This is a genomic window from Shewanella marina JCM 15074 (genome assembly GCF_000614975.1).
Classification (GTDB): Bacteria; Pseudomonadota; Gammaproteobacteria; order Enterobacterales; family Shewanellaceae; genus Shewanella; species Shewanella marina.
Genome location: NZ_BALM01000023.1, coordinates 1 through 57,671, shown reverse-complemented (window position 1 = coordinate 57,671; position 57,671 = coordinate 1). Strand labels below are relative to the sequence as shown.

The window sequence follows — 57,671 nt, the reverse complement described above, 5'->3', positions numbered from 1 at the left end:
ATCACCGCACATTTAGGTGTCGCAAATAAAGATAATCGATACCATCTTTTATTCACCTTATCTTCCGCAGCCGTATTAACAGAAAACGAAAGATTACAATAAGATAAAAGTAGTGGTAATAAGATTAAATTAGTAAAAATAATGACTGCAACACCCAAAGATGCTGAAATAGCCAGCTCTCTAATAATACCGATATCAATCGTCAACAAGGTCATAAATCCGACAGTATCGGAGAGCAAAGCGACACCACCAGGCACGAGTAAACTAAGGCAAGCAGCACTGGCAGCTTGATAAGTTGTTAAACCAGATATTACTTTCTTACGCACAGCATTGATCATTTGCACACCATGGCTTACCCCGATGGCAAACACTAAGAATGGTACGAGTATCGACATGGGATCTAAACCAAAGCCGACAACAGTTAAAAGGCCTAGCTGCCAAATAACTGCAATCAAACTACAAGCAAGAGGTAAAGCTGTCAGTAAAATCGATTTTGAAAACAGATAAACCATTATCGCCGTAATAGCGATAGCAATGACAAAGAAAAGCAGTACCCCCTTAGCACCATCAGCAATATCACCCGCCATCTTAGCAAAACCGATAATATGAACCTTAATATGTTCATTCTCAAATTGCTGTCTTAATTGTTGTTCTAATTGCTTAGCAAATTTAAGAGTATCAAGCGGTTCACCCGTTTGTGGATCAAAGTCTAATAATTGTGCTTTTACCATTGCTGCACTGTAATCTTCAGCAATCAAACGACCCACAATACCAGCCTTATCGATATTATTTCTAACAACAGTCAATCCTGCCTCTGTTGTAGTAAAATCGGCAGGAATGACGGGACCACCAGCAAAACCATCTTCAACGACTTCAGTAAAACGAGTTGATGGCGAAAATATCGACTGTACTTGGGCCCGATTAACGCCTGGAATAAAAAATAGTTGGTCATGAATTTGTTTTAAGGTATCAAAAAAGGTTTCGTTAAAAATATCACCACGACTATCTTCAATAGCAACCATAATGTTATTTGCCCCACCAAATTGTTTTTGATGTTTTAAATAGGTCTGCATATAACTATGATTTAACGGAATATTTTTAATAAATGCCGCATCCATTTTAAGTTGACTGGCAAAAAAACCAAGCACAAGTGTTAGCAATATAAACACCGCAATGACAAATGCTCTTTGCTTAAAAAGAAAATTTTCGAATGCGAGCAAACCTCGATTAAACATATTGGTACCTTATTATTTTAATTGTTGTACGCCTTTACTGCCCACCACCCAAATATCACCCAACTTGTCGATAGCTAGTGCCACAATATCTTGTCCTAGTTGCTGTGACTCAATCGTGGCGACATCAGCTTTAGTCACATTCATAATCACACCACCGTTACCGACTGTTGTAATGGAATCTGGCTGAGCTAACGCAGCATTAATTGATGTTTGAGATGGTGTCGAAATTTGTAACCATTGCATATCAGGCCAAACAGTTTTAAATAGATGTCCTCTTAACCCCATCACATATAGAGCGTTGCCAGTGTTAAGAATATTAAAGAATGAGCCCTCATAAGGACTGTCTACCGCTGAAAATAGATGCCCTTGATCTGCTGATATAGCAATCAACCCTAATTCTCCAACAACCATTAAATGTTGCTCATCTATGCGTTCAATACGATTAAAATGTGGTAGCAAGGCTTCACGTTCACTTAAATAAAGTTGCTCATTCTCAGTTTTAAGCTCAGCCAAATATGCAATATCTTCTTCAAACAATAATTCTTGATGAAACTCTTCACTCCAATGCTGGCCGCCATCAATTGTTCGATAAAAAAGACCATAAGCCCCCACGGCTACCCCGTGTTGAGCATCGAAAAAAAGTACATCTAAAAAAGGTTTCTCCAGCTCAGGTGCAAACATCTGCATTTTCCAAGTCAAGCCACCATCAGCAGTATGTAAAATAGTCGCGTCATGGCCGACAGCCCAACCTTTCATTTCATCAATAAAAAAGACTTTGGTTAACAGACTCTTAGTGGGTGTTTCAACTTGTCGCCACTGTGAACTAGGATAATCATAACGCAAGACATGACCATGCTGACCAACAGTTATCATTGAGGATGGTGTTGCCACAATATCTGTAAGAAGAGATGTTTCAGCTAATGGTTGAATTTGGAGTCGTTGATCGTTAGCACTATAACTTGGGGAAATAAAACTGACATAAAGCAGGCCAAACAAGCTAAAAAAACATTTTTTCAGCATAATATAATCCTATTAAAAGGCCCATCAAATCGAATTTGATGGGCCTAATCTACTATCGTATACCTTTACGGCGAAGTGCAGCTGGTGTGAAGCTTGAAGAACTTAACTTCGCATCAAAGTTATACATACGCCCTTCATTATCTAATCCCATGGCGATATAACGACGAGACTGCAGATCATGGAATACTTCTAAAGTACTCCAATGAGTCGGCACTTCGTAATAATTCAAGCCATGTGCGAAAGCAACGCGATATAGCTCATCTCGATTATCGTATAAGTCCGCAACAGAAACCTGCCATGAATCTTCATCAAGATAGAAGTCTCGTGTTTTATAGATATGACGCATACCAGGCTTTAGCGTCGCTTTAACATGCCAAACTCGGTGCTTCTCCCAACGAACAAGATCTGGATTAATATGCCCAGGCGTCAAAATATCCTCATAATCAAGCTTATCTGAATGCAAGCGATAATCATTATATGGAATAAGTACTTCTTGTTTGCCAACCAACTCCCAGTTATAGCGCGAAGGTGAACCATTAAACATATCAAAATCATCAGTGGTTCTTAAACCATCAGACACTGTACCCGGCGTGTCAAAAGCGACATTAGGGGCCTTACGAACTCGGCGTTGGCCAGTGTTATAAGTCCAAGCTTGGCGTGGCTGAGCTTCTTGATCCATGGTCTCTTTCACGAGCAGCGCAGTACCCGCCAATCTTGCAGGCTGAGTTACGACCTGTTTAAAAAAGAACAGAGTATTTTCGTCTTTAAGTTTATCTAACGTCATTTCAGGACGTGAATACTGGAATCGAATCTCTTCGGCTGTTTCAACTAGGGTATAAGAACCTCCCGCAGTTGGAGCCGCTTGACTTCGAGCCGTTTCAATATCAACGCCTCTAAAACGAAGAATATGGTTCCAAATAGCTTCTAAGCCATTAGCGGGAATAGGAAACGGCACACCAATAGATGCGCCAGAGATACCATTACCATTCGCAACTAACTCGGCACGGCTGGCATTCGCTTTAGTTGCATCATAAACAAATTGCGGATTTGATGCGCTGCGGTGAGTCTGATAAACATTCATTTTGAAACTATCAGGATAGGTTTCAAATAACTTATTCTGACCCAGTGTTAAAAACTTTTGATATTGTGATTTATTAGCATTAGTTATGGTATATAACACCTTGTCTTGACTATAAGGATCTGGATGATGCATCCCTTTTTCATAACCAGCAACGGGTTGAGTTAAACCACCGTTCCATTCAGGAATTGAACCATCAGCATTTGCCGCTTGCTCAGCTCCAAGTGGCGTTAAGTTTTTACCTAATTGATCTGCCTCTTGTTGAGACACTTTCGCATTGGCAGTAAAAGCCAGCATGACCGCTAAAGAAAGTAAACTATGTTGCTTCATTATCATCTTCCTTATTAAATCGAAAACTTGACGTTAAATGACAGATAATCACGGTCAGCTAATAAATTGGTTGTACCTACACCACCAAAGAAACTGTTGTATGACATATCAAATCCCCAGCTACTTTGGTAATCAACAGCGACACCGACAGATAAAGATTTACGTCCTTCGGTAAATAAGAACATTGGATCTGGCGTAATACCATCAACATCATGTGAGAAGATCATTCGCGGTGATACATTAAAGGCACCAAGCACATTGTTATAAGTCGCTTTGCCGACTAAACGATAACCCCAAGCAAAATCAGTTGGAAATGGATTAGTTTCAGGTCCATTATGAAGGGCCTGTACAATACCAGGCATATCAGGGTTACCACCTGAGCGCCCTGTACCTGGACCATTTAAACGCAGTTCATCAAACCCCGGCATATCATGGATCCACACGCCGCCCACTTCGGCTAATGCAACAAAGCTATCAGCACCTAATGTCGGGCCAAGTAGATGAGTGAATGTCATCTGAGCCTGAGTGGTATCAAGCCTAATAAAGCCATCAACCGTATCACCAGCCTGAACCCCTTTTAACTGTGAAATACCATCTAAATCAGGGCGGAGTCCTGCATTAGCTAACTGCTGTGGCATACCAGCAAAAAGCAGCTCTACATCATCAATCTGCAGCGGTTCATCCTGTCTATGGGCAATTTCACCTGCCACCGAGGTATCGCCTAACGATGTGTTAAAACTAAAACCATATAATTTAATATCTTCAGGATAAACAATTTGTGCTTTTGAAAAACTATTCAGCCCTAACAGTAAATCACGGTCAACCTGACCAGCATTCTGGCCTAATGTAGATAAATCAAGAAGCATTGAAGAAGTAGAGAAATCAGCAGCAGTACCGCTAATCAATGGACGACGACTATGGTAATTAATAAAGTAGAAACCAAATTCGGTATCATTTAACTCAGGTGCATAATAGCCAACCTTCACACCATATTGACCATCATCATCTGGTTCAGCCTCATCCTCAACTAGCGTCACTTTAGTCGGATATGCTAATGCCATATTAATTAAGGTCGTGGTATCAATATTCTGACCAGAAGCGATCATTTGTGATAAACGATTATATTCTTCAACCACAAAGTCGAGTGGAATATCAGGGTTAGCATTAAAGCCTAACTGAGCGTTATTGGCGTAACCGCCATAACCAGCAAAATCGTTAGTTGAGAAGTATGAACCAGGCGCAGGGATCCAAACGGGTTCCCATTCATATTGATAAAAAGCCTCTACAGAAAGTGAGTCCGTAATACCAAATGAAGCCCACACCATGCCCTGCGGTCTAAATGCTTCTTTAAGCTCTGAGCCAGGTGCACGAAGAATATTTAAATCGACGGGGTTAATAATACCAATACCGTGCGAGATTAAGGTACTCTCACCCCAAGAGACCACCTGGTTACCCACTCGAACTGACAGAGGGTTGGCACCATCATTAAAATCAAAATCCGCATAGATGAAGGCATCGAGTAAACGAATATCTTTACACTGAACTTCTTCTGCACGCTTATCTGCACACGGGTCAAAAGCTTGTCCAGTAATAGGATTATGGTAACCAAAGTCCCCATCATTAAGTCTTTTATCATAGAAATACATGCCACGAGCAAACAAACCAAAATTCTCATATGCTAAAGATAATTCATGAAGACCTTTAAAAATTTCAGAAGTTGATTTACCTCGGGTATACATTAAATCACTAAGATCGTTGTTACTTGAATATGAACCTGGCTGCGCCCAAATTTCAGCAGCAGTATATTTAGTATTACCAAAAGCGGAATAGCCACTCCAATCAAAACGTGGATGATTCACTTTACCGATAAGGTTATCCCAATCACGTTCTTCGGTACGATAACTAGCACCTAAAGTCCATGTTGAATCAAATGTTCCTTCAATATCACCAAGATTGAAAGAAACAGCTTCTGCAGGTTGCATCAAACCAAGAGTTAAAACTGACGAAATCCCTAATGCCAGTGTTGAACGATTAAAACGTTTAACAATCTTCATGTTAGCTTCTCCGAATATCGGATTTATATTTTAATAGTCATGCCAACAACTAAATAGCATATGAGTAACAATATTGTTACAGGTTTTTTGTAAAATGGGCAAGTAATGGGATAAAGAAATTTAGATAAAGATCAGTGACTTTAGAGCTTTTTAAGAGGGATAAGAATAGATAAGCATTTGAAAAACTAACTGTCGTAACTTGATGAGTTTAATAGTAAAAAAAGTTTCTTTTAAAAAACATGACCTTAAAAATTATATTAGCAAAAGATGGATAAAAAATAATACATTCACTCGTTTGAAGTAAATACTCTAAAACTTTATTAAAGAAACAAAACTCCCCTGCTCATTTGTGATTAATTGAAAGCGCCCATAGATACCTTCGATTGATACAAATTGGCGAAAGTGACGCGCATTAATCCATAGTCGCTGGCCGTTAAAACAAGTGACTTCTATTTGATTAATATTGCCTTGGTAATAATAAATCAATTCGTGGCTTGGCAAAGCCATATGAAACTCAAATTTCATCCCTAAAATTAACGCTCCAGACAGAATGTAATAGCCTATATTTACGTGTAAAAATGAAAGGCCATAAAATATTATGGCCTTTCACGAATTAATTAAGCGAGTGCTTTAAATACTTTCTCATATAAGTCTTTTGATAAATCAGGCAGATCCATCAAACGCTGTAATTGAACCTTAATCAATTGTTGACGAGATTGGTCAAATTTACCAAATTGAATTAAAGGTGTAATCATTCTAGCGGCAACTTGTGGGTTAACTTTATTCAGCACGATTAACCAATCAGTCAGTAATTGATAGCCACGACCGTCTACACGATGGAATTGCGCTAAGTTAGCCATCGCAAAACTACCAATAATAGAGCGAACACGGTTAGGATTTTCAAAACTAAACGCACTGTGTTGTTTTAAGTTTTCGATTGCATCAAATACTTGCTCATTATTAAAACATGCCTGCAGTGCAAACCATTTATCCATCACCAATGGCGTATCTTTCCATTGCGCTTCAAAGTCAGTCAATAATGCTTGTCTACATGCTAATGCACCGACATTGGCTGCTTGTAATGCTGCTAATGAGTCTGTCATATTATCTGCTTGTTGATATTGTTGCTGTACTAGCGTATCAATATCCACAGCAGTACTGGTTAACAGTATCAAACAGCTATTTTTAAGTGCGCGTGCACCAATAGTTTGCTCTTGTGCTAATTGACGATATTTAGCGAGCAACTCATCTTCACATTCATTCGCGATTGTGTCGACAACATAGCGTCTAGCTGCCGTTAACGCATCTAAATCCACACTATCAACTTGTTCTACTAATGCAGACAGACTTGGTAACGTCAGAATTTCAGCCACTAACTCAGCATCAAGATCTGTCGCTAACATAACCGCTCTAAACGCATCAACAACACGAGGATCAACCACCATCGCTTGCTCAGCAGCTAGCTTAGCGACATTTTGCCAAACCGTCTGACTAAACAAGTTTACAGATGCTTCCCAACGTGCAACTTCACTTGTTGCAAATTGCATTAAATGCACAAGGTGTTCAATACTAAAATTGTAAACTAACTTCACCGGCGCAGAAAAATCTTGTAGCAGTGAAACCAACGGCTTCTGATCAATATTATCAAATACAAACTCTTGTTCATTTTCTACAAAATCGAGCACTTTATTTAATAAACTATGTCCGTCCGCAGCTAATAACTCAATTGAGAATGGGATATGTAATGCTTGTTTTACTGCCTGTTCGGCTGTTGCCGGAGTATGTTGCTTTAATGTCAGCGTATAACGTTTCTTATTAGCATCATAACTGTCCATCACATTTACAATTGGCGTACCTGATTGGCTATACCAGCGACGGAAAAGCGCTAAATCTACACCACTTGCATCTTCCATCGCAGCCACAAAATCATCACAAGTTACCGCATGACCATCGTGACGCTCAACATATAAACGCATGCCAGCTTGGAAACCTTCTTCGCCAAGCAAAGTGTGCAGCATACGAATAACTTCTGCGCCTTTGTTGTATACCGTGACTGTGTAGAAATTATTCATTTCCATCACAGATTCAGGGCGAATTGGATGCGCCATTGGACCGGTATCTTCAGCGAATTGTTGGTTTTTAATCACCTTAATCGCATTAATACGGTTCACTGCACGAGAACCCATATCTGAACTAAATTCTTGGTCACGGAATACGGTTAAGCCCTCTTTTAAGCTTAATTGGAACCAATCACGGCAAGTGATACGGTTACCCGTCCAGTTATGGAAATATTCATGACCAATTACCGCTTCAATACCGTGATAATCCACATCAGTCGCAGTCGCTTTATCGGCTAACACATATTTTGTGTTGAAAACGTTTAAACCTTTGTTTTCCATTGCGCCCATGTTAAAGAAATCCACAGCCACAATCATATAAATATCTAAATCATACTCTAGGCCAAAGCGTGACTCATCCCATTCCATTGCTTTTTTCAATGATGCCATCGCATGCTGTGATTTTGATAAATTACCTTTATCAACAAAAACTTGTAACTTAACATCACGACCACTTCGAGTGGTAAATTTATCTTCTAATAAGTCGAAGTCACCAGCAACTAACGCAAATAAGTAACATGGCTTAGGAAATGGATCTTGCCAACAAACAAAATGACGACCACCATCAAGCTCACCAGCATCAATTGGATTGCCATTACTTAATAAATAAGGAAATTGGGCTTTATCAGCTTCAATACGAACGGTAAATTTGGCTAACACATCAGGGCGATCTAGATAATAGGTAATACGTCTAAAGCCCTCTGCTTCACATTGAGTGCAATATGCCCCATCTGACATATATAAACCTTCAAGACTGGTGTTGGCAGCAGGATCTAATATAGTCACAATTTCTAATTCAAATTGATCAAAATCAACTGTAATCGATAACTTACCATCAGCCTCGATATACTCTACCGCTTGACCATTGATCTTTACCGAACTCAGCTGTAATGACTCACCATCTAAAACGAGCACCTTAGCCGCGCTATCTAGTCTTTGCACCTGACTAGTAGCAACGACGCGAGTTTGCGCACCGAGTAAATTAACATCTAAATTGATGTTCTCGATTGTAAATTTAGGAGACTGATAATCCTTCAAAAACTTTGCAGTAACTTGCGACATAATTGCCCCTTAAACTAATCAAAATTGTGATTAAAAAAATTAAAACAATGGTATCTCACCAATATACGCTTACCGAGGATATTGGTCTTTAGTTAGTCCGTTTAATTTTTGATATAAACATCGATTATCTTCATTGATAAAAGTGAACATAACTTAAAATTAAACGGGTTATCATATAAACAAAAAAACGCGCCTAAGCGCGTTTTAATTAGTAACTAATCTTATTTAGTTTTTTTATGAGCAATCTGATCCATATGAGCTAAGTCAAGGGTGATCAGTACTGCTTCATCTAAATAAGGATCGGGCGCTTCCATCTTATCGTCAACATCATCTAACGATTTTACTGGTTTTAGCCCTTGAGCTTGTAATCGTTCATTAGTACGCTCAAGCTCTTTTTTATCTTCATCATCTTGCTTTGTCACACGCTCGCTTTCAACTAGCGATACAGATTTATCATCATGATGTGCTTTGAAGTATTCAATATCATCTGCAATGTAACCAAACTCAACGTTATTTTTTATACGTTGTTTATGTTCGTTATCTAATTTGCTCACTAATGCAGGGGTGATTTCAAACAATTCATTATATTTTGCTTTCGCGATTTTATCCCATGGTAATGCATTATCTTCTTCTGCTTCACCATATTCCCCTACTTCAAGTGCACTTGGGAATGGGATATCAGGTGTTACCCCTTTAATCTGGTACTGCCGCCATTAATACGGTAAAATTTAGCAATCGTATATTGCACATGACCAAGGTCTTTATCATACATATCATAAATTCGACCTAAACTCTTATGCTGCTGTACAGTACCTTTACCAAAAGTCGACTCACCGACAATCACGGCACGATCATAATCTTGTAATGCTGCAGCAAAAATTTCAGATGCCGAAGCACTATAGCGATCAACCATCACGACTAACGGACCTTTATAGAGACTCTTGCCATCATGATCACTATTTTGTGAAATACGGCCATTAGCATCTCTAATTTGTACCACTGGACCTTTATCGATAAATAATCCAGTTAATAGTGTTGCTTCTGTTAACGCACCACCACCATTACGACGTAAATCAATAATAACGCCATCAACTTTATCAGCTTCTAGCTTAGCTAACTCTTTTTCTACGTCTTTGGTTAAATTCATGTAAAAACCAGGGATCTGTATTACCCCAATTTTTTGACCTGCATATTGTCCCTCTTTAGGTTCAACTACTTTAGAGGTCGCTGCTCGATCTTCTAAACGAATTTTATCTCGCTTAATGGTCACTTTGAATGTTTTAGCATTAGCTCCACCTTTTTCAGGCAGGATCTCTAATGTCACAGTACTATCTTTAGGGCCTTTAATCAGCTCAACTACGTCTCAAGACGCCAGCCAATTACATCAACAATCTCTTCGCCTTCTTGACCAACACCAACAATCTTATCTTCTGGTGAAAGCTTTTCACTTTTCTCAGCCGGTCCACCTTTGACCATGCTCTTAATGACCGTATAGTCATCATCAGCTTGTAATACCGCGCCAATGCCCTCGAGACTCAAATTCATTTCCATTTGGAAACGTTCAGCATTACGAGGAGATAAATAGCTAGTATGCGGCTCGACACTTCGAGAAAACGCATTCATCACACCTTGAAAAACATCTTCGCTTTTGGTTTGTGATAAACGCTTAATGGCGTTGTTATAACGCTTATCTAAAATATTGACTATTTCAGGCCACGTTTTACCCGTCATTTTCAGATTTAATGCATCATATTTAACACGTTGACGCCATAATTCATTTAACTCAGCTTCATTTTTTGGCCAAGCGGCATCTTCACGATCAAATTGATATTTATCGCCTTTAACAGCAAAATCCATCGGTTTATCTTTATTAAGCAAAGATAATGCATATTCAAAACGCTGGTAACGTCTTTTTTGCACTAAATCATACATTTTGTATGCAGGAGCTAGATCACCAGATTTCATCATATTATCAAACTGATTTTCATATGGCATAAAGCTATTGATATCAGCTTGGGTTAATACATTACGTCTGAAATCTAATTGTTTAAGATAACGGTTGAAGATTTGCTCAGAAAAGGCATCGTTTAGATCAAAACGATGATAATGTGAACGGGTATAGAGACCAGTGACCCGTTTACTTGCCACAGCGTGCTGTGGCTCCTGTGTTAGTTGGGGTAACTCATTGACTTGAATCGTAGGCGATAATGCCCATACTGACGAACTGGTAAATAATCCGCCGACAACTACAGCTAAAAGCATTTTTCTCATCAACAAGTTACTCCTTAACTATTTACAGTAAGATATGCTCTACACGAACTTTGACAGACAATCCTGAGTCAAGTTGCACATGAATATCTTCTTTATTGATATCAAGTACTACACCTTGTACAGGTGTTTTACCTAATTTGATATTAACGCGTTGATTTTGTTTTAGCTCTTCCAGTTTAGCAGGAACAAGATTGACAACTGGCGCTTTCTCTACACGTACAGCTTTCTTCGCAGGCTTGTTAGCTACAGCTTTTTTCGCTGGCTTTTTAGCTGCTTTTGGCGCTTTCGCTTCACGTTGTGCATCACGCTTAGCTTTTGCACGGTCTTGGCTTTCTTTTAGCGTTGCTTGAGCATGGTCAATATGCTGCTGCTCAAGTTCGCCACATGGCTTACCATCTAAATCGATACGCTCGGCACCTGCTTTGATGCACTTAAGGTAACGCCAGCTGCTTGTATAGCGGCGAAGTGCAACACGTAATTGAGTTTTACTGACTTTAGAATCATCAGCCAACCTCTCAGCCAAATCTTGAAACAATCCAATTTTTAATGGTTTAGTTTCACCCTCAGCAATAAAGCACAAAGGGAATGTTTCATATAAATACGCTAAAATTGCGTTGGTGTCGGTCAACTTTTCTGTTGATTCCATCATTACTTCCACAGTTTAATAAAATAGGACCCATCAACCCAATCATAAAATGGATTGAAAATAGTCGTTTAGCCGCGCTAATCAAATAGATGATTAACCTACATTAAATTAATATAACAAAGATACTCAAGCTAACAAATAGCAAAAACAATCTAAGTGAATTACATCGCACATTCTGCTAGTCGTCAAATTACAATCCAGCTTTAATGCTCTTGCCCGCTATTATAATCCCGACGACACCGATTGCGACCATCATTTCACACAAATTGTTCGCATTTTAAGCAAATAAGCAGTTTTCAAGCTTATTTAGACATTTTTCTAGGCCATCTTGGTCAATTTCAGTAAAACGAGAGAAGCTTGGGCTATCAATATCCAATACTCCTATCACTTGTCCATGACGACGAAATGGAATAACTAACTCCGAATTACTGGCACTATCACAGGCAATATGTCCAGCAAATTGGTGCACATCATCTACCCGTACGCTTATATTCTTAGCCGCAGAAGTGCCACAAACACCTTGACCAATCGCAATACGAGTACAAGCTAATTTACCTTGAAATGGCCCTAAGACTAACTGTTCATTATCGATTAAATAAAAGCCTAGCCAATTGATATCGGCAAGTTCATGAAAAAACAAAGCACTAAAATTGGCGAGCCCTGCGATTAAATTGTCCTCTGTTGCAAACAATTGCTCAACTTGACGAGCCAATAACTCATAATCTACATCATGCATTTAATCACATTCCTTAATCGATAACCCACAAGCTTAAATCAACTCATTATTATTCCGCAGCCGTCACTTTAGCAGACTTTTTGGTTTTTACAGGCTTTTTAAGAGGAGCCCCTTTTAATAGTAAACCTAAGTCATCTTTATGCTCTGCTAAGTAGAATGCTAATTTTTCTAATTCAGGCTCAGGTAGCTCGAGCGCCGCATCAGTTAAGAAAGGGATTAAATTATCTGCAATATCTAGCATCTTGTCGTAAGCATCAGCCTCCTTCTTAGATGTAAATGTCATTTTCTCTACCCCTTCTCTTACCACAACAAACTGAGTTACAACTGCCATACATGCCTCACACTGTTTTTATATACAGTGTAAGAGTGACAAAAGTAAACTTCAGATGCAAGTATTACATTGCTTCTGATATTATTCTTATGACACAGCTTACATTTGTACCGTTTTTTACTGAGTAAAAATCATTAACTAAATGATAAGTCACTATTTTTATAACAAAGAAGTAATAATTTGAATTCAACTCAACCTAGTTCATTACCTAAATCCAATATCGTGCTATGCGAATATTGTGATCATGCCGTAATGAAATGTCATTTAACTGCTGGAGTTAGGGCGTTGTGTCCAAGGTGTAACTCAGCCCTTTATGACACGCCATATTGCTCTATAAATGGTGTGCTAGCCCTGTGTTTGACGGCACTAATTTTATATTTCCCCGCCAACTTCTATCCCGTCATTGAAATCCAATTTTTAGGTAATATGCGTACAACAACCGTGATTCAGGCTGCAATAGAGGTCTGTTCACAAGGTTTTTGGGTTGTAGGTATAGCGGTGTTAATTGCGGCGGTAATAGCTCCGGGCATACTTATTTTTTCTACACTAATACAGGTACTTATTGTAAAGTACGGCTTAAAATCTCGTTTTGCCCGAAAAGTATTAAAGCAATTATTGTGTTATCAGCCATTAATACAGCAAATGAGCATGTTAGAAATCTACGTACTGGCACTATTAGTATGTGATTTCCAATTAACCGACTTTTCCAAAGTCACCTTTGGTATTGGTACTTTCTGTTTCACTATGCTGTTTGTTGTGACCATTTTTATGCAACGAGAATACAAAATAGAACATATGTGGGAGCAAGTTGATGATTGATGACCAAGTGGATTGCCACCAAGGTAAAGAACTTGGATTAGTTTTGTGTCACAAATGCAAAACTGTCAATCCAATTGCCAATAAAACTTGTAAGTCTTGCGGCTATGCCATAGAAGTGCGCGACTATGCTAGTTTACAAAAAAGTTGGGCCTTATTGATTACCGCAGCAATGTTACTCATTCCTGCTAATTTATACCCAATTTCTCGCCTCACTAACAAGGGTGAAGTGGTGTATGACACTATCTTTTCAGGTATTGCTCATCTCGTTCATTCAGGCATGATGCCTATTGCAATTATTCTGTTCACCGCCAGTATTTTAGTCCCTTGTTTAAAAATCATTGGACTAGGCTTATATCTATCCGCAATTAGTTTTAATTTACCGCTATCAAAAAGTAAACTCACCAAAGGGTTTCATATTATTGAGTGGATTGGTCGCTGGTCAATGCTTGACCTGTTTGTACTCTCTACAACGGTAGCATTAATCAATATGGGACAGTTACTTGATGCACAACCTGCACCAGCAGCAACTGCCTTTGGCCTAGTTATTTTGCTCACTCAAGTCGCAGCAAAAATATTAGACACCCGTTTACTCTGGGATCGTTTGGAATCGACTAATGAATCAAATTGAATCACCTAAAGTTGTCAAAAAGAAGCTATTTTCACCTATTTGGCTACTACCTTTAATTACACTCATTTTGGGCGCTTGGGTTGGTATTAAAAGCATCAGAGAATCTGGTGTTGAAATTTTAATCCACTTCCCAAGCGCAACTGGTATTGAAGTGGGAAAAACCTTGGTGAAATACCAAGGCCTTACGGTGGGTAAAGTCACCGATATTGGATTAAATGACGATCTACAAAGCGTAAACGTCAGTGTTTTGATGGATTATCGAGCACAACCTTTCTTAAAAACCCATACTGAGTTTTGGCTAGTCACCCCCAAAGCAACTATTACCGGTATTGAAGGCTTAGACACTATTTTTTCGGGCAACTATATTGGTATTAAACCCGGCGCCGGTGATGTAGCGACTAACTTTGAAGCATTAAGACAAGCTCCGCCAATTATCCCAAATAATGAAGGATTAATGGTAACCTTAATGGCTGATAAACTTAACTCTATTGACGTTGGCTCACCCATTTTCTATCGCCAAATCCCTGTCGGTCGCATTTTGGGTTATCACCTTGCTGAAAATGACAAGATCAAAATCAGTGCTTATATTCAGCAACAATATGCCGATTTAGTGAAAGTAAACTCACACTTTTGGAATGTTTCAGGCATAAAAGTTGATGCCAACTTAACAACTGGCATAAAAGTTAATGCCGAAAGCATCGCTTCAATCATTGCTGGCGGCATTAGTTTTGACAGTATTTCAAAGGGGCCAAAGGCAGCTAACGGTCACGAGTTCACCTTATTTGAGAATGAACATCAAGCCCATAATGGCGTCCGTTTTAATCTCGAAACTAAAACGGCTGATGGTGTCAATATCGGCACACCGATTGTTTATTTAGGTGTCAATATAGGTAAAATAAACGCCAAGATTTTAGGTAAAGATCAGGTCACACTTGAAGCAGAAATAGAAGCCCAATACGCCAGCTTTTTGGCAAAAACAAGCCAATTTTGGTTAAGTGGTGCTGATATTTCACTTGATGGAATTAAACATGCAAGTCGTTTAATTACAGGTAATGTGATCAACTTTATTCCGGGTGAAGGCCAAGCACAAAGCAACTACCGACTACTAGAACAAGCCCCTAAACAGCAAGCCCAAGCACCACTGTTGTTGCGCTTAACCTCTCAGGATAATCCAGGTATCAAAGCGGGAGCTGAAATCCGTTATAAGCAATTCCCAATTGGTAAAGTGTTATCAGCACAATTATCAAAAGATATGTCGCACATTGATTACCAGATCCAGATCAATAGACAATTTAGTAGTTTATTAAAACAAGACAGCTATTTTGTACCGACTCCGCCACTTGAAATAAACGCGAGCATGGAAGGTATTTCGGTTAAATCTGGCGGCCTTGATAGCATTCTAAATGGCAGTATCGATATTATTCCAGGCCAAAGTAAGCAACCAATAAAATCAGATACGATCTTAACCCTATACAGTTCAGCTATCGCCGCTAAAACGGATATTGAGCAAGCACATACAATATCAGTGACCTTAACCAGCGAAGATGGTGCGGGTTTATCTGTAGGAGCGCCTGTTTACTACAAAAAAATGGCAATCGGTGAAGTAAGCCACATTAACTGGCAACCTAGCTCAGACGATTTTGCAATTAAATTAAACATTAAACGTCAATTTAAATCATTAATTAATGAGCATACCGTATTTTGGCAAAACGCGGCGGTTACCGTAGATGCAAGCTTAGCCGGTGTTAAAGTCAATGTTGCCCCACTCAAAGGAGCGATCACTGGCAGCATAGGCATAGGTTTATTACCACAAGCGCATCAACATAAACAACGCATGCTATTTAGCTCACAACAATTAGCATTACAAAATGCGCAAGCGATAAGTATTGTGTTCCCTGCTTCTGTAAAACTGAGTAATGGTGCACCTATCCGATATTTAGGCCATAAAATTGGTGAAGTTAGCAAGATAGCCCTTAATAGCAACTTAAAAACAATTACAGCTAAAGCCTATATTTACGGGGAATATGCAGCAAAGTTCACACGTAAAGATAGCCGTTACTTTATTGTCGATGCAGATATTTCTATCCGTGGTATTAAAGCGCCTGAAACCTTATTAACAGGTGCCTATATAGGAACCATTCCAGGCGAAAATACTACCTTAACAAACCATTTCGACGGCAGCTCGCAAACGATACAAGCGGCCGCATCATCTGGACTTGATATTATTCTGACGGATACCAATTTAGGTTCAATTAATGTTGGCACGCCTATTATGTATCGCGGCATTATTATTGGTCATGTGAGCCAATATAAACTAGGTAATCATGCTCAAGATGTTGAAATTACAGCTCATATCAAGCAGCAATATCAACATGTTATAAATCAAAGCAGTCGTTTCTTTGATTTATCAGGAGTGAAAGTGGATATCGGTTTATTTTCTGGTGCGCAAATCAATACTGGCTCATTAGAAAACATACTGGCTGGCGGAATTGGGGTTGCAACTGAAAATAGCACCACTGCTACGAATAAGTTGGCCGCACATACTAAAATGCCAATTTATCCAAAACCAGAGCAGCAATGGTTAGAGTGGGCACCACAACAACAGTAGCAATTGTTATATGTAAAAAGGGCTGAATATTCAGCCCTTTTTGTTATCGGTGACCCATCCAAAGATATAATACCAACTTGATTAAGAAGGTGATCATTCAGCGGGAGTTCAAGGTGCTGTAGACAAGGCGGACATTTGAACGGAATAGTTATTCTATTTTGAAAATGTTCAACGCAGTATACAGTGCCTTGAAACCCGCACGAAGTGAGCTTTTCAGACCTTTCCATTTCGATGTTGCATTGATTTGAAAGGGAATAGCCATTACGGCATCAATGCGCCTAGAACTGAAAAGGCTGACAAGCTCTGAATAGATCACATCTTTAATCAAATTGGTATAACAACTACTGTTGTTAATCCTCGCTATCTAGCCAAACAATTGATCAGCCACAAATGGATTACTACGACGCTCTTGGGCAAAAGTAGAACTTGGGCCATGTCCTGGAATAAACTCCACTTCTCCACCTAAAGGCCACAATTTCTTTGTAATAGAGTCAATTAATGCTGGGTGACTAGATTGCGGAAAATCAGTGCGGCCGATAGAGCCTTTGAATAAAACATCACCAACCCAAGCGGTTTTGGTTAAAGGTTCAAAGAATACTACGTGACCCGGAGTATGGCCTGGGCAATGGCAAACCTGTAAAGATAAGTCACCAACAGTCACCACATCACCATCATTTAAATATTGAGCAGGCACGAATGTATCACAGGGCTTAAACTGAAACATTCGACTTTGATCAGCGAGATCATCAAGTAAGAATTGATCATCTTTATGTGGACCAATAATTGGTACATTTAAACGCTGCGCTAATTCAGTCGCACCACCAACATGGTCAATATGACCATGGGTCAATAAAACCTTTTCTACATCAACGCCATGCTTTTCAACTTCCGCAATAATGCGGTCAACATCACCACCGGGATCAACAATCGCAGCTTTGTTGGTTTTATCACACCAAATCAAATTACAGTTTTGCTGGAATGGTGTCACCGGAATAATTTTATATTTCATTGTCTATTTCCGTTATGCGCTTTTATAAACTTGCTACAGATTACGCTAACTTTAACGCTTTAGCATCTATTGAGATCAAACCATTGAACTAAAACTACTTTGGGATACAATTTAATAAAATTATCAAATAAGAATGCCATGAACACTGCCGATTTTTACCTACCAGAAGTTAATGCTTATAAACATTTTTTTGATTTGCCATTAGATCATTCCGCCCCAACAGGGGAACAGATCCAAATTTTTGCAAGAGAACTCGTCCATCAAGACAAGGTTGGCCAAGAGCTACCTTATATCGTTTACTTCCAAGGTGGTCCAGGATTTGGAGCAATGCGCCCTAGTGCTAATAGTGGCTGGATAAAGCGCGCGCTAAAAGAGTTCAGAGTGTTACTCCTCGATCAACGCGGTACAGGTTTATCAACACCAGTTAATGCTACAGGCATGAGCCATATGTCTGCTGAGCAACAGGCTGAATATTTAACTCACTTTAGAGCCGATAGTATTATTAAAGATGCTGAATTAATTAGAAACCAACTTTGTGGCCAACAACCATGGGCGATTATTGGTCAAAGTTTCGGTGGTTTTTGTGTACTGAAATACCTATCAGATGCCCCACATGGCATCAGTGAAGCTTATATCACGGGTGGCATTCCCTCACTCACTCGACCAGCGACTGAAGTTTATCAAGCAACATACCAACGCGTGCTACAAAAGAATCATGCATTTTTTGAACGTTTCAGTGATGCCCAAGCACTCGTTCGTCAATTAGCACAGCACATTACCGACACCCCGACTTATTTAGCGACAGGTGAACAACTTACCGTAGAGATGCTGCAATTATTAGGCATTAATCTTGGCATGGAGCAAGGGCCTGAAGCGGTTTATTATTTATTAGAGCAAGCGTTAATCTGTAGCCCGCAGGGTGAAATTGTTAACCCACTCTTTTTAGCTCACTTTAGTCATTTATTGGACTACAATACCAACCCTATTTTTGCACTACTGCATGAATCGATTTACTGTCAGCAACAAGCTTCAAACTGGGCTGCACAACAGGTGCAAGAGTTACACCCTGAGTTTAACTACCAAACTGATATGCCATTTTTATTCACTGGCGAAATGATTTACCCATGGTTCTTTGAACAATTTGCTAACTTAAAACCACTGCAACAAGCTGCTGAAATCCTTGCTGCTAAACAAGATTGGCCAATGTTATATGATCTTGAGCAATTGGCGAATAACCAAGTGCCTGTAGCTGCAGCTATCTACAGTGAAGATATGTATGTTGAGATGCAATACAGCTTAGAAACCAGTAAACAGGTCAATAATCTCACCTACTGGCTAACGTCGGAATATGAACATAATGGTATTCGTATGGATGGCGAAAAAATATTTGATAAGCTTGTCGCATTAAACCGTAAACAAGCGCTACGCTAATCCTATCGCCTGACAAGTACAAAAAGCGCCATTATGGCGCTTTTTTGCGGCTACTTGTTTTCGGTGATCGTTTAGCACTTGTAACCCGTTTAGTTGAACTCGTTTTACGCTTAAATCGACTCTTGGTTGGCATTGATTTCAATCCCTGTAATGCTGTTGGAATCGTCTGTGAAGCATGTTCGATTAACCCTGTTAGCATTTGTGTTAATGGCTGCATAAATTGTTGATAGTTCATTTGTTTATCACTAATTTTAGCCAATTGATTTTCCCACAATGCGGTCATATCAGGCGTAGTCGCTTTTTCAGGTAAACTGTAAATAAGCCCCTTACCGGCTTCAGTTGCATGAATTTGTTTACCAACTCGAGTTAAAAAATTACGTTTAAACAGTAATTCAATAATACCTGCGCGCGTCGCCTCAGTACCAATACCATCGGTTTCTTTAAGCGTTTTTTTAATTTCCGCATCAGTCACAAAACGACCAATACCGGTCATGGCACCTAACAGCGTCGCATCGGTAAAATGTTTAGGTGGCTGAGTCATTTTCTCTAACACTTCACCACGTAAACACGCCAATATTTGACCGACTTTTAGTGGTGGTAATTTAGCTAACTCTTCATTCTCTTCACTCGCCGTTGCTTTATTATCAGTACGGCTATATAGCTGCTTCCAACCTAGCTTTTTCTCTGTTTTAGCTTTACAAGTAAATAGACCACCAGCAATTTCCAATTCAACTTCAGTTTCATCATATTCATAAGCAGGATAAAATTGCGCTAAATATTGGCGCGCAATATGTTTATACAATTGACTCTCATAACTGCTCAAACTCGCTAATTGACTCTGCTTCGCTGTTGGAATAATGGCATGGTGAGCATCCACTTTACTGTCGTTCCATGCTTTCGATTTTAATGATGCATTAGGAGCATCAGCATCTTTGGTTAAATCAGCCGCATTATTTAAGATTGCGGTAATCACCTTAGGCGCATCACTAAATTGATCTTTGGGTAAATAGCGACTGTCTGAACGCGGATAAGTGATTAATTTATGTTTTTCGTACAGTGACTGACACGTATCTAATACCTGTTTGGCGCTCATGCCAAAACGTTTGGCGGCATCAATCTGTAGGGCTGATAAACTGTAAGGCAGTGGTGCATTTTGTTTTTTAGCTTGTTTATTCACTTGCTTAACCAAAGCTGGCTGCCCTGTAATCCGCGCAGCAACATTATCGGCAAGCTTGCGATAAATGACTCGGCCATCGCTATCCATATATGGCTCGCAAGCGGCACTCGGTTGCCACTTTGCACTAAAACCTTGCTTAGCTTCAGTCTCAACATGGGCTAACACTTCATAAAATGGCTTACTGACAAACTTGGCAATCTCATCGTCACGGCGCACAACTAACCCCAATAATGGCGTTTGCACGCGGCCAACAGATAATACGCCTTGATAACCCACCTTTTGCCCCTGCAAGGTGTAAGCACGAGTCATATTCATGCCGTATAACCAATCTGCACGGCTTCGTGCTAATGCAGAGGTCGCTAAAGGAATATAGTCGTGGTTCATACGCATTTGGGATAATGCTTTTTTAACAGCACTTGGGTTTAAGTCGCTAATTAATAGTCTTTTTGCTTGGCTTATTTTAGTTTTACTGGCACCGAGATAGCTAATCACTTCATCAACGAGAAGTTGCCCTTCTCTATCTGGGTCTCCCGCATTAACAATCGTTTTAGCTTGTTTGATTAATTTACGTAGGACCGCTAATTGTGAACGGGTGCTCGCTTTGGGTTTAAGTTGCCATTGTTCAGGAATAATAGGCAGATGTTCAAACTTCCATGATTTATATACTGGATCATAATGATCGGGTTCTGCTTGCTCAAGCAGATGGCCAACACACCAACTGACCACATCCCCATTAGCGAGTGTAATATAGCCCTCGCCTTTTTTATGCGGCTTGGGTAATACTTCGGCAATCGCCCGACCTAAACTTGGTTTTTCAGCAATATATAAAATCATAAACTAAACAACTGGATAAATTTACAGTAATTTAGCGTATATTGAATCGCTCTGCAATTTTTGTTGTCATGTTTTTAAAAATGAAACACTTATGCCGTCTGATAAAGCTCCCATAACTGCCCAAATGGGTCAATAATCGCCGCATGATAACCTTCAGGATATTGAGCGAGTTCAACATCAATCATCGCTCCCGCTTCTTTAGCTAAAGTGAGTACCTGCTCAATATGATTAACTTTCAGATGATGCGCCGCATGTGTTAATAAGTAATCACGGCCAACATCTTTGATCACAATGACCTTACCAAACAAACTCAATTTTATTATCCCACTGTCATTAGCAAGTTGTTCTGCAGCAAATACATTTCTATAAAATAAAGCAGCCTGCTCTGGGGTTTTAACATAAAAACAGGGAATAATAGGCTGCGAGTCTGTTGGAAATAACATTAATAATCCACCATAAATATCTAATTAATATAAACAAGATAAATGACTCATAAAAAAAAGGCCAGCATTGCTGACCTTTAAATTTAATTCAACCTAATTAATCAATTATGGATGGCAAACATTATGTAGCTCTAGGTTTGTACCGATATCTTGATTGCGTACGGCTTTAGCATCATCGTTACGTAATTGGGTTAAATGATCTAAATAATTTTGATCTACATCTTGAGTCACGTAATCACCATCAAACACCGATGTTTCAAAACGTGTAATTTCAGGATTTTCCATCTGCACAGCAGCAACTAAGTCTACAATATCTTGGAATATCACCCCATCTGCACCAATAATACGCGCAATCTCATCAACGTCGCGACCATAAGCAATCAACTCATTTGATGTCGGCATATCAATGCCATACACATTAGGGAACCTAATTTCAGGGGCTGCAGAGGCAAAATACACTTTCTTTGCGCCTGCTTCACGAGCCATGCTGATAATCTGCTCTGAGGTGGTACCGCGTACAATTGAATCATCAACCAATAACACGTTTTTACCCGCGAACTCGGTATTAATTGCATTTAATTTACGACGCACAGACTTTTTACGTTCTTGTTGCCCCGGCATAATAAAGGTACGGCCAATATAACGATTTTTTACAAAACCTTGGCGATACGGTAGATCCATGTGACGCGCAATTTCAAGTGCGATATCACATGAGGTCTCTGGGATTGGAATGACCACATCAATATCTAAATCCGCCCATTCACGTTTGATTTTAGCCCCTAATTTAGAACCAAAATTTACACGACTTGCGTATACAGAAACATTATCAATAGTGGAATCTGGACGTGCAAAATAAACGTATTCGAAAATACAAGGTGAATAACTCGGATGTTGTGCACATTGGCGAGTATAAAGCTGCCCATCTAAAGTGATATAAACTGCTTCACCTGGCTCAACATCACGCATCACCTCAAAACCAACAGCATCAAGTGCAACACTTTCAGATGCCACCATATACTCAGTACCATTTGCCGTTTCTTGCTTACCTAACACTAACGGTCTGATACCAAATGGATCTCTAAATGCCACTAAACCTTGACCAATAATCATGGCTACGGCGGCATAAGCACCACTCACCAGTTTATGTACATTGGTAATGGCATCAAACACATCATCAGCGGTAAGCGTTAAACTTTTTATATGCTGAATTTCGTCAGCTAATAAGTTAAGTAAAACTTCTGAATCTGAGGTGGTATTAACATGACGTCTTTTTTGGATAAGCTGCTCAGCTAACTCTAGGGTATTCGTTAAATTACCATTATGAGCGAGTGAGATACCAAAAGGAGAGTTACATAGAATGGCTGGGCTTCTGATGCGCTAGAACTACCTGCGGTAGGATAACGCACATGACCAATACCAGAGTGTCCTTGTAGGCGTTGCATATGTTTTGGTTCAAATACATCTTTAACCAAGCCATTAGCTTTACGTAAACGAAATGCATTGCCATCAATGGTTACAATACCAGCGGCATCTTGCCCTCGGTGTTGCAGAACGGTTAAAGCATCATAAATCGTTTGATTAACCGGTGAGCGACCGACGATTCCAACAATACCACACATGGGTAGGTTTCCTCATTGTAAGATGTTCTATCAATTTAGTTATATTTATATTTTATATTTTAGGTACAAAGCTTGAGGTATTTTCTAAGTAGTTAAAAAACCACTGTATAACAACACCAAATTCAGGGATCAATTTTGAATGCTGCCACCAAACAGTATTTGGCGCCCCTGTAAATGCATCCAAAAAGAACAATATCGCACTAACAATTAAGGCTCCACGTAGGGCACCAAAACACAAACCAAGTAATCTGTCTGTGCCTGACAATCCCGTTTTAGAGACTAATTGACCAATGAGATAATTGACCATTGCGCCCACAATTAAGGTGGCGACAAATAGAATTGCAATCGCAATACCATTACGCAGCATCTCATCTTGGATCTGCGTTAAGTAAACAGCGAGTTCTAAATAGAATTGACTTGCAATAAAGAATGCGACGAACCAGACCACTAATGACATTGCTTCTTTTGCAAAGCCACGTACAAGACTGATTAGTGTAGAGAGTCCAACAACAAAAATAATAGCGTAATCGATCCAAACCATGTAAAGGGATCCGAGAAAAAGATAAGGTCGGCGCGATTCTATCAAAGACTGAATTCATTCTCACCCCTTAGCGGAAAAATAAATGAAATTCAGTCTGATACAATCGAACAATAGATTAAATTAGAAAACAGACTGTTTAGTCTAAGGGACGATATGCTACTACGCGCCCATTTAACTTGGTCAATTTTTTAATTTCTTGCTTCCATTTTGAGAGTTTGCTTTCAGATACATCAGGTCCAACAAACACTTTCGTCAAATGGCCATCAATCGGCTTAGTTGGAATAGTATAAGCGTTATACTGCCCCTCTAAGCTGCTTAATCAGTGCATTGACATTATTGGCATTATTAAAACCGCCTAATTGTAACGTCCATGCCCCTTTAGGAATTGGCGACAACTTGATCACAGGTTTAGGTTGAGGTTTTGACTCTACCTTTGCTTCAGTTTTTGCCTTAACTTCAACCGCAGCTTTATCCTGTGGTTTTGTCTCAGGCTCGCTGTTATCACTTAAATCAACCGCAACGGGAGCTTTTACTGCAACAAAAGCATCATCGGGTACAGTCTGCTTTTGGATCACCGCTGGTCGTAATGGGATCTCAGTAAACTGTTCCTGTTGTGACTCTTTCTTACCATCTAAAATATCGGGTAAAAATATTACACCTAAGGCAACAATCACTATGGTACCGACTAAGCGGTTTTGAAATTGACTCGACAAAATAATCTTCCCCAAAAATAAAGGCTAGTATAAATAACTAACCTCAACAATCTCACTATTTTTCGTTTGTTTGTAGCAACATTTTAAAGCCAGCCACGGTATAAAACGAACCAAACACAATCAATAAATCATCATCAGCCAAACTCGGGGCTATCGCCTGCCATGCATCATCTACATTGTGATATTCACAAGCCGTTACTGAATCAGGTAACTGTTTTGATAATTCAGCTGCAGTTGCGCCACGCTCATTATCTAAAGTGACAAAGTGCCAACTATCGACAATAGGTGTCATCAGTTGCAAGACGCCATGAATATCCTTATCACTTAGCATGCCACATAATGCCACCAGCTTACGATATTGCATCTGTCTAAGCTTTTTAACTAAATACGCCGCAGCATGCGGATTATGCGCCACATCAACCAAGACTTTAGGTTGCTGTTGTACTAGCTCAAGTCGCCCCGCTAACGTTGCACTTGCCAACGCATTTGCAATCAACTCAGGTGAAAGCTCTGGCAAAATCTGTTCAATCACGGCAATAGCAGTCGCTGCATTCGGTAACGGTAATGAAGGTAATGGCATATTTTCAATGCGTACAACCGCACCTTGATAACTCCAGCTATCATCTTGTTGTTGATAACTAAACTGCTGGCCAACACAATACGGCATGGCATCAAGATACTGCACAACCTCAGTGACTGAAGCGGGTAAATCAGGTTCTCCAATCACCGCCGGACGATTGCTTCTAAAGATACCCGCCTTTTCACGGCCAACACTATCACGGGTATTACCTAAAAAGTTAGTATGATCAATATCGACCGCAGTTAGTACACTCACATCGGCGTCAATAATATTTGTTGCATCTAAACGACCACCTAGACCAACTTCTAACAAGATATAATCAGGTTGACGCTGTTTAAAGATATATAAAGCAGCTAATGTTGCACATTCAAAAAAGGTTAACGAGATATCGATCCGTGCAGCTTCTATCGCTAAAAATGCACTAATAAATTCAGCATCACTCGCATCAATACCATCAATGCGTACTCGCTCATTGTAATTAATGATATGTGGTGAACTATATACGCCTACGCTATAACCCGCTTGACGTAATATTCGTTCTAAATAAGCGCACGTAGTGCCTTTACCATTGGTACCTGCAACTGTGATAACTTTACTTGATGAGGTCAGCAAATCCATACGCTGCGCCACATCAGTAATTCGATTTAAGCCCATATCAATCTCAGTTGGATGCCCTGCCAATAAATAGTCTAACCAAGTGGCTAAACTAGACTGTGCATCTGGTTGAATTAAATGGCTGTGATACATGGTATTCCCTACTCATGAAATGAGCTAAATAAAAATATTCGACAATTAATCTAACATAAACAATGGACCTAAACTTAATTTAGGTAACTGAAAATGCTCAGGATAAGTCACATCAACTAAATATAAACCATTCGGTTTTGCCGTTGCAGCAGCTTTATTTCTATTTTTCAGTGCTAACAACTCACCAATCCAAGAAGTTGGCTGATTGCCTAAACCAATTTCAAGTAATGAACCGACAATATTGCGCACCATATGATGCAAAAATGCATTCGCTTCAATATCGACCATGACATACATGCCTTGACGCGTCACATCGACACGATGCACATTTCTAAAGGGTGTTTTAGACTGGCACTGTACCGCTCTGAAACTGGTAAAATCTTGCTCGCCTAATAATGCCTGTGCGGCAACATGCATTTTCTTTTCATCAATATCACCATGGTAATGACTAACACCACCACATAAAATCCCTGGGCGTAGATTGTGATTATAAATCACATAACGGTAACGTCTTGCCGTTGCACTAAAGCGCGCATGAAAACTATCATCAACATGTTTGACCCAGCGAACCGCAATATTATTAGGTAATTTAGAGTTAATCCCCATGGTCCATGCCGTATCACTACGTACAGCAGTGGTATCAAAATGCACGACTTGACCAGTACCATTAACACCTGCGTCAGTTCGACCAGCACAAAACAGATTAATCTCTTCATTGGCAATTGAAGACAGTGCCTTTTCTAATCGGGCTTGAACAGTATCAACTTCCGCTTGACGCTGCCAACCATAATAACTGCTGCCATCGTACTCTACGCCTAATGCAATGCGCATTTTAAACTCCTTAATCATTAACCGCGCAATTCTAACATAGCTTGACGACATATAAGAGCGCCTTTAGCTCGATTAATCAGCAACTGCCCGCTTAACGCTATAAACAAAAACGGCACCTATAATAGGTGCCGTTTATTAAGTTTTTATCGATGCGATTAAGCTATTTTATCAAGTAACCCTAGAGCTTCATCTTGTTGTCGATCATTACCGTCTAGTTTGACCTCTTTTAACAATGCCTTGGCACTGTCGGTATCTTCAATTTCAATATAAGCTAGCGAGATCAAGTTTGGCGTTTATCGCATTTTCGGCATCATCAACATCAACCATAGCCGTGCCATGCATAATAGTGTCAATTTCATCCATTGGAATTTTAAACTCCTTGTAAGGATCGCCATCAGCAATATCTTCATCAGCATCACTGATCAACTTTTCAATATCAATATAAGTTTCTGGTTCAAATGCTTTAGGAGCTTCAGCGACCGCTGCAGCTGAACTAGCCAACTCTTCTTTATCAAGAGCGGCTAATGCTTCCTCAACACTGACACCTTGACCCAATGAGAATTGTTTATCATCAAAATCAAACTCATCATTGTCTTGATTATCTTCATTAGCATATTGTGCCCATAAATCATCATCAAACTTATCATCTTTCTTGCTTGGCTCTGATGAATCCAAGGTTTCTTTTGCAGCCAAGGTATCGGCCTGAACATCATTATTTAACTCATCTGAATCAGTAAATTGCGTCCAAATATGTTCATCTGAATCATCAGACTCTACTTTGGGCTCAATGTCATCTTGCTTATCCTTCGCACTGATGTCGTCCAGTTCATCGTCAGAATCTTGGGTTAATGACGCCCAAAAATCATCATCACTATCATCGTTATCTTGTGCCATTGCGCCGGCAACTAACTCATTAGCACTCAAGGCATCAATTTTATCCGCAACCTTATCCTGCTCAATATTCGTTGCGGCTATCGGTTCTTCAACAGTGGCCTCAGCAACAACTGGCTGTTCTCCAACATCTTCAACTGCTGGCTCGGCCTCGAGTTGATTTAATATGTCATTAAAGTCATCCTCAGGCTCGGGTTCTGGCGCTAACTCTGACTTTTGCTCTGGCTCAGGCTCTGACTCTAGCTGATTTAATATCTCATTAAAATCATCATCTGGCTCTGACTCCTGCTCAACATCATCAGGGGCCACTAAATCTAATGACTGTAAATCTGGGCTAGCATACTGAATCAGTGATTCTTCAGTATCAGATTGACTTAAATCAGGTTCATCTAAATCAATATCATCATTTAAATCGATACTTGTTGAAGCTAAATCATTATCAGTGGTTGATAATGTTTCATCAGTTTCTTGTTCGGCATTAATCGACTCAGCATCAACTTCATTATTTGTCTCTTGTTGATCAACGTTGGCCTTTTCAGCTTCTACTTGCTCAGTTTCTGTTATCTCAGGCTCATCGATTAACTTATTTTGCTGCAACATACTTTCAATGTTGTCATCATCTAAAGTGTCCAGATCAATCGGCACTTCAGTATCAGCATTAACGTCATTAGCAACAGCGCTACTCTCTTCATCAGCGACAACATCGGCAATTGCAGTAGCAGCGACGGCACTGCTGCCAACAGCGGCGATATCAAGATTATTATCCGTTGACTCTGCTCTATTTTTTGCACGGCGACGTAATAACCAACCCACGATTAATAAAATACATACCGCAGGTAGCACAGCAGCTAATGTGAGCATTAACGGGTTATTCATCATTTGCTGCCAGATATTGCCTTGTTCAACATCGGCAATCGGCTCTTTTAGTAAACTTAACTCTTGATCAAGCTTACGGTTCTTTTCCGTTAAAACGAGTCGACTTTGTTCACTATCGACTAAAGATTGCTCTAACGTTGCAATTAACTCGTTCTTTTTTTGTATTTGCTGGCGTAACTCTTGAATATCTAATTGATTAGCATCTAGCTGATCTTCAGCTCTCGCTAATGTATCTGTCAGTGACAATAGTTTGCTTTGCAAACTAGTCATGTCATCAATCGCTTCAGCCACCACCACATTATCACCCAACACTTCTGGCATAGGCTCTACTGCAGGTTTAACGGACTTAAGTTCTTCCGTCTTGGCAACGTCTGCTTTTACAACCTCAGTTTTGACAACTTGAGGGACAACAGGCTCCGCCAGTGTAGGTTCAACTATGGTGACAGGTTTGATTTTGACGGGTTTAGCTTTAGGTTGGGTTTTAAGCTCAGCACGGCGTTGAGCATCTCTTTTAGAAATAGCCTGAATTTCTGCTTTCGAGGGGATAGTCAGCATCATCTTTTTTTCAAGACTGCCGTAACTATTAGTTAAAAAGGCCGAACGGTTAGCATCGTATATTGCAGCCATAACCTGATAAACATTGACACTTTTATCCGGTCTTACTTTTAACGCAATGCTCCATAAAGTATCAGTGGCCGTTGTAGGTCCATATTGTAATGTTTGAGCATGTAATTGATCTTGCGGACCAATAATTTTTAAAGGCTCAGCAACCGCATTTGATGGCAAATAAATAACGCTAACTGCCATCAACCCTGAGGCAAGTAACATTTGACGAAGTGATGTTTGAAAGATCATCTACCCTTTCCTTTCAAGCGCAAAGTTTGCACGCTATACGATGTCCAGACTATCGCATCCATTCATAGTAAGATAACAATCCATTATCTTAAGTGAGTTAACTAGCCATGTTATATCTTTAGGTTATTACAAATATAATTTGCGAACTTGGCTAATATTCACAAATCAATCAAAAAGCCTGCAAAGCAGGCTTTGTTACGGTAAAAAATTAATAATAATCGCGGATCAACACTTCAGCAATTTGTACGCTGTTTAAGGCTGCACCTTTACGAATATTATCTGATACTACCCATAAATTAATACCATAATCATGAGAGATATCTTTACGAATACGACCAACATGTACAGCGTCAGTACCTGCACCATCAGTTACCGCAGTTGGGTATTCTTCATCTGTTTCAAACAACTCAATACCAGCCGCACCACGTAACACAGTTTTAATATCTTCTGCGTCGACAGGTTGACGAGTTTCAATCGCAACCGCTTCTGAGTGACCATAAAATACTGGAACACGAACAGCAGTCGCATTAACTAATACAGATTCATCACCCAAAATCTTTTGAGTTTCCCACACCATTTTCATCTCTTCTTTGGTGTAGCCATTATCCATAAACTGATCAATCTGTGGCAGTACGTTAAATGCAATCTGCTTAGGATATACTTCGGCCTCAGTTGGCAAACCTTGAAGTAATCTTGCACATTGTTTCGCTAATTCTTCAATCGCTTTTTTACCAGAACCTGAAACTGACTGATAAGTCGCCACATTAATACGTGAAATACCAAATGCATCATAAATGGGTTTCAGCGCAACAAGCATCTGAATGGTAGAACAATTTGGGTTAGCAATAATGTTACGATTACGGAAATCTGCAATCGCTTCAGGATTAACTTCAGGGATCACTAACGGTACATCAATGTCATAACGGAAATGTGAGGTGTTATCGATCACAACACAGCCAGATTCTGCCGCAATTGGGGCCCACTTAGCAGAAACATCGCCGCCAGCAGAAAAGAAACCAATTTGAGCTTGTGACCAATCAAAAGTCTCAACATCTAAGATTTCAACATTTTTACCGTGAAACGTCACTGTTTCACCAGCACTGCGACTGCTTGCTAATGGGTACAAATTAGCCACAGGAAAATCACGTTCTTCAAGAATTTCGATCATGGTTTGACCCACAGCTCCTGAAGCGCCAAGTACAACAACATTAAACTTCTGTGACATAATTATTTATCTGCTCTATTAAAACCTAAACTTACCAGCCAATTTACATTACCTTGCCCCACATTGGCTAGGGACAATGCGCTAAATTCACGTCGATGGCGATGATTTTTTCGCATTTGATCAAAACCGTTTGAATTTACACCAACCTGTCTAAATAAATAGTCATCATCACGCACATCATAAACCTGACGCGCTAACTGCAATAAATCATATTGCGTTAACTCATGACGTAAATTAATTTGCTGATATTTAAAATCAGGCAATAATTCGGTTAAAGATTGAGTGGCAGGACGACATAAATAGTTCATCAGTTCTTGATAAAGCATAAACGTACCTCGCGCTTTACCCTCTAAGCTATAACCAGCAATATGTGGCGTTGCAATTTCGGCAAGTTTAACCAGCTCAGGCATAGGTTGAGGTTCCCCCTCCCACACATCAAGTACCAACTTAATATCGGCACCTTGCTGTTTTACATTAATTAATGCTTGATTATCGATCACTTCACCACGGCAGCAATTAAATAACCATGTACCCGGTTTTAATGATTCTAGTCTTGATTGGTCAAAAAGATGATGAGTCGCAAATGGACCTGCCAATGTTAGCGGTACATGCAAACTGACCACATCACATTGCTCAATTAACTCATCTAAACTAACAAAGTCATCTGGTCGTGACAGGGCTAAAATAGGGTCATTAAATAACACCTTAACCCCATAAGCCTGTAAACAACGCGCAAAGGCTGAGCCAGTATTACCCGCACCAACAATACCCACGACTTTATCTTTGATGTTAACGCTATAACGCTGGGCTAATTCAAGCATCGCAATAAAAGCATATTCCCCCACAGCCGTAGCATTACAGCCAGGAGCATTGGCAAAGTTGATATTACGCTCAGCCAGATAGCCTAAATCAATATGGTCAGTACCAATGGTGGCGCTACCAACAAAACCAATACGTTGATTTTGAGCCAGTAATTGCGCATTGACTTGAGTCACTGAGCGCACTAATAAAACATCAGCATCCGCACCTGTGAGGCAGTTAACGTTCGGCCATCAACAGCAGTCACTTCACCAATATCAGCAAACAGTGCTTTGGCATACGGCATGTTTTCATCAACAATAATCTTCATAATGATAAGCAAGAGGGGTTAAGACTAAAAGTGTTTAGCAGTGTAGTAATAGCCAACAAAAAAGGGAAGCCTAAGCTTCCCTTTTCAATAAAATAATAGAGTTTAACTCATTATTTTTATTTGTATTTACGCATAACTAATGTTGCGTTAGTGCCACCGAAACCAAAACTGTTGCTCATCACAGTTGTTAACTCTGCATCGCGTGTTTCAGTTACAATCGGTAAATCAACCGCTTTACCGTCTAATTCAGTGATATTGATGCTTGGCGCAATGAAGTTATTTTCCATCATCAACATACAGTAGATGGCTTCATGCACACCAGCCGCACCTAGAGCATGACCAGTTAATGACTTAGTTGAAGCAATCGCAGGCATATTGTCAGGGAACACTTCAGTCAATGCTTCAAGTTCACGTAAATCGCCTACAGGAGTTGAAGTACCGTGAGTGTTAACATAGTCGATTGGCGTATCAACATCAGCTAACGCCATCTGCATACAACGAACAGCACCTTCACCAGATGGAGCAACCATGTCATAACCATCAGAAGATGCACCATAACCAATCACTTCAGCATAGATTTTTGCACCACGCGCTAACGCATGCTCTAATTCTTCAACGACAACGATACCGCCACCAGCTGAAATAACAAAACCATCACGATTTGCATCATAGGTACGAGAAGCAGTAGCAGGAGCATCGTTATACTTAGTTGATAACGCACCCATAGCATCAAAGCCCATAGCAAGCGTCCAATCAAGCTCTTCGCCGCCACCAGCAAACACCATATCTTGCTTACCCATTTGGATAAGCTCTACAGCATGGCCAATACAATGCGAACTTGTTGCACATGCAGAGCTGATTGAATAGTTAACACCTTTAATTTTAAAAGGAGTCGCTAAACAAGCACTGGTAGTGCTAGACATGATACGAGGCACAATATAAGGACCCACACGTTTTACGCCTTTAGCACGTAACGTATCAGCTGCTTGTACTTGGTTTAGTGATGATGCGCCGCCAGAACCCGTTACAATACCAACGCGATGATCTGAATATTGCTCTTCAGTTAATTCAGCATCAGCAATGGCTTCTTTCATGGCAATATATGCATATGCAGCAGCATCACCCATAAAGCGGAATGCTTTACGATCAATGTGCTCAGCAGGGTCAAGCTTAATGTTGCCCCATACACGACTACGCAGCTGCATCTCTTCAAATTGCTCTGAAAAAGTGATACCACTTTTACCAGCACGTAGAGATTCGGTCACTTCCTGTTTATTATTACCAATACTTGACACTACACCGATACCGGTGATCACAACTCTTTTCATCATTTGCTATCCATTCTGAACATAATCAGTACTCGTTGATTATGGTAATAGTATCTGTTTTCACTCAATTAAGTGGTCAGCTCTCCATAAACATCGTTAAAATATTAGAAAATATTTTGCAACGAGTACTTATTTTGGCAATTAACAGTCATATTGAAGGTCAATTAACCCAGCTATTACACCTAATTAATCAAGGTGATGGCGTTAATGGTCACTATCATAACACTCATCTCAGCAGTTTGATCGCCAATCTGAATCAACTGGTTAGAGAAAATACCAATCCACTGCATATAGCACTAATTGGCTTACAAGATGCTTACACTGTATTTGCATTAGTGCTATTACAGCAACTAAAACCGAAAATAAAAATACAGCTTTCAATCTACGATAATGACCCCGAACAAGCGATAAAATTCAATCAATTGTGGCATAAATTGCAATTAACACTTGAGAGCGTCTCGCCACTTAATACTGACATACAAGCCATTGTAGGTTGCCAACGATTGCAATTTAATGACAGTCAATTAATGGTTGATTTCCATTTTGGTGCACTAAATCAGCAATTATCATTACAACCTACGCCGCAATCAGTATCACATTTAATCCAATATTGGTTAATCGGTAGCCGAGCAGAACAACAACTCATAACCTCATACTATTGGCAGCTTGCCCGCCTAGCAACGCCAACAGCAACATGGCTAGCAACTGATGAGCTCACAACCACAACAGCTGCGGCATTAGCAGATATCGGATTCACACCTTGGCAAGCACACCCCGAGCAAGAGAATGACAAACACATCATTGAAGCAGAAACACACGCTTTAAATCAGCAGTTAAAAGCACAATGGCCGCAACTGGATTTAACCGCAGCCAATACCGATAATATCGCTATAATTGGCGGCGGCCTTGCCAGTACCAATTTATGTTTATCACTGGCTCAGCGCGGTATCTCAAGCCATCTTTTTTGCCAAGATAGTGATCTTGCAATGGCTGCATCGGGCAATAAACAAGGGGCAATTTATCCACTATTAACCCCAGAAAATGATCACTTAAGTCAATTTTTCCAACAAGCATATTTGTTTAGCCGCCAACGCTTATTGCAACTCGCTCAGCAAGGCCACTCAATTGAGTTTGATTTATGCGGCGTAGTGCATACCGGCCATGATGATCGCAGCCAACAACGACTTGATAAAATTATGTCACAGCAGCAATGGCCAGAAGATATCGCCCATAGCATTGATGCTAAGCAAGCCAGTCAATTAGCGCAGCTCACCATAAACAACGCAGGTATTCACTACCCGCTAGGCGGCTGGGTTTGCCCGTCAGACTTTGCTAAAGCTTGTATCAAACAAGCCCAGCAATTAGTCGATTGTCAGACCCATTTTAATTGCCAAATTGACGCAATTGAACCAACCGCGGATGGTTGGCAGCTTCATAGCCAACAGCAAATTTATGGCCCATTTAGCGCAGTGGTATTAGCCAATGGTGCGCAGATAACCCAATTTTCTCAGTCATCGCAACTGCAACTAAGCCCCTTCAGAGGCCAAGTCAGTCATATTCCCACCACCGAAAAGCTCAGTAAACTTAATAAAGTGCTTTGCGCCCATGGCTATATGACACCAATGGCTAATCAACATCATTGTATAGGTGCCAGTTATATTAAAGGTGCGACAGATTTAAGCTTTAGTGAGCTTGAGCAGCAGCAAAATCGCGCTAAAATCAGTGACTGTTATCCAGATAGTGATTGGACCGATGATTTGGATGTCTCAGCTAATCAAGCCCGTGTTGGCGTACGAATGGTGTGTCGCGATCACTTTCCTATGATGGGCGCCCTACCCGATATACCCCAAATAAAGGCATTAGCACAAACACACCCGCAAGCAGATTTCTGGAATAAACAACTTGCCCCAACTATTGCAGGTTTATATCTATTAGGTGGCTTAGGCTCACGGGGGTTAAGTTCGGGGCCATTAGCAGCAGAAACCCTTGCGGCGCTAATGTGTGGTGAGAGCTTACCACTGACTTATCCCATTTTAGACAGGCTCAATCCAAACCGTATGTGGTTACGTAAGTTGCGAAAAGGCAAGAGTATTGAAGGTATTTAAGACTCAAGCAATTAGTTAAACATTTGACACTAAAAAGCACGCTAAAATGGCGTGCTTTTGTTTATTGCGACATGAAATATACCGTTAGTGCTTTATCATGCAGATTGGGCGGATAAATATCGGTGAGCACTAGCAAATAACTGCCACACAGTATAACTAATGATAATAATTGCTGCCCATGTGAGTAATGCACTTGATAACAGATGAATAATCGCTACTGCCGCAACCACGCCAATTAACCCCGTCGTACCAATCAATAATGACACCCGCCGATGATAAGCGTGCAACTTAATAAACTTAATGCTCGCAATCGGCATCACCAAACCACAAGAGCCCATCATAATCGGAAATGCAGCAATTGGACTTAACCCAAGTGAATACACCAATGCCATACAAGGCGCATATGGGCCGATACCAAAACTCATCAATACGCCTAAAATAAAATTACCTGTAATCGCAATAGCCAGTTTTGTTCCCGTTAAGCCTAATGCACTGCCACCAGCAGAGATAAAACCAGCCTTATCCGACAACATGATCATTAATACCAAACTCAGCGCAAGTGCCATAACCAACTGTACTTTGCCTACATTTAGCCGTGCTACGAGCTTGACACCAAGTAAACTGCCAATAATGGCGGCGGTAATCATGCTCAGTAATGTCATCGCATCAATAGGGACATTTTTAATATAGATAAGAGCTTCAATAATGGAGGGCAGACATAAAGCGGTATTTAACGTACCAGGAAGTAACTTATCTTGAACTAATTTAAATCGTTTAAGGAGCACTACCAAAGGGGCAAAGCCGCCAATCCCCAAGGTATCGAAAAAATTAACCATTATCGCAATCGTAGCAACTAACAAATGATTAGGTTTAGCTTCCAATATGCCCTGCTTTGCCGCGCTCATATAATCTCGAACAAAGTAATAGCAAAAAAACACCAAACCTATGTTCAACAAGCAGATAAGTACGCTAATAACATTCATCATTCAGCCCATACATTGGGCTTAGCAACCAACAATCACTTCACCAATAAGATAATGACCTATGCATACAATTTATGCTTAAGCAGATAAATAGACCACAAAGCTAAATCTAAATTAATCCGCTGGAAATATACGGTGATAACTTTGAATCATTAATAAACACTAAGCAAAAACAAGGTTTATCTAATGCTATTTAAAGGCCATCTCATTATTACGTTATGAGTCATTCACTTTTATACCACCAGCAAATGACACATAAAAACAGAAGTTAAAGATGCTTAGTTAACGACAAGGATAAATAACATCCCCCTTACGTGAATTGATATTTTTAATATCAAAAACACTTAACGAATCCAAAAACATAAAAAACTCATCATTTTCCTTTAGTTTTAGATAAACATTCAGCTCGTCATTAGTCACAGAAAAATCATCATTTTTGCATACAGATTCGATAATTAAATTAAAGCTTCCTGCTCCATCATCATTTTTCATTCGGTATTGTTTCACCGCTTGTTGCGCTTGAGCCATTTTAAGTGCATCTTGCTTACTGAGATTTAGTATAAAAAAATTGACTATCATCATTTAACGCTTGCTTTAATTCATCGGGTAAAACATAAGAGCTATCTGATTTGACATAAAAACTGTGTCTGAAAGTTGATTCTGGTTTATCCGTAAAAAAATCAAACTTAATGGCAATATCATCATCACCAATCTCAATTCCATTAGGTGCTTGCACTGCGACCACTATTTGCTGTGGATCAATCTCTAAAGGGTTGATACTCATCATTTTATACATTGCACTTAATGGAATGCTGCTACAGCCAACCATTGCTGAAAACATCACAGCTAAAATAATAAATTTAACTTTCATAAATATCAGCCCTTAATTAATATCGTATTTATTCTTATTCCCATATTAATTAAAACACACTCAAATAAAGAAAACGTTACTAGGTAGATATTGTTAATGTTAAATCGTTCACTCTCTCAATACAGATGGACTTATTTCCCCAGCATCTTGGCATATTAAATATCAATCACTAGTATTTGATAAAAAATATTTAAGAAATCACCTACAGCAATTATTAGCGAATATCCTACTTAGTTAGTATTAAATTACTTTTGAGAGTAACCATGACTTTTAAGCCACTTAATCCCCTCTCGTTTTGCGAGTCCTTGGATATGTTGAGTATTGATAAATTCAACTACTGCATCAGCATTGGTCTTTGAATATTCACGCAGCATCCAACCGATCGCTTTTTGAATAAAGAATTCATTATCAAATTGATTCTGTTTAATCAGAGAAAAAAGCAGTTCAGTGTCAGTGTCATCTTTATATTTCAATTGATAAAGCAAGCTTGTTCGGCGTAACCATAGATTGTCAGAGTTGCGCCAAACATTGATAAACTTTGCTGATTCAATGGGATAACGCATAGCTAAACTCCCTACTATGTGTGTTGCTAAAAAATCAACCGTATCCCACCAAGATTTAGTGGTAATCAGGACTTCTACATTGGCTAACATAGATACGGGCAACTGCTTCTTAAATAAAATAAGTAAATCGACTGCCACCAATTGAAATTCACGCTCGGGTAATGACCAAAGCTCATTAATCACTATCGGCAATGCTTCAATTGACGGTAATTGATTTTTAGCAAATAAGGGCTTCATTGCGGCTCGACGTGGCACAGATTGAATGCCATAAAATGCAAACTGGTTACGCATATATGATTTCATCGCACTCGCATTATCTGCATTCGCTAATGGTACTAGCGCCACTTTTGTTGCCTCAACCCATGGGGACATCACTTATCCTTTTATTGATGATAGACATCAAAGATATCCTACTACAGAACCACATCTAGCGGGTATTTTCGTCAATATCATTGTGAATTTTCAGCACTATTGTGGTGTAACAAGGAAAGCTATTTAAGGTCAATAACGACTAAATGATTGTTTAAAAACATCCATATCTAGTCATTAAATCGCACTGCATCACAAATATGCAAATTCTGACTTTCACTATCAAGAAAGTTAGTGAGATCGCAGGAAAATATTAAATATAGCATTGAGAAAACGAACATTTCAGGATACTTTTCTAATATATGATTAACTTGGAAGTCCTGTTCTTATTCAGAATTCAGCCTAATATACTGTTAGATTTATGGAATTATGACTACTAAAGAAATACTACAATATTACTCTGAAACAACAAATCGAAGTACTAGAGAAGATTTGATGTACGCATCTAACCTCATCGGAAATGTTAAGGTGGCCGTGGATTGTGGGTGTGGTGCAGGATCTGATATAGCTTACTTGTCTGAAAACGGATTTAGAGTTCACGCATTTGATATTAATGAGGAATCTGTACGATTGTGCAGCGAACGCTTCAGCAAGGTCAAGAATGTATTTTTATCTCATGAAAGCTTTAGTTCTTTTGAGTATCCAAAATCCACGTTAATTGTTGCGGATGCTAGTTTATTTTTTTGTCCACCCGAGGAGTTTTATGGTGTATGGCGTAGTATCTCGGAGTCACTGAATCCTGAAGGGGTATTTTGCGGTTCGTTTCTTGGGCAGAATGATACAATGGCTGGTCCGAATTATGATCGGAAAGCATTTTGGGAGCATGTTTTGGTTTTCACTGAAGCAGCTGTTAGAGCTTTGTTTAGTGAATTCGAAATTCTAAAGTTTGTTGAGCATAATGTTTCTGGCGAAATCCAAGGCATACCTCAGCAGTGGCATATTTACTCTGTGGTTGCGAAAAAATATAACAAGTAAAGGCAGTCGGAAAACCAAAAGCTTCGCTTTTTCTTTCCGCGGCTTTAGGCATTATGTTGCGATGAAAAAAGTCAAATCCTTAGGTATAAAAATAGTATTGATTTTACTTAGTATAATTTTGCTGTTCCCATGTAATTTCGCAATATACGGGATCTATTTTGCGTTAACAAGTAACAGCTCGACTGCTTATGAAGGCCGTACACTAGTCACTTAAAAGAACAAATAACTATTGGTTTTACTTCCGCCTATTTTAACCAACTACTATTTTCATTTAAGCGGACATTATATTTAACGGAGGATTAAGTGCACTTTCCTGTATTAGAAACAAATCGGCTAAGGTTATCAGAGTTACTAGTTCAAGATGCTGAAAGTGTTTTTGACCTGTTTTCAGATGAGTCTGTGGTCGAATATTACGACCTTGAAGCTTTCAGTGAATTATCACAGGCACAAAACCTTATTACATTCTTCCGCAATCGTTTTGAAGAAAAAGCAGGTATCCGTTGGGCTATTCGCTTAAAAGAAACGAATGAGCTGATTGGAACATGTGGTTTCAATAGTTGGAACCCTAAAATGAAAAATGCCGTACTTGGATATGATTTACTTCCGAAACATTGGGGAGTGGGCTATACAACAGAGGCTGTGCATCGAATAGTGACTGCTGCCTTCGATGGAGAGTTACCCTGTGGTGAACTACATCGTATTCAAGGTGACACAATTCCTGATAATAAAGCTTCCGAATCGGTACTCAAAAAAGTAGGTTTCAAAGAAGAAGGACTAAGGCGACATAGCGGGTACTGGAAAAATAAATTCCATGACCTGAAATGTTTTGGTTTAATAAGTACTGAATATAATCAAATATAACAAAAAAGGCATCATCTGATGCCTTTCTAATATCGAATCACTGCTGATAGCTGATTATTGCAAGCGCGCGGCAAACTCCTGCCATGCGTGCTCAACTAAGCGGTAATCATGATCGTTTAATTCCAATTGCGCCTGCTTTAAACAAAGCTGCATTTGCGCATCAAGTGCGTTAAAGTCATGCGCTAACTGTTGTTCTAATTGCGATAACACTACCGCAAAATGGCCTTGTAAATAGCCACTTGCAAATACTGCATCGTCGTCGCCATTGGCAAGCACAGAACTGACCCAATCAGCTAATTCATTATCATACTTTTCTAACATGTAGACTCCACATCACTCGGCTCCGCCACTTGATACATGACGAAATCACGATAACCACAAACTATCTTATAATAACCTGCCAGCGCAGAATCTAAAAGCGGATCACCACTATCAGCAATTAACGAGCGCCCTTGCAGGGCTTCAAGCTTAGTTTTTGTGGCAATAACAATAATATTATCGCGCCCAATTTGCTGAATAAATGGTGCTGATAACTGCTGATTGCCCCGCCCCAAGATATGCCCTTGGCCGCCAATTAAGGTAATCACCAATTTAACCTGTTTATCTGCCGTAATGGCGAGTAGCTGCTGCGCGGTAACATCACTAGCAACAAGTTGTTGCTGATAAATCACGTCTACGCCAAGCAAGGTATTGGGTAACCCCAGCTCATCCATCACTGCTGCAACCGTTGAACCCGACCCCATCACATAGTAGTAATCATCATCTAGCTCTGACACCACTTCTGCGGCAATGTCGGCTAATACCAGTTCATCAACCTCTTTACCGCCCATTTTTACCGCTTGCACATAACGCGGTTCGGCTGGTACTTGCATTTCACCAAAACGTTTGGCTTTAACAATCCCTTGCCTAAAAGCCACTTCATCGATGTCCATCACATCAGCGGCCATTAAACTGACTAAACGGCCATCGAGCAGCATATTAACCACTTGCCCAGCGGCCTTTGGCGTAATGGCATAAACTCCAGAATGAATTTTCACGCCAGCAGGGACGCCTAGCACCACTTGCTGCTCATCAACCACAGATTCAATATCTCTAGCCGTACCATCCCCCCTGCAAATAACAGTAAATCGACTTGATGGTCACAAATTGCTTTAACTGCCGCTTGGGTATCACTAGCAGTGGTGTCATTCGCCACTGGCATGACTTGGGTATAATGAAAGCCCATTTGCGCTACTACATTCTCCCCCATGGTGCCTGCGGGGCAATAGATATGGATCTGCTCACGCTGATTAAGTAATGGCGTTAAGGCTTGCAGCATACGGCGCTCGGCCATTGGCACTGCACCTTGGGCTAATGCCTCTTTAGCCACACCGTCACTGCCTTTGAGGGCAACACTGCCCCCAAGTCCAGCTAAAGGGTTAATCAATATCCCTAATCGAAAAACCGTTTGGCTCATATTCTGTTCCTATATGGTTAAGCTTGTAACGCTGATGTCGGTTGTTGATTGCGATGATGTGGCACTAACAAAATAGTGATTAATGAAAATAATGCGCACACAGCTGCAAAAATCCAAGTCCACATGGCACCGCTTCCATCCCCCCAAATCATGCCACAAATCCAAGTACCTAATGCGCCGCCCACACCAAAGCTTAAACTGGCATACAGCGCCTGCCCTTGGCTGCGATGGCTAATATCAAACTGTTGGAATACAAATTGAATTGACGCTGCGTGTACTAATCCAAAGGTAAATGCATGCAACAATTGGCTTAAACCAATCAGCCATGGACTGTCCACGCCAAAGGCCATTAATAGCCAACGTAATACAGTCAAACCGATACTGACGGCGAGCAGTGTGACCACGTCGAATTTTTCTAATAAGCGCGGTGCAAACATAAACATAATGATTTCAGCAAGTACACCAAACGCAACAAATACCCCAGCGACAGCTTCGGTATAACCGGCTTGTTTTAAATAGAGCACAAAGAAACCATAAAATGGCCCGGCACTCATTTGTAATAGCATGGCGGAAAACAGAAAAATCCACATATTGCGATTAAGGCTAAGAGGTTTACGCGATGCTTTATCTACCACTGCCGCCCGATTAGCTGGCAATGGCATGGCACATAGCAGCATCCCTAAAAATAGGCTCATACCAATATAAGGCACCACCCAAGGCCCCCACTCGCTAATAGCAAGGCCTGCACCGACCACTAGTACAATATAACCAACACTGCCCCAACTACGAATCGCACCATAACGTGTGGATTGTTCTCCTAGCGTCTCAAGGGTGATCACTTCTAGCTGAGCTAAAATGGCGTTCCAAAAAAAGGTATAAATAGCTAAACTGATCGCTAAATAGGTAAAGCTGCCTTCATAAAAGAAGCTCACATAGGTCAACGCCGCTGTGGCTGCGCCGATTTTAATCAGCTCTGAGCGCATCCCGGTTCTATCTGCCACCAGCGCCCATAGGTTCGGTGCAATAATGCGAGTCGCCATCAAAATAGCTAATAAGAATCCAATTTCCGCGGCATTAAAACCACGGCTATCAAAAAATACACCAAGATAAGGCACCATCACGCCTAATATGGCAAAAAAGAAAAAGTAACAAGCACGTAGCCAACGCAGTTGTTGCTCACTCGACAAGGTTCGCGGCATTAACGCATTCCTAACACAGGGGTTGAACTGGATACACCTTGATTTTGAGCTCGGTGACGTAATAAATGATCCATTAATACAATGGCTAACATGGCTTCTGCAATGGGTACGGCGCGAATGCCCACACATGGATCATGGCGCCCTTTGGTCACCACTTCTGCAGTTTTACCATCACGGGTAATACTGTCACCCGGCACGCTAATACTTGAAGTCGGCTTTAATGCCATATGCGCCACAATTGGCTGACCTGATGATATGCCACCCAACACGCCACCAGCATGGTTTGAGGCAAAGCCATCTAAATACATGAGATCGCGATGTTCAGAGCCTTTTTGATTAATCACGCAAAGCCATCGCCTATCTCAACTCCTTTAACGGCATTAATGCCCATTAACGCGTGGGCAATATCAGCATCTAAACGATCAAATACAGGTTCACCTAGGCCAACGGGCACATTGGTTGCCACCACTGACACTTTGGCACCAATGGAATCGCCTGACTTTTTAAGCTCACGCATATATTCGTCCAATGCCTCTAATTTGTCGGCATCAGGAAAGAAAAATGGGTTTTGTTCTATTTGCGCAAAATCAATCTGCTCGGCACAAATCGGCCTAACTGTGATAGGTAACCATGGATTTCAATGCCATGCACTGCACGTAAATATTTTTTAGCGACTGCGCCAGCAGCAACTCGCATTGCGGTTTCGCGTGCTGATGAACGGCCACCACCACGATAATCGCGTTGGCCATATTTTTGTTGGTAGGTGTAATCGGCATGACCGGGACGGAACAAGTCTTTAATATTGGAGTAATCTTGACTGCGCTGATCGGTATTATTAATTAATAAACCAATTGAGGTGCCAGTGGTAACCCCTTCAAATACACCTGACAAAATTTGCACTTCATCGGCTTCGCGTCTTGCAGTGGTATAACGTGACGTGCCTGGCTTACGGCGATCTAAATCCAATTGCAGATCGGCAACTGAAATCTCTAAACCAGGGGGACAACCATCAATAATACATCCTAAGGCTACGCCATGACTCTCGCCAAAGGTGGTTACAACAAAGTTTTGACCAATACTATTTCCAGACATGCGCTCAAACGCCTCTTATTTTAATTTTTATATTTAAAAAAAGCCTTTTGCTTTCGCGAAAAGGCTTTTTAACTGTCTTTACAGACTATCAAAAAAATCGGTTATTGTTCATCTTTATAGATGGCAAATAATGATTCATTTTCGAGCAGTTGATCACGCGTTAATACAAACACGCCGTCACCGCCATTTTCAAAACTTACCCAAGTAAATGGCACATCTGGATATTGCGCCATTAAATGCACCATTGAGTTACCCACTTCAACCACTAATACACCGTCTTCGGTTAGGTAGTCAGCAGCATTGGCTAAAATGCGCTTGGTCAAATCTAGACCGTCACGGCCAGAACCTAAACCAATTTCAGGTTCATGTTGGTACTCTTCTGGCATATCAGCCAAGTCATCAGCATCAACATACGGTGGGTTCGATACAATCAAATCATATTGCGGGCCACGTGGCACTGCACTAAATAAATCTGACTGCATTGGGAATACACGATCCATCACATCGTGAGTTTCAATATTTATTTGAGCAACTTCTAAAGCATCTTCACTGATATCCAGTGCATCAACTTCTGCGTTCTCAAATTCATGCGCACAAGCAATCGCAATACAGCCACTGCCAGTACAAAGATCCATTACACGGGTAATGTTTTTGTTATATAACCATGGGCTAAAACCATTGGCTATCATTTCCGCGATTGGTGATCTTGGCACTAATACGCGCTCATCAACATAATATTCTAAGCCAGCAAAATAAGCTTTATTAGTGAGATAAGGTACTGGTAAACGCTCTTGCACGCGACGGATGATCAACTCAACAATCTTGTGTTTTTCACTGCTTGTTAAATTGGCATGAATCACTTCATGGCCTAAAGAATCTGGTAGGTGTAATGCGTGAAAAACTAAGGCAATTGCCTCGTCCCAAGCATTATCAGTACCATGACCATAATAGATATTAGCATCATTAAAGCGACTTACTGCCCAGCGCAACATGTCACCGATTGTCCGTAATTCAGTAACGGCTTCATCTACAAATATTTTATCCAAAACTTACTCCAGCAAAACGACTCTAGCGCATTGTAACTGAAGTCGATAAATTTCAATACTATTTGATAGGCGCTATAGTATAATTTAAACGATGACTCGCACTAATTCGTGTGTATTTTGCGCTAATGCCTATAAAAACGGCCACTATTAACTTAAGTAATGATAATTCTATGACCCATATTCCCGATGACGATAAACTTGAGTTTTTACAACTTATTGATGGCATTAAGCCTCTGAATCAGGACAAAATTCATTTTCGTCCAGCCGCAAAAGAGAAACGGTTATTAGAAGAGAAACAGCAACAACAAGATGTAGGTAGCTTTTTTTCTGATACTTATCAGCCTTTGCTTCCAACAGAAGGTGCGATGCGTTGGCGCCGCGAAGATGTAGAAAGCCGCGAATTAAAACTCTTGCGTCGCGGTGATTATCAACCTGATTTGTTACTCGATTTACATGGACTCAGACAAAGCGAAGCCAAGCTTGAAATTGCCGCATTAATTCAAGCTTGCGTAAAACAGAGCATTCAATGCTGCTGTGTAATGCATGGTCATGGTTTGGGTATTTTAAAACAGCAGACACCAATGTGGTTAGCTCAGCATCCGCAAGTAAAAGCCTTCCACCAAGCCTCTAAAGAATGGGGCGGCGATGCGGCCTTATTGGTATTGGTCGATATTGGTGATGAGCCTCACCGTCGTTAACATCTATCCTATAAAAAGATGATCGAGCATAACAAAAAAACAGCGTCAATTGACGCTGTTTTTTAAGCTAAGTTATAAGGTGTATATAACCAAGAAAGCTGTCTTAACTGCTGATTAGGCTCAATCAATGCGATACCTGATGTGGCAAATAATGGTGGCTCACTGCCCATCACTAAATCTGACACCATATAACCTAATAAAGGCATATGCGCTAAGACCAACACCTGTTTTGCCTGATAATGTTCGCCATAGGCAAGCAACAGATCCACTGCGCGGCTTGGGTCCGCATCTGGCGTTAGCTCTTCACAGGTTAATACTTGTTTATCTTCCCCAAAAAGGGGCGCGAGTAATTGCCAACTTTGTTGCGCCCTTAAATAAGGACTCACAAGTATTAAGTCAAAATTAACATGCTGTTGTAAAAGCCATTGACCCACTTTACTTGTTTGTTGCTGCCCATCAAGAGTCAGGGCTCGCTCACGATCACTTGCCGCCATTAATTGGGCTTCACCGTGACGCATTAGAAATAATTGCATATATTAATGTTCATTATGCTAGCTGTTATCTGCGCATTGTAGGTTAATCTCACTATAAAAAAAACAATAAGCTCGAATTGTTATTTGCTAAAAACGACAATCACGATCAATATGTATATATCCAAACGACTTGAAGTTGCAGAATTCAAGTTGTTTAGGTATTCGATGTATTGTCTGCCTGTGCGTACAATTGCTAAGATTGAACAGATAAAATGTAAGAAATGGCTTGTATTTGTCACACTAAAATGGATATTTAGGTATATAATTTATAGGTATATAATTTATCGTTATAATATTTATCTAACCATTTGTAATTGATTAGGAAAATCAATTTACATCATTCATGGAGATACTGTTTGTCTGATTCTATTCTCATAAAAAAGAGCCCCAATGACTCACGTCAATACCAATACTTAACTCTGGATAATCAACTACAGGTATTGCTTGTCGAAGATATGAATGCAGAACAAGCTGCAGCATCCATTGCAGTAAATGTGGGTCACTTTGATGATCCTATTGAACGTCCAGGCATGGCCCATTTTCTTGAGCACATGTTATTTCTTGGTACTGAAAAATACCCCGCTGCCGAAGAGTATCACCAATTTATTAATCAATTTGGTGGTAATCACAATGCGTGGACTGGTACCGAACATACCAACTTTTTCTACAGTATTAACCCTGATGTATTGGAACCGTCACTCGATCGCTTTAGTCAGTTTTTTATTGCCCCCTCATTTGATATCGACCTAGTTGATCGTGAAAGGCATGCCATCGAGTCTGAATTTAGCCTCAAATTAAAAGATGATGTACGCCGCAGCTACCAAGTACTAAAAGAAAGTGTTAATCAACAACACCCTTTTTCAAAATTCTCAGTGGGTAACCTAACCACGTTAGCGGGTGAACAGCAGCAATTAAAAGACGAAGTGCTTAACTTTTACCAGCAACATTATAGCGCCAATTTAATGCGCTTATGTATTGTCGCCCCTGTTGCGCTTGATAAGCTTGCCCAATTAGCACAGCAATATTTTGGTGCCATCGTTAATCGTCAGATTACTAAACAGTACCCCAATGTGCCATTATTAGCGGCGCCGCAATTAACTCAACAAATCAATATTATTCCACTTAAAACGCAACAGCGACTCACCATCAGTTTTAATTTGCCCAATATTGATCAGTTTTATCAAAATAAACCGCTCACCTATCTTAGCCACATTTTAGGTAATGAGAGTAATGGCAGTTTATTAGCGAATTTAAAAGAGCTACAACTGGCAGACCAACTTTCTGCTGGCGGCGGAGTGAGTGGCTATAACTTTAAAAATTATTCGATCAGTATTCATTTGACAGACGAGGGCTGGCAGCAAGTTGATCTCGTCATCCAACTCACATTTGAATTTTTAGCGCTTATTAAGCAGCAGGGCATTGAAGCATGGCGATACGATGAGCGTGCTAACTTATTAAAGCTTGCTTTTAAGTACCAAGAGAAAATTAATCCTCAAGATTTAGCCAGCCACCTCAGCATTAATATGCACCACTATCCAATGAGCGATGTACTTTATGGTGATTACCGCATGGATGGCCTGCTGCATGAGCAAACTCAAGCATTGCTGGATTTAATGAATGTTGACAATATGCGACTTGAGTTAGTGGGTAAAAAACAAGAGTTAGCCCACCCACAACAAGCAGCATGGTACGACACCCCCTATTCTATCAGTGCAATTGAACCTGAAAGACTAGCCCAATGGCGCAACCTCACCCCAAGAGCAGAACTGCAATTATCAGCCCCAAATCCTTTTATCATCAGTGATGCAGAAGTTTTTGAAGAAAGCAGTGATTCTGCAATTCCACAAATTGCGACTGAAGGCGCAGGATACCGAATTTGGCATAAAAAAGATGACACATTTAATGTGCCTAAAGGTCATATATACCTATCTATTGACTCAATACAGGCAAGCCAAACGCCAAAACATGCCGCACTCACGCGTTTATATGTTGAAATACTACTCGACTACTTAGTGGAATATACCTACCAAGCTGAAGTTGCCGGTCTGGGTTACAATATCTACCCTCATCAAGGCGGTATTACTCTCCATTTAAGCGGCTTTACGGGTAAACAAGAACAACTTTTAGAATTAATCATTAGTAAGGCGCGCTTGCGTGATTTTAGCCAAGAACGTTTTGATTTAATTAAAAAACAGTTACTGGAAAGTTGGCATAATCAGAAGCAAGCTAAACCGATCTCGCAACTATTTACCAGCTTAACGGTTACCTTACAAAAGAGTAATTATGAGCCTGAAAAATTAGCGGCGCTATTAGCAGAATCTACACTTGCAGATCTCTATCAGCATATTGATGAATTTTACCAAGCAATTCATGTAGAAGGGTTATTGTATGGAAATTACCCACGAAAAGAAGCGGCTCGTTTTGGTAAAAACTTACAGCAATTACTGAGCATTGTTAGCCAACCCAGTGATGAGGCAAAACGAGAACTGATTAACCTCGCCGGTTACGGCAGTTTACTCAGAGACATACAAGTTGAACATCAAGATAGTGCCATTATTGTTTACTATCAGGCGCAGCAAGCTAACAGCAAACAGATGGCTTTATATGCGCTACTAAACCACACCATGTCTTCGACGTTTTACCATGAATTACGTACCGAAAAACAGCTAGGCTATATGGTGGGCACCGGATATTTACCGTTAAATAGACACCCGGGGATGATCTTTTATATTCAGTCTCCTACCGCCTCACCATTGCAATTACTCAAGGCTATTGATGAGTTTATTGCTGACTTTACTTACGCATTATTGCAAATCACCGATCAGCAATGGCTCACCACTAAACAAGGCTTAGTTCAGCAACTGCTTGAGCGTGATACCAACTTAAAAGCCAGTAGCCAACGTTTTTGGGGCAGTATTGGTAATAAAGATTACCAATTCAATCAACGTGAATTGGTGGCAAGCCATATCGAATCACTTGAACGTGCTGATTTGATTAAGTTAACCATGCAGAAGATGCGACCAAGCCAGCCAGATCGTCTAATCCTGACATCAACAGGTGTTGAACATCGTAATGAACCAAGTATCCCATCAAGTAAATACATTGATGATATCACTCAGTTTAAAGCTGATGCAGCTAAGTTTTTGCTATAAAAAATGATGACCAACAAAAAAGGACAACCACAGGGTTGTCCTTTTTGATTGAGTTAACAACAACGGCTTAGTAGAAGGTTCTCCCCTCTTGCGCCATATCGACTAACAATTGACACGGCTCAAAACGCTCGCCAAATTGTTGTTGATAGCCTTGCAAAATAGCCACAACATTGTCGACACCTAGACTATCAATATATTTAAATGGTCCCCCTAAGAATGGCGGAAAACCAATACCAAAGATAGCACCAATATCACCATCACGGGCTGAAGCAATAATCCCCTGCTCTAAACAACGTACCGCTTCATTGAGCATTTGTACTGTGCAACGCTGTGCTACGATATCACTGTCATGTACATCATTAGGCGTTAACCCCAACACCCCATACACACTTTCATCAACCAGTTTCTTTTTACTGCTCTTATCATTGTATTGATAGAAACCTTTGCCATTTTTACGCCCTTTACGGTCGTCAGCGAGTAGTTGTTCAAATGCTTGAGGCGGAGCAAAACGCTCACCTAATTCAGAGGCTAAAATCGGCGATATTTTGGCACCAACATCAATACCCACTTCATCCAATAATGTCATGGGCCGACAGGGAAACCAAACTTAACCAATGCTTTATCTAAACCATCAACCGAATTACCTTCTAACAATAGTTGCGCGGCTTCATTCATATATAAAGCGAGAATTCGATTCACATAAAAACCCGCACCATCTTGTACGACAATCGGAGTTTTACCCTGCTTTTTAGCAAAAGCAACGGTAGTCGCGATGGTTTGTGGGGAGGTTTTGGCATGAGCGATAACTTCTACCAATGGCATTTTTTCTACTGGCGAAAAATAATGTAAACCAATGACATTCTCAGGGCGCGTAGCCACCTCTGCAATTTGTGCAATCGGCAATGACGAGGTGTTAGATGCAAAAATAGTATGCTCACTGCATTCACGCTCAATTTCCTGCACCATTTGATGCTTTAAGGCTAAATCTTCAAATACCGCTTCAACCACAATATCAGCATCTTTAACACCAGTATAATCCACAGTGGTGGTCATTTTTGCCATGATATTGTCACGCACCGCGGGTGTCATATGCTTACGTTTAACCCCTTGATTAATCAATTTATAAGCATAAGCTAACGCATTGCTTAATCCTTGCTGGTTAATATCTTTGACTCGCACCGGTAATTTGGCTTTATTGATGGTGACAGAAGCGATACCGCCGCCCATTAAACCACCACCAAGTACCACTGCTTTGTTGATTTTTTGTGGCTTAACATCATCAGCGACACCGGTCTCTTTTTTCATTTCGGTGGTGGCAAAAAAGATACTGCGTAATGCAGCAGACTCTGGCGTCATCACCAATTCGGCAAAATGATGCGCTTCGGCTAATAAACCTTGTTCAATGCCCTTTTCCATCCCTTGACGGACACAGTCAATAATCTTATTCGGTGCAGGATAGTTACCCTGTGTTTTTTTATAAACTTGTTTACCAGCTTGATCAAAAATCACATTGCGACCAAACGTATTGGTCTCTAATGCTTTATCAACCATAGACTGGGTCGCTTTGCGAGCGTGACGTTTACCTGATAACGCCATATTTACGGCAGTTTCTAACAAAATAGTATTAGGTACAACATCATCAACCAAAGCCATTTTTAACGCTTGTTTAGGTCTAACTTGTTTGCCTGTTAACATCAAATCTAATGCTTTTGCGATACCTATCCGACGAGGTAAGCGTTGTGTACCACCGCCGCCAGGCAATAATCCTAACTGCACTTCGGGTAAACCCAGCATAGTTTTAGGGTCATCAGTACAGACTCGTTGATGACACGCTAACGCAAGTTCCAAACCACCACCTAAACATGCGCCATTAATTGCAGCTATCACTGGAATATTAAGGTTTTCCAGCTCATTAAACACTTCATGACCTTGCTGACTTAATGCTTTTGCGTCTTCATATGTTTGGCAAGCATCAAGCATACTAATGTCAGCGCCGGCAATAAATGAATCGGCTTTACCTGAGATAATCACTAACCCTTTAATTGTTTTATTGGCCTTGATTTCTGCAATAATCTCGGTAATTTCAGGTGCGAATTCTGCTTTAAGCGTATTCATTGATTCATTAACCACATCAATGGTTAAGATTGCAATACCATCATCGCGCTCAACTAATGTAAATGTGTTTTCCATGGTTACTCTACCTCCACAATCATTGCTGCACCTAAGCCACCAGCAGCACATGCTGTAGCTAAACCTGTTCCGCCGCCACGGCGTTGTAACTCACGGCAAACTTGCGTAATTAAACGGGTACCGGTTGCAGCAAATGGATGTCCATAAGCGAGTGAACCACCGAGTACATTAAACTTGCTCATATCAATTTCACCAATGGCGCGATCTCGGCCTAATTTCTCTTGAGCGAATTTTTTAGAAGCAAACATCTTCATATTTGCCAAACTTTGCGCCGCAAATGCTTCATGCATCTCAATTAAAGTCAGGTCTTCTAACTCCATACCTGCACGAGCTAATGCTAATGGCGTCGCATATGAAGGACCCATTAGCATGTCTTGCCATACATCAATAGCGGTGAAGGCATAACTCTTAATATAGCCAATTGGCTGATAACCCAGCGCTTTAGCTTTACTTTCATTCATTAAAATAATGGCCGATGCACCATCTGTTAATGGCGTACTATTAGCTGCGGTAACCGTGCCATGTTTACGATCAAAAGCGGGTTTTAATTTGGCATAAGAAGCCAAAGTAGAATCTTCACGAATATTATTATCACGCTCAATAAATTGCTTATATGGCGGCACGTGCGCCACCATTACTTCATCAGCTAATTTCCCGGCATTCCATGTTTCAGCAGCAAGTTGGTGTGAGCGATGGGCTAATGCATCTTGATCAGCACGACTAATTTGGTAAGTTTTCGCCATCTGTTCAGCGGTCTGCCCCATTGACAAGCCTGTTGAATACTCAGCAACTGCTGGCGGTACAGGCAATAAATCTTTCACTCCTAAACGAGTAAAAATGGCCAGTTTCTGACTCATAGTACGGGCTTTCGTTAAATCAACTAACGCCGCGGCCAGTTTGGTAGAAACGCCTATCGGTAATACTGATGAAGAGTCTGCACCTCCCGCAATACCAATTTCAATATTACCGGTTAAAATTGATTCTGCTACATTGGCTGCTGATTGGAAACTGGTAGCGCAGGCACGTGTAACACTATAAGCATCTGTACTTATATCCATGCCTGTCCCTAATACGATCTCACGCGCAATGTTAGGTGCTGCAGGCATCTGTACCACCTGACCATAAACGAGTTGATCAATTAACTTGGGGTCAAGCTCACTACGAACAAGCAATTCGTTGACGACCATTTTGCCCATATCAAGTGCCGAAACACCATTAAATGCAGTGGCTTGTTTAGCAAATGGCGTTCTTAGGCCTGCTACGATCGCAATCCGTTCGCCTTTTGCTGTTTTTAATTGTTGTTTTACACTCATCCTGTGCCCTCGTTATCCTAGTAAACCCATTGATTTGCCAAAAATTAGTGGTATGTTATTGCACTATATTTATAGCCTTTATCAGAGGTCTGACCAACCAGTAGTGACTAAATAGTAACGTTTTGTTAGCAAGTTTTAAACACTTGTTTGTTTTTTTGTCGCTTGCACATTGCTAATGGAATTTTTTAGCCTTACTTAGGTCTATCCTTTTAACTTTATCAACCGAGTGAACAATCATGCCATTGAATAAATTTAATGCATTACGCAGTTATCTCGATCAGGTTATCTTAGGTCAACCGACCCTAACCGAAAATTTACTTATCGCACTTATTGCTAATGGTCATCTTTTGGTTGAAGGCCCTCCAGGACTTGCCAAAACACGTGCCGTAAAGGCCTTATGTGACGGGGTTGAAGGTGATTTTCAACGTATTCAGTTTACCCCAGACCTCCTGCCTGCAGACTTAACGGGTACTGATATTTACCGTGCTCAAACGGCCACATTTGAATTTGAAGCAGGTCCAATATTTCATAACTTGATTTTGGCTGATGAAATCAACCGTGCTCCTGCAAAAGTACAATCGGCATTGTTAGAAGCAATGGCTGAAGGTCAAGTTACTGTAGGTAAAACCAGTTATAAATTACCCGATCTATTTTTAGTGATGGCAACCCAAAATCCGTTAGAAAACGAAGGTACTTACCCGCTCCCTGAAGCGCAGCTCGATCGTTTTTTAATGCATTTGAACTTAGATTACCCAAGCGCAGCTACTGAATTAGATATTTTACGGTTATCGCGTAATGAAGCCATTAGCCAACATATGGCAACGGTTACGCCTATTGCTCAAGCGGATATTTTTAGCGCGCGTAAAGCGGCACTTGAGATCTATCTTGCTGAATCTTTAGAGCAATATATTGTTGATATCATTATGGCCACACGTCAGCCACAAGCTTATAGCCCTGAACTTGCAAGCTGGCTTGAATATGGTGTTAGTCCTCGTGCGACCCAATCACTTGAACGTTGTGCGAGAGCCAGAGCATGGCTACATAATCGCGACTTTGTGTCACCTGAAGATATTCAAGCCGTCGCACCAAATGTATTACGCCATCGTTTACTGCTGAGCTACCAAGCGCAAGCAGAAGGTGTGACGAGTGATCGCGTAATTAACTATATTCTTAATCAAGTAGCGGTTCCTTAATATGACAGCACAAGCAGATTTACCCCTATTTGCCGACGGCATTGGCTAAATGAAAAAGAACTGCTTGCCTGTCAGAGTATCGCGCGAGCCATTCCAGAAAGAGTCAGCAAAGCTAGAGCTCATCTTGCAGGGCATCGCGCGAGCTTGATTAAAGGTCGTGGAATGGAGTTTGCCGAAGTGCGACATTATCAAAATGGTGATGATGTCCGTACTATCGACTGGCGAGTCACGGCCAGAACAGGTAAAGCACATACAAAACTCTTTGTAGAAGAGCGTGAACGCCCTATCTACCTATTAATTGATATGAGTAATAGCCTCTATTTTGGCTCAAGCTTAATGTTGCAATCAGTCCAAGCTGCTCATTTAGCTGCAACTTTGGGTTGGAGCGCAATTCATCATGGCGATCGCTTAGGCGCACTTATCGCCTGTGAAAATGAGCATTTAGAACTGAAGCCCCGCAGCCGTCAAATGGGCATTTTGCAATTAATTGCAGGCTTAAAAAAAATACATGATCAACAACTTAAGCAGCTAGAACAGCCAACTCAAAACCCAAATCATCTACTTAAAGCCTGCCAACGTTTGCAACGTATTGCTAAACCGGGCTCTTTAATTTGGATTATTACTGATGGCATGGATGTAACCCAGCAATGTTTAGCACCACTGTCAGAACTAAAGCGTCATTGTGATATGGGGGCTTTTGTCATCACAGATCCCTTAAGACAAGGTACGCTTGATTTACCAAAGCGTTTTAGCTTACCGGTAAAAGATGCGGGTGTTGAGCGTATTTTAGATAGAGAAAGTTATGGCCAATGGCTAGCAGAGCAACAAGCAAAACAACTTAGCTTTATCCAGTTAATGGATAAATTAAGGGTACAAACTCGTTTTATTGATGCAGCAAAACCATTAAGCCAACAATTGGAGCTATTGAGATAATATGGATCCTAATATTCAATCTGCGTTAGCTCAACTACAGGATATCCACACACCAACAGCAATTCATAACTGGCCTATCGCCTATGGTTATTGGATCTGTTTGGTGCTGTTTATCCTCATCATTGGTGGTATTGTTTGGCTACTCAAGCGCAAACAGCAACGCAATAAAATTAAACATGAAGCACTAGTGGTATTGGAATATTTTGATAAACAATCTCCGCAATACAGTAACGACATTAATAGCTTACTTAAACGAGTTGTTTTGCAATATGTCGCAAGAACACACATTGCCAAAATTGATGATGCCATCTGGTTTACTTGGTTAGATCAATTGCTAGCGGCGGATAAACAAGGCCAATTTGCGCAATTATTAGGTAACCGCTTTGCCAAACCGCAACACAATCCGGACACTAATGAACAACTCTATCAATTAACTAAATGCTGGTTAAAAGGCGCATTACCATTAACTGATAAGCAGTTAGCTAAGTTAACTAAGGAGTTATCATGTTAACCTTCGCATGGCCTTATCTATTTATCTTGTTGCCATTGCCATTGCTGTTTAAAACCAAACAAAAACAGCAAACAGGTCATTTGCATCTCCCTGGAGTTGGTCATGGTCAGCAAGCAAACCTCTCATCAAAAGGCAAGCCTAAACGTATTTTATTATGGTTAATGTGGGCGCTATTAATTACTGCTGTCGCTCGTCCATTATGGGTGGGGGAACCCATTGAACTGCCAGCCAAAGGCCGTGACTTAATGGTTGCAGTTGATCTTTCTGGCAGTATGCAAATTGATGACATGGTACTCAATGGCCAAAATGTTGACCGGTTTACAGTCATTCAGCATGTAGTCAGTGACTTTATCGACCGCCGTAAAGGTGACCGCATCGGTTTAATTTTATTTGCTGATCATGCCTACTTACAGGCTCCCCTCACCCTTGACCGTAAAACGGTGGCTCAGTATTTACGCGAGGCGCAAATCGGCTTAGTCGGTAAACAAACGGCAATTGGCGAAGCCATTGCGTTAGGCGTTAAACGTTTCGACAAACTAGATAACAGTAATAAAGTGCTTATTTTATTAACTGACGGTTCTAATAACGCAGGTAACATCGCACCATTACAAGCAGCAGAATTAGCTAAAGACAGTGGTGTTAAAGTGTATACCATTGGTGTCGGCGCTGATGAAATGCTAAGGCGTTCATTATTTGGTACACAGCGGTTAATCCATCATCAGATCTCGATGAAGCAACACTAACTAAGATTGCTCAAATTACTGGTGGTGAATATTTTAGAGCAAGAGATCCACAGCAATTGGAACAGATTTATCATGAAATCGATAAACTGCAACCCGTTAGCAGGGATCAACTCAGTTATCGCCCACAAACTGAACTCTTTTATTGGCCGCTTGCCTTTTCATTACTCGCAAGTGCATTGATGGCCATCGGCAGTTTGCCGCTATTTCAACGTAAACGTACGGAGAAATCGCAATGACCTTTCATTTTATAAGACCTGAATGGTTATTCAGCCTATTACCTTTAGTTGCACTGGCAATTTTGTTATGGCGCACAAAACCATCGAGTGCAGGCTGGAGTCGTTTTATTGCACCGCATTTAGCCAAACTATTGGTTGAAAATACTAACCCGCAACGTAACTATAATTTAGGGCTACTGTTTGTCTGTTGGTTAATTGCCACTATCGCATTAGCGGGCCCAAGTTTTAGCAAAAAAGAATTACCTGTTTTTGCATCAAGCCAAGGGCGCGTGATAGTGATGGACATGTCAACCTCACTCTTTGCTAACGACATGCCGCCAAATCGTTTGACCCAAGAGAAATTTGCAGCAACCGATCTTATTAATAGCCTTAAAGACGGTGAAACAGGGTTAATAGCTTATGCGGGAGACGCCTTTATTATTAGTCCGTTAACTCAAGATAAAGCCACATTACTGAACCTGTTACCCACCTTGTCACCTTCTATTATGCCAGTGCAAGGTTCTGACGTAAGTAGTGCAATTGCCAAGGCCAAAGAACTATTAGGCCAAAGCGGACACGTCAAAGGCGATATCATCTTACTCACTGATGGTGTTAGCGCTAAACAATTAGGATTAGTCAACAAGCAACTGCAAGGTAGTCAATATCGATTAGCGGTAATGGCATTGGGAAGTGAACAAGGTTCGCCAATTCAACTACCTGACGGGCAATTATTAAAAGATAATAGCAATCAAGTGGTTATTGCCAAAACTGATTATTCGCTACTGCAACAATTAGCTTCTGCCAATAATGGCATTATGTTACCTGTTAGCGCGGCCAACAACCAAGTCAGCCGGGTTGATAGTTGGCTTAGCGATAGTACAAGCTCAAAAGCGACCGATCTAAAAGGCAGTACTTGGCAAGATGCTGGCGCTTATCTGGTTTTATTATTGCTCATCCCTGCACTGTTAAGTTTTCGATATGGTTTAGTCTCCGTATTAGCCTTATGCGTGCTTTTACCTATTGATAATGCCCATGCCAGTGTTTGGAATGACCTTTGGCAAACTCAAGCGCAGCAGGCACAACAAGCATTTGATAATAAAGACTATAAACAAGCTGCAGATCAATTTAAGGATCCACAATGGCAAGCAAGCGCACTGTATAAAGCTGGTGATTATGCCAAAGCATTACCGTTATTTGAGCAAGATAACTCTGCTACAGGTTTATATAATCAAGCGAATGCATTAATTCATATGGGCAAAATTGATGAGTCTATCAAACAGTACCAAGCTGCATTAACACTTGAACCTAATATGCAAGCCGCAAAAGATAACTTAGCCATTGCTGAAAAATTAAAGCAGCAGCAAGATAACAAAGATAAACAGAATAAATCTGATAAAGATAAACAACAGAAGCCATCTCAACAGGACAAAAAACAAGGTCAATCTGGACAAGAGCAGCAACAAGGTCAGTCTGGTCAAGACCAGCAACAAGGTCAGTCTGGTCAAG

41 protein-coding genes and 9 pseudogenes (1 of these 50 running past the window's edge) are annotated in these 57,671 nt (G+C 40.5%); 14 read left to right on the top strand and 36 right to left on the bottom strand.

Going from position 1 to position 57,671, the window contains the following annotated elements:
* The 10 genes and pseudogenes from JCM15074_RS15415 to JCM15074_RS15370 form a co-directional block, all read right to left on the bottom strand.
* On the bottom strand, nucleotides 1-1,235 hold the 5' portion of the coding sequence (locus JCM15074_RS15415; protein WP_025822182.1) for an efflux RND transporter permease subunit. It extends 1,069 nt beyond the left edge of the window; the window shows 1,235 of its 2,304 coding nt (coding positions 1-1,235); the start codon lies at nucleotides 1,233-1,235; the stop codon falls past the left edge of the window.
* A gap of 12 nt (nucleotides 1,236-1,247) precedes the next feature.
* Nucleotides 1,248-2,255, bottom strand: coding sequence for a WD40/YVTN/BNR-like repeat-containing protein (locus JCM15074_RS15410; protein WP_025822180.1), 1,008 nt, complete (start codon nucleotides 2,253-2,255; stop codon nucleotides 1,248-1,250).
* A 52-nt stretch (nucleotides 2,256-2,307) separates the two neighbouring features.
* Nucleotides 2,308-3,663, bottom strand: a complete 1,356-nt coding sequence (locus JCM15074_RS15405) for a DUF1329 domain-containing protein (RefSeq protein WP_025822178.1) — start codon at nucleotides 3,661-3,663, stop codon at nucleotides 2,308-2,310.
* A 14-nt stretch (nucleotides 3,664-3,677) separates the two neighbouring features.
* On the bottom strand, nucleotides 3,678-5,717 hold the full coding sequence (locus JCM15074_RS15400; RefSeq protein WP_025822176.1) for a DUF1302 domain-containing protein: 2,040 nt from the start codon (nucleotides 5,715-5,717) through the stop codon (nucleotides 3,678-3,680).
* 309 nt (nucleotides 5,718-6,026) lie between these two features.
* Nucleotides 6,027-6,242, bottom strand: coding sequence for a DUF2835 family protein (locus JCM15074_RS25665; RefSeq protein ID WP_025822174.1), 216 nt, complete (start codon nucleotides 6,240-6,242; stop codon nucleotides 6,027-6,029).
* Nucleotides 6,243-6,334: 92 nt separating this feature from the next.
* Nucleotides 6,335-8,896 carry an aminopeptidase N gene (pepN, locus tag JCM15074_RS15390; RefSeq protein WP_025822172.1) on the bottom strand — a complete coding sequence of 854 codons (2,562 nt, stop codon included), beginning with the start codon at nucleotides 8,894-8,896 and terminating at the stop codon, nucleotides 6,335-6,337.
* A gap of 221 nt (nucleotides 8,897-9,117) precedes the next feature.
* A pseudogene (prc, locus tag JCM15074_RS22530) lies at nucleotides 9,118-11,167 on the bottom strand (carboxy terminal-processing peptidase).
* 22 nt (nucleotides 11,168-11,189) lie between these two features.
* Nucleotides 11,190-11,813: an RNA chaperone ProQ gene (gene proQ / locus JCM15074_RS15380; RefSeq protein WP_025822170.1), complete on the bottom strand. Its 624-nt coding sequence runs from the start codon at nucleotides 11,811-11,813 to the stop codon at nucleotides 11,190-11,192.
* Between the two features lie 277 nt (nucleotides 11,814-12,090).
* Nucleotides 12,091-12,549 (bottom strand): free L-methionine (R)-S-oxide reductase MsrC, encoded by a 459-nt coding sequence (msrC, locus tag JCM15074_RS15375; protein WP_025822169.1) that lies wholly within the window; start codon nucleotides 12,547-12,549, stop codon nucleotides 12,091-12,093.
* A 49-nt stretch (nucleotides 12,550-12,598) separates the two neighbouring features.
* Nucleotides 12,599-12,880, bottom strand: a complete 282-nt coding sequence (locus tag JCM15074_RS15370) for a YebG family protein (protein WP_025822167.1) — start codon at nucleotides 12,878-12,880, stop codon at nucleotides 12,599-12,601.
* Nucleotides 12,881-13,132: 252 nt separating this feature from the next.
* Between JCM15074_RS15370 and JCM15074_RS22525 the strand changes: the two genes are divergently transcribed.
* The 3 genes from JCM15074_RS22525 to JCM15074_RS15355 are packed head-to-tail and all read left to right on the top strand — an operon-like array spanning nucleotide 13,133 to nucleotide 16,935.
* The gene (locus JCM15074_RS22525; RefSeq protein ID WP_051536924.1) at nucleotides 13,133-13,699 is read left to right on the top strand and encodes a paraquat-inducible protein A; all 567 of its coding nucleotides are present in this window, start codon (nucleotides 13,133-13,135) and stop codon (nucleotides 13,697-13,699) included.
* Nucleotides 13,692-14,327 (top strand): paraquat-inducible protein A, encoded by a 636-nt coding sequence (locus JCM15074_RS15360; protein ID WP_025822165.1) that lies wholly within the window; start codon nucleotides 13,692-13,694, stop codon nucleotides 14,325-14,327. The genes JCM15074_RS22525 and JCM15074_RS15360 overlap by 8 nt, the downstream gene beginning before the upstream one ends.
* Nucleotides 14,314-16,935, top strand: coding sequence for a PqiB family protein (locus tag JCM15074_RS15355; RefSeq protein WP_025822164.1), 2,622 nt, complete (start codon nucleotides 14,314-14,316; stop codon nucleotides 16,933-16,935). The genes JCM15074_RS15360 and JCM15074_RS15355 overlap by 14 nt, the downstream gene beginning before the upstream one ends.
* Nucleotides 16,936-17,299: 364 nt before the next feature.
* On the opposite strand, the gene JCM15074_RS15350 is transcribed toward JCM15074_RS15355, so the two are convergent.
* On the bottom strand, nucleotides 17,300-17,944 hold the full coding sequence (locus JCM15074_RS15350) for an MBL fold metallo-hydrolase (RefSeq protein WP_025822163.1): 645 nt from the start codon (nucleotides 17,942-17,944) through the stop codon (nucleotides 17,300-17,302).
* A 138-nt stretch (nucleotides 17,945-18,082) separates the two neighbouring features.
* Here JCM15074_RS15350 and JCM15074_RS15345 point away from each other — a divergent pair, with 138 nt between their 5' ends.
* Complete coding sequence (locus JCM15074_RS15345) at nucleotides 18,083-19,375, top strand: alpha/beta fold hydrolase (RefSeq protein WP_025822162.1); 1,293 nt, start codon at nucleotides 18,083-18,085, stop codon at nucleotides 19,373-19,375.
* 31 nt (nucleotides 19,376-19,406) lie between these two features.
* Here the strand turns inward: JCM15074_RS15345 and JCM15074_RS15340 are convergent, their stop codons facing one another.
* The 12 genes and pseudogenes from JCM15074_RS15340 to fabB all read right to left on the bottom strand — a co-directional run bounded on the left by JCM15074_RS15340 (nucleotide 19,407) and on the right by fabB (nucleotide 33,164).
* Nucleotides 19,407-21,386 carry a DNA topoisomerase III gene (locus JCM15074_RS15340; protein WP_025822161.1) on the bottom strand — a complete coding sequence of 660 codons (1,980 nt, stop codon included), beginning with the start codon at nucleotides 21,384-21,386 and terminating at the stop codon, nucleotides 19,407-19,409.
* A gap of 89 nt (nucleotides 21,387-21,475) precedes the next feature.
* Nucleotides 21,476-21,829 (bottom strand): VOC family protein, encoded by a 354-nt coding sequence (locus JCM15074_RS15335; protein WP_025822160.1) that lies wholly within the window; start codon nucleotides 21,827-21,829, stop codon nucleotides 21,476-21,478.
* Between the two features lie 105 nt (nucleotides 21,830-21,934).
* Nucleotides 21,935-23,448 (bottom strand): annotated as a pseudogene (purF, locus tag JCM15074_RS22520) (amidophosphoribosyltransferase).
* A 52-nt stretch (nucleotides 23,449-23,500) separates the two neighbouring features.
* Complete coding sequence (locus tag JCM15074_RS15325) at nucleotides 23,501-23,989, bottom strand: CvpA family protein (RefSeq protein WP_025822159.1); 489 nt, start codon at nucleotides 23,987-23,989, stop codon at nucleotides 23,501-23,503.
* A gap of 136 nt (nucleotides 23,990-24,125) precedes the next feature.
* A pseudogene (locus tag JCM15074_RS22515) lies at nucleotides 24,126-24,702 on the bottom strand (SPOR domain-containing protein).
* Nucleotides 24,703-24,757: 55 nt separating this feature from the next.
* On the bottom strand, nucleotides 24,758-26,029 hold the full coding sequence (folC, locus tag JCM15074_RS15315) for a bifunctional tetrahydrofolate synthase/dihydrofolate synthase (protein WP_037469815.1): 1,272 nt from the start codon (nucleotides 26,027-26,029) through the stop codon (nucleotides 24,758-24,760).
* A gap of 45 nt (nucleotides 26,030-26,074) precedes the next feature.
* Nucleotides 26,075-26,860 (bottom strand): tRNA pseudouridine(38-40) synthase TruA, encoded by a 786-nt coding sequence (truA, locus tag JCM15074_RS15310; RefSeq protein WP_025822156.1) that lies wholly within the window; start codon nucleotides 26,858-26,860, stop codon nucleotides 26,075-26,077.
* Nucleotides 26,861-27,015: 155 nt separating this feature from the next.
* On the bottom strand, nucleotides 27,016-27,144 hold the full coding sequence (locus tag JCM15074_RS24055; RefSeq protein WP_084267036.1) for a FimV/HubP family polar landmark protein: 129 nt from the start codon (nucleotides 27,142-27,144) through the stop codon (nucleotides 27,016-27,018).
* On the bottom strand, nucleotides 27,122-29,482 hold the full coding sequence (locus JCM15074_RS15300) for a FimV/HubP family polar landmark protein (RefSeq protein ID WP_025822154.1): 2,361 nt from the start codon (nucleotides 29,480-29,482) through the stop codon (nucleotides 27,122-27,124). Before JCM15074_RS15300 ends, JCM15074_RS24055 begins: the two co-directional genes overlap by 23 nt.
* Nucleotides 29,483-29,690: 208 nt before the next feature.
* Nucleotides 29,691-30,707 carry an aspartate-semialdehyde dehydrogenase gene (locus JCM15074_RS15295; protein ID WP_025822152.1) on the bottom strand — a complete coding sequence of 339 codons (1,017 nt, stop codon included), beginning with the start codon at nucleotides 30,705-30,707 and terminating at the stop codon, nucleotides 29,691-29,693.
* A 2-nt stretch (nucleotides 30,708-30,709) separates the two neighbouring features.
* Nucleotides 30,710-31,836: pseudogene (locus JCM15074_RS22510) on the bottom strand (4-phosphoerythronate dehydrogenase).
* Nucleotides 31,837-31,952: 116 nt separating this feature from the next.
* Entirely contained in the window at nucleotides 31,953-33,164 is a 1,212-nt protein-coding gene (gene fabB / locus JCM15074_RS15285) for a beta-ketoacyl-ACP synthase I (RefSeq protein ID WP_025822150.1), read from the bottom strand.
* A 116-nt stretch (nucleotides 33,165-33,280) separates the two neighbouring features.
* On the opposite strand from fabB, the gene mnmC1 reads away from it, so the two are divergent.
* Complete coding sequence (gene mnmC1 / locus JCM15074_RS15280; protein WP_234400246.1) at nucleotides 33,281-35,269, top strand: FAD-dependent 5-carboxymethylaminomethyl-2-thiouridine(34) oxidoreductase MnmC1; 1,989 nt, start codon at nucleotides 33,281-33,283, stop codon at nucleotides 35,267-35,269.
* Nucleotides 35,270-35,364: 95 nt separating this feature from the next.
* On the opposite strand, the gene JCM15074_RS15275 is transcribed toward mnmC1, so the two are convergent.
* The 4 genes from JCM15074_RS15275 to JCM15074_RS15265 form a co-directional block, all read right to left on the bottom strand.
* Nucleotides 35,365-36,174, bottom strand: a complete 810-nt coding sequence (locus JCM15074_RS15275; protein WP_051536923.1) for a sulfite exporter TauE/SafE family protein — start codon at nucleotides 36,172-36,174, stop codon at nucleotides 35,365-35,367.
* Nucleotides 36,175-36,534: 360 nt separating this feature from the next.
* Entirely contained in the window at nucleotides 36,535-36,780 is a 246-nt protein-coding gene (locus tag JCM15074_RS23750; RefSeq protein ID WP_148300810.1) for a hypothetical protein, read from the bottom strand.
* A 16-nt stretch (nucleotides 36,781-36,796) separates the two neighbouring features.
* A complete protein-coding gene (locus JCM15074_RS23745; protein WP_051536921.1) occupies nucleotides 36,797-37,123 on the bottom strand; it encodes a hypothetical protein in 327 nt (108 codons plus the stop codon).
* A gap of 245 nt (nucleotides 37,124-37,368) precedes the next feature.
* Nucleotides 37,369-38,058 carry a DNA alkylation repair protein gene (locus JCM15074_RS15265; RefSeq protein WP_025822144.1) on the bottom strand — a complete coding sequence of 230 codons (690 nt, stop codon included), beginning with the start codon at nucleotides 38,056-38,058 and terminating at the stop codon, nucleotides 37,369-37,371.
* A gap of 366 nt (nucleotides 38,059-38,424) precedes the next feature.
* Between JCM15074_RS15265 and JCM15074_RS15260 the strand changes: the two genes are divergently transcribed.
* Nucleotides 38,425-39,030: a class I SAM-dependent methyltransferase gene (locus tag JCM15074_RS15260; RefSeq protein WP_025822142.1), complete on the top strand. Its 606-nt coding sequence runs from the start codon at nucleotides 38,425-38,427 to the stop codon at nucleotides 39,028-39,030.
* Nucleotides 39,031-39,333: 303 nt separating this feature from the next.
* A complete protein-coding gene (locus tag JCM15074_RS15255) occupies nucleotides 39,334-39,891 on the top strand; it encodes a GNAT family N-acetyltransferase (RefSeq protein ID WP_025822140.1) in 558 nt (185 codons plus the stop codon).
* Nucleotides 39,892-39,945: 54 nt separating this feature from the next.
* Here the strand turns inward: JCM15074_RS15255 and JCM15074_RS15250 are convergent, their stop codons facing one another.
* The 5 genes and pseudogenes from JCM15074_RS15250 to prmB form a co-directional block, all read right to left on the bottom strand.
* Nucleotides 39,946-40,212 (bottom strand): YfcL family protein, encoded by a 267-nt coding sequence (locus JCM15074_RS15250; RefSeq protein ID WP_025822138.1) that lies wholly within the window; start codon nucleotides 40,210-40,212, stop codon nucleotides 39,946-39,948.
* A pseudogene (locus JCM15074_RS22500) lies at nucleotides 40,206-41,347 on the bottom strand (ATP-NAD kinase family protein). The gene JCM15074_RS15250 and the pseudogene JCM15074_RS22500 overlap by 7 nt, the downstream one beginning before the upstream one ends.
* A gap of 17 nt (nucleotides 41,348-41,364) precedes the next feature.
* A complete protein-coding gene (locus JCM15074_RS15240; protein WP_025822136.1) occupies nucleotides 41,365-42,546 on the bottom strand; it encodes an MFS transporter in 1,182 nt (393 codons plus the stop codon).
* Nucleotides 42,546-43,638, bottom strand: a pseudogene (aroC, locus tag JCM15074_RS22495) (chorismate synthase). The gene JCM15074_RS15240 and the pseudogene aroC overlap by 1 nt, the downstream one beginning before the upstream one ends.
* 101 nt (nucleotides 43,639-43,739) lie before the next feature.
* Nucleotides 43,740-44,684 carry a 50S ribosomal protein L3 N(5)-glutamine methyltransferase gene (gene prmB / locus JCM15074_RS15230; RefSeq protein WP_025822134.1) on the bottom strand — a complete coding sequence of 315 codons (945 nt, stop codon included), beginning with the start codon at nucleotides 44,682-44,684 and terminating at the stop codon, nucleotides 43,740-43,742.
* 170 nt (nucleotides 44,685-44,854) lie between these two features.
* Here prmB and smrB point away from each other — a divergent pair, with 170 nt between their 5' ends.
* Entirely contained in the window at nucleotides 44,855-45,382 is a 528-nt protein-coding gene (gene smrB / locus JCM15074_RS15225; protein ID WP_025822132.1) for an endonuclease SmrB, read from the top strand.
* Nucleotides 45,383-45,444: 62 nt separating this feature from the next.
* Here smrB and sixA read toward each other — a convergent pair whose 3' ends face one another.
* Entirely contained in the window at nucleotides 45,445-45,915 is a 471-nt protein-coding gene (gene sixA, locus JCM15074_RS15220; RefSeq protein ID WP_025822130.1) for a phosphohistidine phosphatase SixA, read from the bottom strand.
* Nucleotides 45,916-46,271: 356 nt separating this feature from the next.
* Between sixA and JCM15074_RS15215 the strand changes: the two genes are divergently transcribed.
* Nucleotides 46,272-49,067: an insulinase family protein gene (locus JCM15074_RS15215; protein ID WP_025822128.1), complete on the top strand. Its 2,796-nt coding sequence runs from the start codon at nucleotides 46,272-46,274 to the stop codon at nucleotides 49,065-49,067.
* Between the two features lie 67 nt (nucleotides 49,068-49,134).
* Here JCM15074_RS15215 and JCM15074_RS24995 read toward each other — a convergent pair whose 3' ends face one another.
* The 3 genes and pseudogenes from JCM15074_RS24995 to fadI form a co-directional block, all read right to left on the bottom strand.
* Nucleotides 49,135-49,380 carry a 3-hydroxyacyl-CoA dehydrogenase family protein gene (locus tag JCM15074_RS24995; protein WP_234400247.1) on the bottom strand — a complete coding sequence of 82 codons (246 nt, stop codon included), beginning with the start codon at nucleotides 49,378-49,380 and terminating at the stop codon, nucleotides 49,135-49,137.
* A 174-nt stretch (nucleotides 49,381-49,554) separates the two neighbouring features.
* Nucleotides 49,555-51,257, bottom strand: a pseudogene (fadJ, locus tag JCM15074_RS22490) (fatty acid oxidation complex subunit alpha FadJ); the annotation flags it as partial.
* 2 nt (nucleotides 51,258-51,259) lie between these two features.
* The gene (fadI, locus tag JCM15074_RS15205; RefSeq protein ID WP_025822126.1) at nucleotides 51,260-52,570 is read right to left on the bottom strand and encodes an acetyl-CoA C-acyltransferase FadI; all 1,311 of its coding nucleotides are present in this window, start codon (nucleotides 52,568-52,570) and stop codon (nucleotides 51,260-51,262) included.
* Between the two features lie 236 nt (nucleotides 52,571-52,806).
* Between fadI and JCM15074_RS15200 the strand changes: the two genes are divergently transcribed.
* The 5 genes and pseudogenes from JCM15074_RS15200 to JCM15074_RS15180 form a co-directional block, all read left to right on the top strand.
* Nucleotides 52,807-53,763, top strand: coding sequence for an AAA family ATPase (locus JCM15074_RS15200; protein WP_025822123.1), 957 nt, complete (start codon nucleotides 52,807-52,809; stop codon nucleotides 53,761-53,763).
* Nucleotide 53,764: 1 nt separating this feature from the next.
* Nucleotides 53,765-54,696, top strand: a pseudogene (locus JCM15074_RS22485) (DUF58 domain-containing protein).
* A gap of 1 nt (nucleotide 54,697) precedes the next feature.
* Nucleotides 54,698-55,207, top strand: a complete 510-nt coding sequence (locus JCM15074_RS22480) for a DUF4381 domain-containing protein (protein ID WP_025822121.1) — start codon at nucleotides 54,698-54,700, stop codon at nucleotides 55,205-55,207.
* Nucleotides 55,201-56,186, top strand: a pseudogene (locus JCM15074_RS22475) (vWA domain-containing protein). Before JCM15074_RS22480 ends, JCM15074_RS22475 begins: the two are co-directional and overlap by 7 nt.
* Nucleotides 56,183-57,671: VWA domain-containing protein (locus JCM15074_RS15180; protein WP_025822119.1), on the top strand; the 1,489-nt coding region annotated here is incomplete at its 3' end. The pseudogene JCM15074_RS22475 and the gene JCM15074_RS15180, both read left to right, overlap by 4 nt.

Excerpts from the sequence above, each read along its gene's own strand:
- JCM15074_RS15410 (WP_025822180.1), bottom strand. The coding sequence starts at position 2,255 with ATGCTGAAAAAATGTTTTTTTAGCTTGTTTGGCCTGCTTTATGTCAGT.
- JCM15074_RS15405 (WP_025822178.1), bottom strand. The coding sequence starts at position 3,663 with ATGAAGCAACATAGTTTACTTTCTTTAGCGGTCATGCTGGCTTTTACT.
- JCM15074_RS15400 (WP_025822176.1), bottom strand. The coding sequence starts at position 5,717 with ATGAAGATTGTTAAACGTTTTAATCGTTCAACACTGGCATTAGGGATT.
- JCM15074_RS25665 (WP_025822174.1), bottom strand. The coding sequence starts at position 6,242 with ATGAAATTTGAGTTTCATATGGCTTTGCCAAGCCACGAATTGATTTAT.
- pepN (WP_025822172.1), bottom strand. The coding sequence starts at position 8,896 with ATGTCGCAAGTTACTGCAAAGTTTTTGAAGGATTATCAGTCTCCTAAA.
- proQ (WP_025822170.1), bottom strand. The coding sequence starts at position 11,813 with ATGGAATCAACAGAAAAGTTGACCGACACCAACGCAATTTTAGCGTAT.
- msrC (WP_025822169.1), bottom strand. The coding sequence starts at position 12,549 with ATGCATGATGTAGATTATGAGTTATTGGCTCGTCAAGTTGAGCAATTG.
- JCM15074_RS15370 (WP_025822167.1), bottom strand. The coding sequence starts at position 12,880 with ATGGCAGTTGTAACTCAGTTTGTTGTGGTAAGAGAAGGGGTAGAGAAA.
- JCM15074_RS22525 (WP_051536924.1), top strand. The coding sequence starts at position 13,133 with ATGAAATGTCATTTAACTGCTGGAGTTAGGGCGTTGTGTCCAAGGTGT.
- JCM15074_RS15360 (WP_025822165.1), top strand. The coding sequence starts at position 13,692 with ATGATTGATGACCAAGTGGATTGCCACCAAGGTAAAGAACTTGGATTA.
- JCM15074_RS15355 (WP_025822164.1), top strand. The coding sequence starts at position 14,314 with ATGAATCAAATTGAATCACCTAAAGTTGTCAAAAAGAAGCTATTTTCA.
- JCM15074_RS15350 (WP_025822163.1), bottom strand. The coding sequence starts at position 17,944 with ATGAAATATAAAATTATTCCGGTGACACCATTCCAGCAAAACTGTAAT.
- JCM15074_RS15345 (WP_025822162.1), top strand. The coding sequence starts at position 18,083 with ATGAACACTGCCGATTTTTACCTACCAGAAGTTAATGCTTATAAACAT.
- JCM15074_RS15340 (WP_025822161.1), bottom strand. The coding sequence starts at position 21,386 with ATGATTTTATATATTGCTGAAAAACCAAGTTTAGGTCGGGCGATTGCC.
- JCM15074_RS15335 (WP_025822160.1), bottom strand. The coding sequence starts at position 21,829 with ATGTTATTTCCAACAGACTCGCAGCCTATTATTCCCTGTTTTTATGTT.
- JCM15074_RS15325 (WP_025822159.1), bottom strand. The coding sequence starts at position 23,989 with ATGGTTTGGATCGATTACGCTATTATTTTTGTTGTTGGACTCTCTACA.
- folC (WP_037469815.1), bottom strand. The coding sequence starts at position 26,029 with ATGTATCACAGCCATTTAATTCAACCAGATGCACAGTCTAGTTTAGCC.
- truA (WP_025822156.1), bottom strand. The coding sequence starts at position 26,860 with ATGCGCATTGCATTAGGCGTAGAGTACGATGGCAGCAGTTATTATGGT.
- JCM15074_RS15300 (WP_025822154.1), bottom strand. The coding sequence starts at position 29,482 with ATGATCTTTCAAACATCACTTCGTCAAATGTTACTTGCCTCAGGGTTG.
- JCM15074_RS15295 (WP_025822152.1), bottom strand. The coding sequence starts at position 30,707 with ATGTCACAGAAGTTTAATGTTGTTGTACTTGGCGCTTCAGGAGCTGTG.
- fabB (WP_025822150.1), bottom strand. The coding sequence starts at position 33,164 with ATGAAAAGAGTTGTGATCACCGGTATCGGTGTAGTGTCAAGTATTGGT.
- JCM15074_RS15275 (WP_051536923.1), bottom strand. The coding sequence starts at position 36,174 with ATGAGCGCGGCAAAGCAGGGCATATTGGAAGCTAAACCTAATCATTTG.
- JCM15074_RS23750 (WP_148300810.1), bottom strand. The coding sequence starts at position 36,780 with ATGGCTCAAGCGCAACAAGCGGTGAAACAATACCGAATGAAAAATGAT.
- JCM15074_RS23745 (WP_051536921.1), bottom strand. The coding sequence starts at position 37,123 with ATGAAAGTTAAATTTATTATTTTAGCTGTGATGTTTTCAGCAATGGTT.
- JCM15074_RS15265 (WP_025822144.1), bottom strand. The coding sequence starts at position 38,058 with ATGTCCCCATGGGTTGAGGCAACAAAAGTGGCGCTAGTACCATTAGCG.
- JCM15074_RS15260 (WP_025822142.1), top strand. The coding sequence starts at position 38,425 with ATGACTACTAAAGAAATACTACAATATTACTCTGAAACAACAAATCGA.
- JCM15074_RS15250 (WP_025822138.1), bottom strand. The coding sequence starts at position 40,212 with ATGTTAGAAAAGTATGATAATGAATTAGCTGATTGGGTCAGTTCTGTG.
- JCM15074_RS15240 (WP_025822136.1), bottom strand. The coding sequence starts at position 42,546 with ATGCCGCGAACCTTGTCGAGTGAGCAACAACTGCGTTGGCTACGTGCT.
- smrB (WP_025822132.1), top strand. The coding sequence starts at position 44,855 with ATGACCCATATTCCCGATGACGATAAACTTGAGTTTTTACAACTTATT.
- sixA (WP_025822130.1), bottom strand. The coding sequence starts at position 45,915 with ATGCAATTATTTCTAATGCGTCACGGTGAAGCCCAATTAATGGCGGCA.
- JCM15074_RS24995 (WP_234400247.1), bottom strand. The coding sequence starts at position 49,380 with ATGCTCAATGAAGCGGTACGTTGTTTAGAGCAGGGGATTATTGCTTCA.
- fadI (WP_025822126.1), bottom strand. The coding sequence starts at position 52,570 with ATGAGTGTAAAACAACAATTAAAAACAGCAAAAGGCGAACGGATTGCG.
- JCM15074_RS15200 (WP_025822123.1), top strand. The coding sequence starts at position 52,807 with ATGCCATTGAATAAATTTAATGCATTACGCAGTTATCTCGATCAGGTT.
- JCM15074_RS22480 (WP_025822121.1), top strand. The coding sequence starts at position 54,698 with ATGGATCCTAATATTCAATCTGCGTTAGCTCAACTACAGGATATCCAC.